General features: G+C 71.1%; 41 protein-coding genes and 1 pseudogene. 26 read left to right on the plus strand and 16 right to left on the minus strand.

The annotated features are described in order from the left end of the window. Positions 1–75 precede the first annotated feature (75 nt). Positions 76–630, minus strand: coding sequence for a hypothetical protein (locus ACXAHD_RS09615; RefSeq protein ID WP_475049854.1), 555 nt, complete (start codon positions 628–630; stop codon positions 76–78). A 200-nt stretch (positions 631–830) separates the two neighbouring features. Between ACXAHD_RS09615 and ACXAHD_RS09620 the strand changes: the two genes are divergently transcribed. The 5 genes from ACXAHD_RS09620 (at position 831) to ACXAHD_RS09640 (ending at position 5,921) form a co-directional block, all read left to right on the plus strand. Next, entirely contained in the window at positions 831–1,199 is a 369-nt protein-coding gene (locus tag ACXAHD_RS09620) for a hypothetical protein (protein ID WP_281553567.1), read from the plus strand. Then, positions 1,192–1,656 (plus strand): hypothetical protein, encoded by a 465-nt coding sequence (locus ACXAHD_RS09625; RefSeq protein WP_348650107.1) that lies wholly within the window; start codon positions 1,192–1,194, stop codon positions 1,654–1,656. Before ACXAHD_RS09620 ends, ACXAHD_RS09625 begins: the two co-directional genes overlap by 8 nt. Before the next feature lie 246 nt (positions 1,657–1,902). Further along, complete coding sequence (locus ACXAHD_RS09630; RefSeq protein ID WP_281553566.1) at positions 1,903–2,925, plus strand: LacI family DNA-binding transcriptional regulator; 1,023 nt, start codon at positions 1,903–1,905, stop codon at positions 2,923–2,925. Between the two features lie 52 nt (positions 2,926–2,977). Then, positions 2,978–3,646 (plus strand): DedA family protein, encoded by a 669-nt coding sequence (locus ACXAHD_RS09635; protein WP_281553565.1) that lies wholly within the window; start codon positions 2,978–2,980, stop codon positions 3,644–3,646. 223 nt (positions 3,647–3,869) lie between these two features. Next, entirely contained in the window at positions 3,870–5,921 is a 2,052-nt protein-coding gene (locus ACXAHD_RS09640; protein WP_281553564.1) for a heavy metal translocating P-type ATPase, read from the plus strand. Here ACXAHD_RS09640 and ACXAHD_RS09645 read toward each other — a convergent pair. The 3 genes from ACXAHD_RS09645 to ACXAHD_RS09655 are packed head-to-tail and all read right to left on the minus strand — an operon-like array spanning position 5,872 to position 6,691. Beyond that, a complete protein-coding gene (locus ACXAHD_RS09645) occupies positions 5,872–6,204 on the minus strand; it encodes a mycothiol transferase (protein ID WP_281567482.1) in 333 nt (110 codons plus the stop codon). The two genes, ACXAHD_RS09640 and ACXAHD_RS09645, sit on opposite strands and share 50 nt — an antisense overlap. Positions 6,205–6,230: 26 nt before the next feature. After that, positions 6,231–6,566, minus strand: a complete 336-nt coding sequence (locus ACXAHD_RS09650; protein ID WP_281553563.1) for a TetR-like C-terminal domain-containing protein — start codon at positions 6,564–6,566, stop codon at positions 6,231–6,233. A 29-nt stretch (positions 6,567–6,595) separates the two neighbouring features. Then, entirely contained in the window at positions 6,596–6,691 is a 96-nt protein-coding gene (locus ACXAHD_RS09655) for a helix-turn-helix domain-containing protein (RefSeq protein WP_281553562.1), read from the minus strand. A gap of 8 nt (positions 6,692–6,699) precedes the next feature. Between ACXAHD_RS09655 and tnpA the strand changes: the two genes are divergently transcribed. From tnpA to ACXAHD_RS09680, 5 genes are all read left to right on the plus strand, one after another. Beyond that, entirely contained in the window at positions 6,700–7,116 is a 417-nt protein-coding gene (tnpA, locus tag ACXAHD_RS09660) for an IS200/IS605 family transposase (protein ID WP_281553561.1), read from the plus strand. A 481-nt stretch (positions 7,117–7,597) separates the two neighbouring features. Next, positions 7,598–8,386 carry a hypothetical protein gene (locus ACXAHD_RS09665; protein ID WP_281553560.1) on the plus strand — a complete coding sequence of 263 codons (789 nt, stop codon included), beginning with the start codon at positions 7,598–7,600 and terminating at the stop codon, positions 8,384–8,386. A gap of 69 nt (positions 8,387–8,455) precedes the next feature. After that, a complete protein-coding gene (locus tag ACXAHD_RS09670; RefSeq protein ID WP_281553559.1) occupies positions 8,456–9,679 on the plus strand; it encodes a carboxylate-amine ligase in 1,224 nt (407 codons plus the stop codon). A gap of 36 nt (positions 9,680–9,715) precedes the next feature. Continuing rightward, entirely contained in the window at positions 9,716–11,095 is a 1,380-nt protein-coding gene (locus tag ACXAHD_RS09675) for an FAD-dependent oxidoreductase (RefSeq protein WP_281553558.1), read from the plus strand. Positions 11,096–11,159: 64 nt separating this feature from the next. Next, the gene (locus ACXAHD_RS09680) at positions 11,160–11,804 is read left to right on the plus strand and encodes a DUF1707 SHOCT-like domain-containing protein (protein WP_281553557.1); all 645 of its coding nucleotides are present in this window, start codon (positions 11,160–11,162) and stop codon (positions 11,802–11,804) included. Between the two features lie 10 nt (positions 11,805–11,814). On the opposite strand, the gene ACXAHD_RS09685 is transcribed toward ACXAHD_RS09680, so the two are convergent. Together ACXAHD_RS09685 and ACXAHD_RS09690 are read right to left on the minus strand one after the other, a co-directional pair. Continuing rightward, positions 11,815–12,699: an Fpg/Nei family DNA glycosylase gene (locus ACXAHD_RS09685; protein ID WP_281553556.1), complete on the minus strand. Its 885-nt coding sequence runs from the start codon at positions 12,697–12,699 to the stop codon at positions 11,815–11,817. Between the two features lie 11 nt (positions 12,700–12,710). After that, positions 12,711–13,214 carry a MarR family winged helix-turn-helix transcriptional regulator gene (locus tag ACXAHD_RS09690; RefSeq protein WP_281553555.1) on the minus strand — a complete coding sequence of 168 codons (504 nt, stop codon included), beginning with the start codon at positions 13,212–13,214 and terminating at the stop codon, positions 12,711–12,713. A 162-nt stretch (positions 13,215–13,376) separates the two neighbouring features. Here ACXAHD_RS09690 and ACXAHD_RS09695 point away from each other — a divergent pair, with 162 nt between their 5' ends. The 3 genes from ACXAHD_RS09695 to rocD all read left to right on the plus strand — a co-directional run bounded on the left by ACXAHD_RS09695 (position 13,377) and on the right by rocD (position 16,341). Beyond that, positions 13,377–14,003 (plus strand): hypothetical protein, encoded by a 627-nt coding sequence (locus tag ACXAHD_RS09695; protein WP_281553554.1) that lies wholly within the window; start codon positions 13,377–13,379, stop codon positions 14,001–14,003. A 314-nt stretch (positions 14,004–14,317) separates the two neighbouring features. Further along, positions 14,318–15,127 (plus strand): dimethylargininase, encoded by an 810-nt coding sequence (gene ddaH / locus ACXAHD_RS09700; protein ID WP_281555460.1) that lies wholly within the window; start codon positions 14,318–14,320, stop codon positions 15,125–15,127. After that, on the plus strand, positions 15,124–16,341 hold the full coding sequence (rocD, locus tag ACXAHD_RS09705; RefSeq protein WP_475049864.1) for an ornithine--oxo-acid transaminase: 1,218 nt from the start codon (positions 15,124–15,126) through the stop codon (positions 16,339–16,341). The genes ddaH and rocD overlap by 4 nt, the downstream gene beginning before the upstream one ends. Before the next feature lie 101 nt (positions 16,342–16,442). On the opposite strand, the gene ACXAHD_RS09710 is transcribed toward rocD, so the two are convergent. Together ACXAHD_RS09710 and ACXAHD_RS09715 are read right to left on the minus strand one after the other, a co-directional pair. Continuing rightward, positions 16,443–17,081, minus strand: coding sequence for a hypothetical protein (locus ACXAHD_RS09710; protein WP_281553553.1), 639 nt, complete (start codon positions 17,079–17,081; stop codon positions 16,443–16,445). 68 nt (positions 17,082–17,149) lie between these two features. Then, a complete protein-coding gene (locus tag ACXAHD_RS09715; RefSeq protein WP_281553552.1) occupies positions 17,150–17,803 on the minus strand; it encodes an HNH endonuclease family protein in 654 nt (217 codons plus the stop codon). 235 nt (positions 17,804–18,038) lie between these two features. Between ACXAHD_RS09715 and ACXAHD_RS09720 the strand changes: the two genes are divergently transcribed. The 3 genes and pseudogenes from ACXAHD_RS09720 to ACXAHD_RS09730 all read left to right on the plus strand — a co-directional run bounded on the left by ACXAHD_RS09720 (position 18,039) and on the right by ACXAHD_RS09730 (position 20,201). Continuing rightward, positions 18,039–18,866 carry a DUF72 domain-containing protein gene (locus ACXAHD_RS09720; protein ID WP_281553551.1) on the plus strand — a complete coding sequence of 276 codons (828 nt, stop codon included), beginning with the start codon at positions 18,039–18,041 and terminating at the stop codon, positions 18,864–18,866. Positions 18,867–18,981: 115 nt separating this feature from the next. Next, a pseudogene (locus tag ACXAHD_RS09725) lies at positions 18,982–19,621 on the plus strand (RtcB family protein); the annotation flags it as partial. A gap of 199 nt (positions 19,622–19,820) precedes the next feature. After that, a complete protein-coding gene (locus ACXAHD_RS09730; protein ID WP_281567410.1) occupies positions 19,821–20,201 on the plus strand; it encodes an SRPBCC family protein in 381 nt (126 codons plus the stop codon). A 100-nt stretch (positions 20,202–20,301) separates the two neighbouring features. On the opposite strand, the gene ACXAHD_RS09735 is transcribed toward ACXAHD_RS09730, so the two are convergent. The 3 genes from ACXAHD_RS09735 to ACXAHD_RS09745 all read right to left on the minus strand — a co-directional run bounded on the left by ACXAHD_RS09735 (position 20,302) and on the right by ACXAHD_RS09745 (position 24,101). After that, positions 20,302–20,886: a hypothetical protein gene (locus tag ACXAHD_RS09735; RefSeq protein WP_475049891.1), complete on the minus strand. Its 585-nt coding sequence runs from the start codon at positions 20,884–20,886 to the stop codon at positions 20,302–20,304. Between the two features lie 334 nt (positions 20,887–21,220). Beyond that, positions 21,221–22,213: a glycosyltransferase family 2 protein gene (locus ACXAHD_RS09740; protein WP_348650118.1), complete on the minus strand. Its 993-nt coding sequence runs from the start codon at positions 22,211–22,213 to the stop codon at positions 21,221–21,223. A gap of 55 nt (positions 22,214–22,268) precedes the next feature. Further along, the gene (locus ACXAHD_RS09745; protein WP_475049868.1) at positions 22,269–24,101 is read right to left on the minus strand and encodes a hypothetical protein; all 1,833 of its coding nucleotides are present in this window, start codon (positions 24,099–24,101) and stop codon (positions 22,269–22,271) included. Between the two features lie 307 nt (positions 24,102–24,408). Between ACXAHD_RS09745 and ACXAHD_RS09750 the strand changes: the two genes are divergently transcribed. Continuing rightward, entirely contained in the window at positions 24,409–27,774 is a 3,366-nt protein-coding gene (locus ACXAHD_RS09750; protein WP_475049870.1) for a S8 family peptidase, read from the plus strand. Here ACXAHD_RS09750 and ACXAHD_RS09755 read toward each other — a convergent pair. After that, a complete protein-coding gene (locus ACXAHD_RS09755; RefSeq protein ID WP_475049873.1) occupies positions 27,728–28,039 on the minus strand; it encodes a hypothetical protein in 312 nt (103 codons plus the stop codon). The genes ACXAHD_RS09750 and ACXAHD_RS09755 overlap by 47 nt on opposite strands. A gap of 92 nt (positions 28,040–28,131) precedes the next feature. Here ACXAHD_RS09755 and pglW point away from each other — a divergent pair, with 92 nt between their 5' ends. Then, complete coding sequence (gene pglW / locus ACXAHD_RS09760; RefSeq protein ID WP_475049875.1) at positions 28,132–32,904, plus strand: BREX system serine/threonine kinase PglW; 4,773 nt, start codon at positions 28,132–28,134, stop codon at positions 32,902–32,904. A gap of 190 nt (positions 32,905–33,094) precedes the next feature. Continuing rightward, on the plus strand, positions 33,095–34,081 hold the full coding sequence (locus tag ACXAHD_RS09765) for a DUF559 domain-containing protein (protein ID WP_281555074.1): 987 nt from the start codon (positions 33,095–33,097) through the stop codon (positions 34,079–34,081). A gap of 27 nt (positions 34,082–34,108) precedes the next feature. Here the strand turns inward: ACXAHD_RS09765 and ACXAHD_RS09770 are convergent, their stop codons facing one another. Beyond that, complete coding sequence (locus ACXAHD_RS09770; protein ID WP_475049877.1) at positions 34,109–34,846, minus strand: hypothetical protein; 738 nt, start codon at positions 34,844–34,846, stop codon at positions 34,109–34,111. 283 nt (positions 34,847–35,129) lie between these two features. On the opposite strand from ACXAHD_RS09770, the gene ACXAHD_RS09775 reads away from it, so the two are divergent. The 3 genes from ACXAHD_RS09775 (at position 35,130) to pglX (ending at position 40,829) form a co-directional block, all read left to right on the plus strand. After that, positions 35,130–36,044, plus strand: a complete 915-nt coding sequence (locus tag ACXAHD_RS09775) for a magnesium transporter MgtE N-terminal domain-containing protein (protein ID WP_475049880.1) — start codon at positions 35,130–35,132, stop codon at positions 36,042–36,044. 95 nt (positions 36,045–36,139) lie between these two features. After that, on the plus strand, positions 36,140–37,153 hold the full coding sequence (locus ACXAHD_RS09780; RefSeq protein ID WP_278169361.1) for a magnesium and cobalt transport protein CorA: 1,014 nt from the start codon (positions 36,140–36,142) through the stop codon (positions 37,151–37,153). A gap of 97 nt (positions 37,154–37,250) precedes the next feature. Next, positions 37,251–40,829 carry a BREX-2 system adenine-specific DNA-methyltransferase PglX gene (gene pglX, locus ACXAHD_RS09785; RefSeq protein WP_475049882.1) on the plus strand — a complete coding sequence of 1,193 codons (3,579 nt, stop codon included), beginning with the start codon at positions 37,251–37,253 and terminating at the stop codon, positions 40,827–40,829. Positions 40,830–40,900: 71 nt separating this feature from the next. On the opposite strand, the gene ACXAHD_RS09790 is transcribed toward pglX, so the two are convergent. Beyond that, positions 40,901–42,349: a PepSY-associated TM helix domain-containing protein gene (locus ACXAHD_RS09790; RefSeq protein ID WP_281555063.1), complete on the minus strand. Its 1,449-nt coding sequence runs from the start codon at positions 42,347–42,349 to the stop codon at positions 40,901–40,903. 66 nt (positions 42,350–42,415) lie between these two features. On the opposite strand from ACXAHD_RS09790, the gene ACXAHD_RS09795 reads away from it, so the two are divergent. Then, positions 42,416–43,015 carry a DUF5134 domain-containing protein gene (locus tag ACXAHD_RS09795; RefSeq protein WP_281555062.1) on the plus strand — a complete coding sequence of 200 codons (600 nt, stop codon included), beginning with the start codon at positions 42,416–42,418 and terminating at the stop codon, positions 43,013–43,015. A 110-nt stretch (positions 43,016–43,125) separates the two neighbouring features. Here ACXAHD_RS09795 and ACXAHD_RS09800 read toward each other — a convergent pair whose 3' ends face one another. Together ACXAHD_RS09800 and ACXAHD_RS09805 are read right to left on the minus strand one after the other, a co-directional pair. Continuing rightward, entirely contained in the window at positions 43,126–43,305 is a 180-nt protein-coding gene (locus ACXAHD_RS09800; protein ID WP_281555061.1) for a DUF397 domain-containing protein, read from the minus strand. After that, positions 43,302–44,084 carry a helix-turn-helix domain-containing protein gene (locus ACXAHD_RS09805; protein WP_281555060.1) on the minus strand — a complete coding sequence of 261 codons (783 nt, stop codon included), beginning with the start codon at positions 44,082–44,084 and terminating at the stop codon, positions 43,302–43,304. Before ACXAHD_RS09805 ends, ACXAHD_RS09800 begins: the two co-directional genes overlap by 4 nt. A gap of 354 nt (positions 44,085–44,438) precedes the next feature. On the opposite strand from ACXAHD_RS09805, the gene ACXAHD_RS09810 reads away from it, so the two are divergent. The 3 genes from ACXAHD_RS09810 to ACXAHD_RS09820 all read left to right on the plus strand — a co-directional run. After that, positions 44,439–44,903: a hypothetical protein gene (locus ACXAHD_RS09810; RefSeq protein ID WP_281555059.1), complete on the plus strand. Its 465-nt coding sequence runs from the start codon at positions 44,439–44,441 to the stop codon at positions 44,901–44,903. Beyond that, positions 44,896–45,165, plus strand: a complete 270-nt coding sequence (locus ACXAHD_RS09815; protein ID WP_281555058.1) for a hypothetical protein — start codon at positions 44,896–44,898, stop codon at positions 45,163–45,165. The genes ACXAHD_RS09810 and ACXAHD_RS09815 overlap by 8 nt, the downstream gene beginning before the upstream one ends. Before the next feature lie 212 nt (positions 45,166–45,377). Then, positions 45,378–48,498: hypothetical protein (locus tag ACXAHD_RS09820; protein ID WP_475049888.1), on the plus strand; the 3,121-nt coding region annotated here is incomplete at its 3' end.

Raw genomic sequence — 48,498 nt, forward strand, 5'->3', positions numbered from 1 at the left:
CGCGACGCGCGCGGCGGGCACCCCGGTGTGGGCCTGTCTCCTCTACCCATCTCCCCGCCCACACAACACCGCCAGTTATTTGGGGGGGTAGACTCCTATTCGCTCCAAAGAGAGGGGGTGGGGGGGGGGGGGGGGGGGGGAGGTGTGTTCGGCCCGGTCCCCCGTTTTCGGTTCCGGCGCCCCACCGCCGGCCCGCCGCCACACCGCACGCAGCTGCTGCACCGAGATGTCGCCCCGGCGGTACGCGGTGAGCGCGGCCCGGCTGACGTCGCGCCCGTGCTCGGCGGGCAGCGCCGCACCGGTGACGACGGCCGCCGGCCGGTCCTCCTGGTCGGCGAACAACGCCTGCTGATAGGCCTGGCCGGCGGTTTCCTGCCGCTGCCAGGCGTCGTCGCGGGCCAGCTCCGCGGCGGCCGCCCGGTCGCGCAGCTGCTCGGCGGTGGTCCGGGCGGTGTCGGCCGCGGCGGCGATGGTCTGCGCCTCGGCGGCGAGCTCGTCGGCCTCGGCCCGCAGCGCCCGCCGGTCGGTCGGGTGCTCTGCCGTACGGGCAGCCAACGCGGCCAGAGCTAGCAGGGCGAGCAGGACGAGACAGCTGGCGATCAGGAGGCCCCAGATGCCGACGCCAACCACCACACCCTCCCCAGGGTGGATCGGACCGTCCCGGACTGACTATAGACTCCGGCTGATACCGAGAGCCACCGTCCGGACACTGCGGATCGGAGCACCGGTCACCGGTCCTCGGCGACCTGCGGGGGCGCACCTCGGCGGGTCGCGTAGCTGGTGAGTAGGGTGTTCGGCGTGACTGTGGCAGCTGAGACGGCGGTGCGGCGGTGAACGGGCCGATCGCCACCGTGGTCATCGTCGGCGCGCTGGCCGTCGCCGGCTGGGCACTGCTCTGCGCAGCGTTGGACCGGCCGCCGGGGCTGATCCAGTACGGCGGGCTGGCGGTGGTCGAGGTCGCCCTGCTCGCACTGACCGTGGCCGCCGTGGTGGCGCTGGTCGGCGGGGAACGTCCCGGTGAACCACCGGTCTTCGCCGGCTACCTGATCACCACGCTCAGCCTGCCGCCGATGGCGGGGGTGCTGGGCCGGATGGAGCCGACCCGGTGGGGTTCGTTGACCATCGGTGTCTTCGCCCTGGTGATCCCGGTGCTGGTGGTCCGGCTGCAGCAGACCTGGACGGCGGTCGGCGGTGGCTGACCCGACATCGACGGCCGGCCGGACGGCGCGGACCGGGCGGACGGCGCGGACCCGCAGCGGGCCGGGCCGGGTGCTGATCGGCGTCTACATTCTGTTCGCGATCGCCGCCTCGTCCCGGGCCGGCGTACAGATCGCCACCCGGTTCGGCGAGGCGCCGGTGGCATACCTGCTCTCCGCCTTCGCCGCGGTGGTGTACCTGGTGGCGGCCGCCGGGCTGATCATCGACGGCCCGGTCGGTCGCCGAATCGCATACGGCTGCTGCACGGTGGAGCTGGTCGGCGTACTCGGCATCGGCGCGGTGAGTTTCGCGGTGCCGGCGGCGTTCCCGGACGAGACGGTCTGGTCGGGCTTTGGCAGCGGGTACGGCTACATTCCGCTGGTGCTGCCGGTCGTCGGGCTTCTCTGGCTGCGCCGCAGCCGAGCCTCGGCCGGTCCTGAGGCCGACGCACCGGCGTAGGCCGGCCACCGACGCTCGGGCCGGCTCGGCCACCTGCCGGCCGGCGTCCGCTGTGGAACTGTCGCTGATGTCGGTATCCCGACAGTGGACGGTGCCGGCATCGCAGCTCAGCGCCGGACTGCATGCGCTCCGCCATGCGCGTCCGACCTGCTGGGCCATCGCGCTCCATGCCCGGTCTGTAATTATTGTCCCGGGTTCCGTCACCGGCACCCTCGGGCCGGGAGCAAGTGAAGAGGGCGATGAACAATGGCGACCATCTACGACGTTGCGCGGAAAGCGAAGGTCTCCCCAGCTACCGTCTCCCGGGTCGTCAACGGCCACACCAACGTGGATCCCGCGCTGGCCGACCGGGTCCGGCGGGCGATGCACGAGCTGGACTACCGGCCCAACGCGGTGGCCCGTAATCTGCGCCGGAGCCGGACCACGTTGTGGGCGGTGGTGATCAGCGACATCGGCAACCCGTTCTTCACCGCCCTGGTCCGCGGCGTCGAGGACCTCGCTCAGCAGGCCGGCTACTCGGTCGTGCTGTGCAACACCGACGAGGATCCGGTCAAGGAAAGCCGCTACCTGAACGCGGTCCTCGCCGAACAGGTCGCCGGGGTGATCATCGCCCCGTCCGGGCCGGCCGCCGATCTGGGGCAGCTCATCGCCGCCCGGGTGCCGGTGGTGGTGGTCGACCGGCAGCTGCACGGCAGCCGGATCGACACCGTGCTGGTGGACAACGAGCACGGCGCCCGGCTGGCCACCGCACACCTGCTCGACTCGGGCTACCGGCGGATCGCCTGCATCACCGGCCGACGTGGCGTCTGGACCGCCTGCCGACGGCTCGGCGGCTACCAGCGGGCGTTGGCCGATGCCGGACAGCCGTACCAGGAGGAGTTGGTCCGCCACGCCGATTTCCGCTCCGACGGCGGCTACCGGGCGATGACGGAGCTGCTGCGGCTGCGACCGCGACCGGACGCGCTGTTCGCGGCAAACAACCTGATGACCGTCGGTGCGGTGGAGTGCCTGGTCGACCAGGGCATCGCGGTGCCGGCGGAGATGGGTGTGGTCGGCTTCGACGACCTGCCGTGGGCACATCTGGTTCGGCCCGCGTTGACCACCGTCACCCAGCCGACGTACCAGTTGGGCGAGACCGCCGCCCAGCTGCTCATCGAGCGGATCGCCAGCCCCGACCGGGCCGCGACCACCGTCACCCTGCCCACCAAGCTGCAGGTCCGGGAGAGCTCGGTACGTCGCCGGCCGCCAGCGGTCGTTGAGCAGGTGTAGCGCTGTCGGCCGCCGGGTACCGGATGGGCTTACCGCGGACGCAGGGAGCACCATGGCAGTCACCGTCGACACCCCGCCTGACCAGGTCGGTGGGCTGACCGGTTGGGTGGCTGACGTCATCGCCCGGCTGGGCGAGATCGGGGTCGGCCTGCTGGTGGCGTTGGAGAGCGTCGTCCCGCCGATCCCCAGCGAGGTGGTGCTGGCGATGGCCGGCTACCTGGCCAGCCAGGACCGGGTGAATCTGGTCGGGGTCTGGGCCGGGGCGACGATCGGCTCGCTGGCCGGCGCGTTGCTGCTCTACTGGCTGGGTGCGGCGATCGGCGAGGCACGACTGCGACGCTGGTTGGACAAGGTGCCGCTGGTCGATCTGGAAGACCTGGACAAGGCAGACCGCTGGTTCGAGCGGTACGGTCGGTGGGCGGTGCTGTTCGGCCGGATGGTGCCGGTCGTGCGGAGCCTGGTCTCGGTGCCGGCCGGCGCCGACCGGATGCCGTTGACCCGGTTCAGCGCCTTCACCACGCTGGGCAGCGGGGCATGGAACGCGCTGTTCGTCGGTGCCGGGTTCGCGCTCGGTTCACAGTGGCAGCAGGTCGAGCGGTACAGCCGTTGGTTCGACGTGGCGGTCCTCGTGCTCCTTGGCGGGCTGGTCGTCTACTGGGTGGTCGGCCAGGTCCGGCGTCGCCGCCGTCGGGCTGCGGCCGGCCGCCGACCGTCGCCCTGATGCCAGGGACGGTTCGGCCGACGAGCCGTCGGCGGTGCCGATAAGCCCTCGGCCGACCAACTCGGCGTGACCCGACGGGACGACAGACCCGTCCAGCCTCGATGCCACAGGTGCATCTTGATGCACCTGTGGCATCAGACCTGCGGAGACACCTTTGGGTTCCCCGGAGCCGCGAGGTTCATGAACCCCTTGCGGATATACCCCTAGGGGGTATTGTGGCAGCGTGGGAACGGACGGAACCCGAAACGACGAGCACACCGGCCACGGTGGCCACGACAAGCACGCGGGGCACGATCCGGAGATGTTCCGCCGCAGGTTCTGGCTGAGTCTCGCGCTGACCGTACCGGTCGTGCTCACCAGTCATATGGTGATGGACTGGTTCGGCTACTCGCTGAGTTTTCCCGGGATGTCCCTGGTCGGCCCGGTGCTCGGCTCGGTGGTGTTCTTCTACGGCGGCTGGCCGTTCCTGGTCGGCGGCGTACACGAGGTCCGAGACCGTGCCCCCGGCATGATGCTGCTGATCTCGATGGCGATCACCGTCGCCTACCTGGCCTCACTGGCCACCAGCGTCGGCGCCTTCGACCTGGACTTCTGGTGGGAGCTGGCGGCGCTGGTGACCATCATGCTGCTCGGCCACTGGCAGGAGATGAAGGCGATCGGCCAGGCGCAGGGCGCGCTGTCCGCGTTGGCCGCGCTGCTGCCCGACGACGCGGAACGGGTCGCCGACGACGGGCAGGTCCAGCCGGTCATGGTGGCCGACCTGCGAGCCGGCGACCTGGTCCTGGTGCGCTCCGGCGCCCGGGTACCCGCCGACGGGCGGATCACCGACGGCGAAGCCGAGCTGGACGAGTCGATGATCACCGGAGAGTCCCGGCCGGTACCCCGACGCGTCGGAGACCCGGTGGTGGCCGGCACCGTCGCGACCGACTCGGCGATCCGGGTACGGGTCGAGGCCGTCGGCGAGGACACCGCCCTGGCCGGCATCCAACGTCTCGTCGCACAGGCTCAGGCCTCCAGCGGCCGGGCCCAGATGCTTGCCGACCGATTCGCCGCCCTGCTGTTCTACGTCGCGATGGCCGCCGCCGTGCTGACCTTCGCCGCCTGGTGGACGTTCGGCAGCCTCGACGATTCCGTGGTACGGACGGTCACCGTACTGGTGATCGCCTGCCCGCACGCCCTCGGCCTGGCGATCCCCCTGGTGATCGCGTTGTCGACGGCCGTGGCGGCCAAGGCCGGGATCCTGGTCAAGAACCGGCTGGCCTTGGAGCGGATGCGCACCGTCGACGCGGTGCTGTTCGACAAGACCGGCACCCTGACCACGGGCGCGCACACCGTGACCGGCGTCGCGGCGGCTCCCGGGCACACCGAGGACGACGTACTGCGCCTGGCCGCAGCGGTGGAAACCGACAGCGAGCACCCACTGGCCCGCGCCATCGTGGCCGCCGCCACCGAACGGGGTCCGACGAGCGCCGCAACCGACTTCCGGTCGTTGACCGGCCGGGGCGTGCAGGCAAACGTGGATGGCACTCAGTACGCCGTCGGCGGCCCGGCGCTGCTGGGCGAACTCGACGCCTCAGTCCCGCCGGAGCTGACCACCACGACCGACGCTTGGTCGCAGCGTGGTGCCGCCGTACTGCATCTGCTGCGGCTCGACGGCGGCCGCGCCGAGGTGCTCGGCGCTATCGGGCTGGCCGACGAGGTCCGGCCCGAGGCCCGGCAGGCGATCGCCGAACTGCGCCGACAGGGCATCGACAAGATCATGATGATCACCGGTGACGCCCGGCCGGTCGCCGAGGCGGTCGCCGCCGATCTCGGCTTCCGGTCCGGCGTGGACGAGGTCTTCGCCGAGGTGCTGCCCGCCGACAAGGACGAGACGGTGGCGGACCTGCAGGCCCGGGGGCTGACCGTGGCGATGGTCGGCGACGGCGTCAACGACGCACCGGCGCTGGCCCGTGCCGACGTCGGCATCGCCATCGGGGCCGGCACCGATGTCGCGATCGAATCCGCCGGAGTCGTTCTCGCCTCGTCCGACCCGCGCGGGGTCACCGGGGTGATCCGGCTGTCGAAGGCCTCCTACCGCAAGATGCTGCAGAACCTGGGCTGGGCCGCCGGCTACAACGTCATCGCCATTCCGCTCGCCGCCGGCGTGCTGGCCTGGGCCGGGCTGACGTTGAGCCCGGCGGTCGGGGCGATCCTGATGTCCGCGTCCACCATCGTGGTCGCCCTCAACGCGCAACTGCTCCGCCGGGTGCGACTCGCCCCGGACGAGCGGTAGCGGGCAGCCCGAGCTCCGTACGCGACCGGCACGTCACGGCCTTGTCGAACCAGACCCTTTCGACGAAGGTCTCGCGCTTTACCAGACCCAGCAACGTGGTCCGGGAGGCGACCAACGACCGGCGGGCCTGCTCCTCGGTCAGCCCGTCCAGACAGCGGTTGAGTGCGCTGCGGTGCTCGTCGAGGAACGCCTCGAACTGAACGCGCAGCTGCTGGGTGACGACCTGGTCCGGGAACGCCTCACCCGGGAACCGGGTACTGCCAGTGAATGTACCGTCCCCCAGTGGATCTCGGTTGCGCCGACCTGTTTCTAATTGAGACCGCTGGTAGACGCGTCGACGCCGACGCGGGCGGCTGCGGCTGCCGCTTCGGCGGCCCGGTCTGCCGTGGCCTCGTCGACCGGGTCTCCGCTGACGAGCAGGCGGTAGTACAGCGGCGCCGAGACGGCGCGGATGACCTCGACGGCGTCCGTGCCCTGAGGCAGTTCCGCCCGCCGTACGGCCTGCTCCACGCAGGGTGGCCACTCGGCAATGCGGACGGCGTAGAAGCGGTGCAGCGCCTCGGCGGCGCGGGGGTCGCAGGTCGCGGCGACGATGACCGCCCGGAAGAGCGCACCCTGACGCGGATCGGCCAGGGTGCGCTGCACCAGCCGGGCGTTGGCCCGCAGGTCCCCGATCAGCGATCCGGTGCCTGCGCCAGCGCGGTGCGCTGGGCGGCGTCCGGGGTGATCCGGTAGTTGTAACGGAGCTGCACGGCCATCATATGTATCATGTTGGTTTATGGTCGAACTTCAAGGCATCCGCACCGGCAGGCACTGCACTTTCGCGATGCATGTCCACTTGGTTTTCGTGACGAAGTTCCGGCACAACGTGTTCGCCGACCGGCACCTGACCCGGATGGAGGCGATCATGCGAGACGTGTGCGCCGACTTCGAGGCCGAACTGGTCGAGTTCAACGGCGAGAATGACCACGTCCACCTGCTGGTCAACTTCCCGCCCAAGGTCGCCGTGGCCAGGCTGGTCAACAGCCTCAAAGGGGTCTCCTCGCGCCGCCTCCGGCAGGAGTTCCCCGACCTGGCGCGCCACTACTACCGGGCCAACAAACTCTGGTCCGGCTCGTACTTCGCCGGGTCTGTCGGCGGCGCGCCCTTGAGCGTCATCAAGCAGTACATCGAGCAGCAGAACCGTCCCGGTTAAGGCACTGCTCGGGCCTGGCTGCCCCCCCCCAGCGCGAGCCTTCACCCCCGGCCTGAAGGCCGGAGCACTGGCCCGCATTCCGGTAGCCGGAGGCGGCGGCCCCGGTCACGTCGCCGATCTGGATCCGGGTCAGGGCAGATGCCGTCGACCGGCTGAGAGCGTTCTCCCCGGGAGGTTGCCGATCTACGTTCTAGGGAGCATCAGAACTGATGGGGACGGTTGGGATCGCTCGAATCACATGGGAGAGCGCTCTCAGGGTCTATACGTCTCCAGACTGGACTTGTCAACCGATGTCGATGCCACAGCCGGCGTGGAGACTGGCTCTGAACCCGTGCGGCCGCCCCCGGCGGGGGCGGCGTGCGGATCACCGGCACCCTTGGAGACACCCGTCCGACCAGGCCGGGCAGCTCGTAAAGTCAGTTAAATCCCTGCATAGCAGTGGATAAGGAGACAGTGTGCGCGTGTCGCATGGAGGAGCCCGGTGAACGGCTGGTTCGAGCAGACCATCGTCTCGACCGGGCGGCTGCCGCTGTTCTGCTTCTTCGTCGGCGTCGTCCTCGGCTTCGCGTTCATCCGCTTCTCGGTCCGGATGATCCGGGCACAGGTGCGCTGGTGGCCCGGCAACGTTACCCGCGGCGACCTGCACATCCATCACGTCGTCTTCGGGGTGGTCTTCATGCTGGTCGCCGGGGTCGCCGGGCTGGCGATCCCGGTGGAGACGACCTTGTGGCGAGCGGTGGCGGCCGCGCTGTTCGGCGTCGGCGCCGCGCTGGTGCTCGACGAGTTCGCCCTGCTGCTGCATCTGAGCGACGTCTACTGGTCGGAGCGCGGCCGCACCTCGATCGACGCGGTCTTCGTCGCGATCGCCGTCTCCGGGCTGCTGCTGCTCGGCCTGCGGCCACTGGGTGCCAACGAGTTCCTCACCGGCGAGACCGACCCGGCACAGTTCGCCGGCGCCGCGCTCATCGTGATCAACCTGGTGCTGGCGGCGGTCACCCTGCTCAAGGGTAAGATCTGGACCGGGCTGCTGGGATTGTTCCTCCCGGTCCTGCTGATCGTAGGCGCGCTGCGGCTGGCCCGGCCGCACGCGCCCTGGGCACGCTGGTTCTACCGCGGCGAGAGCCGCTGGGCCGAGTGGCGGCGAGCCAGGTCCGCCGACCGCGAGCGCCGCTACCGGCAACCGATCATCCTGGCCAAGATCCGGGTCCAGGAGTTGATCGCCGGTCGGCACGACCTGCCGCTGCCCCGGCCACCCCGCCGCGAACGCTGAGCCGACCGGCGCTTCCGGCGGCACCGCAAAGCCGTACCGCCGGGTCACCCGAAGGCGCAGGATGGCCCGATGACCAGCAGTACTGTCGCCGCCGAGCCGGCCCGGCACCGGCCCGAGGCACTGACCGTGGGTGTGGAGGAGGAGTTCCTGCTCGTCGACCGTCGGTCCGGCGCCGCCGCGCCGGCGGTCGCGGCGGTGCTCGCCGAGATCCCGCCGGAGCTGCGCGGGCAGGTGCAGCGGGAGTTCCAGACCAGCCAGATCGAGATCGGCAGTCCACCCGGCCTGGACCTACGGGCGCTGCGCCGTACCCTCGGGACGCTGCGCGCCGGGGTCGCCGACGCCGCCGAGCGGGCCGGTGTCCGGCTGCTCGCCGTCGGCACCGCACCGGTCGCCGGACCGCAGCCCGACGTGGTCGACGTGGTCGACGACCCACGCTTCCACCGGATCGTCGAACGGTACGGCAGGCTGCTGCCCGGCCCGGGTACCAACGGGCTGCACGTGCACGTCGCGGTCCCGGACCAGCAGGTCGGCGTACAGGTGCTCAACCACCTCCGCCCGTGGCTGCCGGTGCTGCAGGCGGCGACCGCCAACTCACCGTTCTTCCAAGGCGTCGACACCGGGTACGCCAGTTGGCGCTCGGTGATGTGGCAGCGTTGGCCGGCGGTCGCACCGGCCCCACGACTACGCTCGTACGAGCACTACCGGTCACTGGTCGACGACCTGACCACCGCCGGTCTCATCCTGGACGAAGGGATGCTCCACTGGTACGCCCGACTGTCGGCGCACTACCCCACCGTCGAGGTCCGCATCGGCGACGTCTGCCCGAGCCTGGACGACACGATCCTGCTCGCCGCGCTGGTCCGCGGTCTGGTCGGCACAGCGCTCGCCGCGGTGGCACAGGACCGGCCACCTGTCGACGTGGAACATCATGTGCTGGTCGCCGCCCACTGGCGGGCCGCGCACGACGGGCTGGAGGGGCAGGCCGTGGACCTGAGCACCGGGGCACCCGCGTTGCGTCCCGGCTGGCACCTGCTGCGCCGGCTGGTCGACACCGTCCGCCCCGAGCTCGACCGGCACGGCGACGTCGCGCTGGTGAACTCGCTGCTGGGCCGGCTGCGGGCCCGGGGCACCGGAGCGGCCCGGCAGCGGGCCGTGCACGCCGGCACCGGCGACCTGGCAGCGGTGGTGGATTACCTGGCCGCGCAGACCCGCAGCCGGTCGATCATCCCGGCACCGCCGCACGTGACTGCTCCCCCCGCCGGTCCGGTCACCGATCCCCCGCCGGACCGCTGACCTGGTCCGACCAGACGCGACTGGAGAAGATGTGAGATGGCGCAACGGATGGTGGTGATCGGCGGTGACGCGGCCGGCATGTCGGCCGCGTCCCAGGCCCGGCAGCTGCGGGGCCCCGACGAGCTGAGCATCGTCGCGTTCGAGCGGGGCCGGTTCACCTCGTACTCGGCCTGCGGGATCCCGTACTGGATCTCCGGCCTGGTCGACGACCCGCAGGAGCTGATCGTCCGCGATCCGGAGACGTTCCGCCGCGACCACCACATCGACGTGCGTATCCGGCATGAGGTCACCCGGATCGACCTGGCCGCGCGGGAGGTGGTGGCCACGTCGTTCGGCGACGGCGGGCGGGAGGTCCGCGAGCCGTTCGACACCCTGGTGTACGCCACCGGAGCGGCGCCGGCGCAGCCGCCGTGGGCGGGCAACGCCGCCTCCGGCGTGTTCGGGGTGCAGACCCTCGACGACGGCGCGGCGCTACGGGACTGGCTCGACCAGGAACCGGTGCCGCGCCGGGCGGTGGTGGTCGGCGGCGGGTACATCGGGGTGGAAATGGCCGAGGCGTTGATCCGGCGTGGCCTGGCGGTGACGCTGGTGGAGCGCAGCCCACAGCCGATGTCCACTGTCGACCCAGACATGGGGGCGCTGGTCCGCTCGGCGCTGGTCGGGCTCGGCATCGACGTGCGTACCGGCGTATCGGTCACCGGTCTGCACGAGCGGGACGGGCGGGTCTGCGAGGTGCTGACCGACGAAGGCGCGGTGCCGGCCGACGTCGTGGTGCTGGGCCTGGGCGTACGGCCGAACTCCGGGCTCGCCGAGCAGGCCGGCCTGCCGATCGGCGTCACCGGCGGCGTCCGTACCGATCTGCAGATGCGGGTGGTCGGGGTGCCCGACGTGTGGGCGGCCGGCGACTGCGTCGAGACCTTCCACCGGGTCAGCGGGCAGCCGGTGCACATCCCGCTGGGCACCCACGCCAACAAGCAGGGCCGGGTCGCCGGAATCAACATCGGTGGCAGGTACGCCACCTTCCCCGGGGTGATCGGCACCGCGATCACCAAGGTCTGTGACCTGGAGGTGGCCCGCACCGGGCTGCTCGAACGTGAGGCGGCGAAAGCCGGGTACGCCTACGTCAGCGCCACCGTGGAGTCGAGCAACCGGGCCGGCTACTTCCCCGGTGCCGCCCCGATGACCATCAAGCTGATCGCCGAGCAGCACACCGGGCAGCTGCTGGGTGGGCAGATCGTCGGTACGTCGGAGGCTGCGAAGCGGATCGACGTCCTGTCGGTCGCGGTGTGGAACCGGATGTCGGTGGCCGAGATGACCGCCCTCGACCTGGGCTACGCCCCGCCGTACTCGCCGGTCTGGGATCCGGTGCTGGTCGCCGCCCGACGGGCCAACGACGCCGTCGCCAACACCCCGTGAGCGGGCGCCCGGCCGGGCCGGACGGGTAGCGGTTGCCGTTGGGCGTGGCCGTTAGGCTTGGTGGGTGGACCCGGCGACCCATTCCAGCGACGATCACCTGCGCGTCTCGGACACCGAGCGGGAGCAGGTGGTGGAGTTGCTCGGCCAGGCGACCGCGGAAGGCCGCCTGACCCTCGACGAGTACGCCGACCGGGCCACTGAGGCGCATCAGGCCAAGACCCGGGGTGAGCTGGCCCGGCTCACCGCCGACCTGCCCATCGAGCCGTCTGGTGGGCTGCCGGTCGCCGCCGGGCCGGGTGCGCTGGCGGCGCGCGGTCCGGCGTATCCGGCGGTGCCGGGCAGCGGCGCGACGCTGCCCGCCCCGGTGGAGCGGATGGTGGCGATCTTCGGCGACGAGGTGCGCAAGGGACACTGGCTGGTGCCGGACCGGGTGGAGGCACGGGCGGTCTTCGGCGACTGCAAGATCGAGTTGCAGGACGCCCAGATCCAGCATCAGGTGACCACGATCGAGGCGACCGCCATCTTCGGCTCGGTCACGGTGTACGTGCCGGAGGGGGTCGACGTCCGGATGACCGGCACGGCGGTGTTCGGCGACAAGAAGTCGAAGCTGACCGCACCGCCCCGGCCCGGTGCCCCGGTCATCCAGGTGGTCTGCAACGTGATCTTCGGCTCGGTCGTGGTGCGTCCACCGAAGCGCAAATGGTGGTGACGACGGCTGGTCAGCCCGGTTGGCAGGTCGGACACCAGTAGGTGTTGCGGGCGGCCAGCGCTCCGGCGGCCACGGTGGTGCCGCAGCACAGGCAGGGTTGGCCGGCACGCCGGTAGACGTACACCTCCCCACCGTGCCGGTCGTTGCGCGGCGCCCGGCCCATCGCCTCCGGCAGGTGCTCGTCGCGGACGGTGTCGATCCGGCCCCGACGCACCCCGATCCGCATCAGGGTGACCAGGTCGGCCCAGATCCGCTGCCACTGGTCGGCGGTCAGCCGCCGGCCAGGCGTGGTCGGCGCGATCCCGGCCCGGAACAGCACCTCGGTGGCGTAGACCAGGCCGACCCCGGCGACGATCGTCTGGTCGAGCAGCAACGCGCCGAGCGGCCTGACGCTGCGCCGGATCCGTCCGCCGGCGGTGTCCGGGTCGGCGTCGTCGCGCAGCGGGTCGGCGCCGAGCCGGTCCCGCAGGGCGTCGGCCTCGGCCTCGGTGAGCAGTTCGCAGGCGGCCGGTCCGCGCAGGTCCAGCCAGTGTCGGCGGTCGGTTACGCCGGCTGTCGCGGACGGTCCGTCGGCGGACGGTCCGTCGGCTGCCACTGCCGGCCCGCCGACCAGCCGCAGCCGGATCTGCCCGACCGGTGCGGGCGGCTGTCCCGGCCCGTCGGCGACGGTGCCGTAGAGGCCCAGATGCACGTGCAGGATGCCGCCTCCCGGACCGCCCCGGTAGTGGTGCAGCAGATGCTTGCCGTACGCCTCGGTGGCGGCGAGGGTGGCGCCGGTGAGTTGGGCGGCGCCGGCGGTGAACCGACCCTGCGGGCTGGTCGCGACGACCTGCGCTCCGCCGAGTACGGCGTGGTGGTGGGCGGCCAGCCGGTGGATGGTGTGGCCCTCGGGCATGACAGCAGAGCCTAGTCGGCACCGATCAGTAGCTTGCCGATCAGGCCGACCAACTGGTCCCGCTCGTCGGCGGTGAGCCGCTCGAAGAACCGGGCCTCGAGGGTCGCCGCGTCGGCCGAGATCGTCGCGAGGGCCGCCCGACCGGCCGGGCTGATGGTGACGATGTACGCCCGCCGGTTGGTCGGATTGCGCTGCCGGGTGACCAGACCGGCGCGTTCCAACGCGTCGACCGTGCCGACCATCGTGGTCCGGTCGGTCCGTAACCCGTCGCTGAGCTCCTGCTGGGAACGGGGACCGGTGGCGTCGAGCATGCCCAGCACCAGGAACTGGGTGAGGTTACGGCCGGTCCGCGCGGCGGCGGCCTCACCGATGCGGGTCGCCGCCGCCCCGGCCCGGCAGAGACCGACGATGTGCCGTTGCCACAGCAGCTGACGGAAGTAGTCCGTGAGCTCCGGCGGATCGTCGGGACCGCGCGTTCCATGATCCGCTTCCGGTCCTGCTGGCCTCACCGTCACCGCTACACCCGCCCATGATCGGAACCTGACCGCCCGAGGGTATCGCCACCTGCTTGACCGTGACTGGTGTGGCGGACCGGACATCCGGGTACTGCAAGCCGGCAACCGTCGGAGACCCGCCCAGCCGCGGTGCGGTCCGGCGTACCGATAAGGAGGTCTGTCATGGTCAGGATTCCCTCGCTGTCCCGGCGCACGGAGCCGACGAGGCCGGCGGACGACCCACCACCGACCGGCGGTTCCACCGCGACCGCGACCGGCACGGCCGACGACGCCGAGCGGGCCGCCGACCGCGCCGAGACGCAGCGGCACGACACCGCACGGGCCGACGCGACGCGGGCCGACAACACGCGGGCCGGGTTCACCGATCCGGCAACCCGGCCGTCGCCGCCCGGACCGCGCCCCGAGCCACCCACCCGGGAGGGCGGCGACCCCCGGCCGGCTCCCCCGCCGGCACCGGCCGGCCCACGGCCCCGGGCCAGCCTGCTGGCCACGGTCAGTTTGATCACCGGGGTCGCCGGCGCGTTGTTCGTGCTGTCCGGGCCGCTGGCACCGTACGGGATCGCGATCGGGGTGATCGCCCTCGCCACCGGCCTCGGCGGGATCTCGGCGACGGCCCGCCGGCACATCGCCGGCCGGACCGAGGCGCTGACGGGCATCGTCCTCGCCCTCGGGACGATGATCGTCGGCAGCCTTGCGCTGACCGGCGCGCTGAGCTGGCTGACCACCGAGACCGACATGGTGCAGCAGGTACGGCAGTGGCTTGATTCACAGTTTGCCGGAATCTTCTGACGGGCAATCGTGACCCGGGACGGTGGTTCACCGCCCCGCAGGGCCCGGCAGCGGTGGTTCACCGCACGAGGGCCGACCGAACCGGTGGTTCACCGGGTACCGCATCTTCGGGGGGCGACAGCGTGGTCGCCCCCCGAAAGCGTGCGTACGCAACAAAGCGCATGCCGCAGTCATCGATGACGCAACGAATCGCTGCTAGAAGCAACTCCTGGCGATGGTTCCTGCGGGTGCTAGCCCTTAGCGTGGAGAACAAGCGCCAGCCCACGGCCACCGCCGGGGCGCGCCTTCGACCCACAGGAGCCAGCCGCATGACGATGCACGCCACCCGCCGGCAGTACCTGATGTGCCGGCCGACGTACTTCGCCGTGGAATACGCGATCAACCCGTGGATGGACCCGGCCCGCCCCGTCGACCGGGAGCTGGCGATCGCGCAGTGGGACCAGCTGCGCCGGACCTACCTGGAACTGGGCCACACCGTCGATGAGATCGAGCCGCTGCCCGGCCTGCCCGACATGGTCTTCGCCGCCAACGGCGCCACCGTCATCGACAGCCGGGCCCTGGCCGTGCAGTTCCGCGAGCCGCAGCGGGCCGACGAGGCACCCGCCTACCGCGACTGGCTGGAGCAGGCCGGCTTCCCGGTGCACGAGGCCAAACACGTCAACGAAGGCGAAGGCGACCTCCTGGTGGTCGGCGACTACCTGCTGGCCGGCACCGGATTCCGCACCTCGCACGCTGCGCACGCCCACGCCCAGGAGGTGTTCGGCCGCCCGGTGGTCACCCTGCAACTGGTCGACCCGTGCTTCTACCACCTGGACACGGCACTCGCCGTGATCGACGAGCGGACCATCGCGTACCTGCCGGAGGCGTTCTCGCCCGGCAGTCAGGCGGTGCTGCGCCGGCTGTTCCCGGACGCCGTCACTGCCAGCCTGGCCGACGCCGCCGCGTTCGGCCTCAACGCGGTCAGCGACGGCCGGCACGTGGTGCTGCCGGTGCAGGCCGACGGGCTGGCGGCGGCGCTGCGCGAACGCGGCTACCACCCGATCGGGGTCGACCTGTCCGAGCTGCGCAAGGCTGGCGGCGGCCCGAAATGCTGCACCCTGGAGCTGAGGGGGTCGAGCCGATGATCGTCGACGGGATGCTGCGGACGCCGGGGGCGGTACGCGACGCCGAACGCTGGACCGCGCACAACTACCACCCGCTGCCGGTGGTGATCAGCGAGGCCGCCGGTGCCTGGGTCACCGACGTCGACGGCCGGCGCTACCTCGACTGCCTGGCCGGCTACTCGGCGCTGAACTTCGGCCACCGGCATCCGACGTTGACCGCCGCCGCGCACGCCCAGCTGGACCGGCTCACCCTGACCAGTCGGGCGTTCAGCCACGACCGGTTCGCCGACTTCTGCCGGGAGCTGGCCGAGCTGTGCGGCAAGGACATGGTGCTGCCGATGAACACCGGCGCCGAGGCGGTGGAGACCGCGATCAAGGTCGCCCGCAAATGGGGCTACCAGGTCAAGGGCGTACCGGACGGGCAGGCCACCATCGTCGTGACCGACGGCAACTTCCACGGCCGGACCACGACGATCGTCAGCTTCTCCACCGACGCCGAGGCCCGCGACGGCTTCGGGCCGTACACCCCGGGGTTCCGGATCGTGCCGTACGGCGACCTCGCCGCGCTGGCCGACGCGATCGACGAGACCTGCGTCGCGGTGCTGCTGGAACCGATCCAGGGCGAGCAGGGCGTGGTGGTGCCGCCGGACGGCTACCTGACCGGGGTACGGGACCTGTGCACCCGCACCGACGTGCTGCTGCTCGCCGACGAGATCCAGTCCGGCCTGGGCCGCACCGGGGCGACGTTCGCCTGCGACCACGAGGGCGTGGTGCCGGACATGTACATCCTCGGCAAGGCGCTCGGCGGCGGCATCGTGCCGGTATCGGCGGTGGTCGCCGACCGGCCGGTGCTCGGCGTGCTGCGCCCCGGCGAGCACGGCTCGACGTTCGGCGGCAACGCTCTCGCCTGCGCGGTCGCCACCGAGGTGGTGCGGCTGCTGGCCACCGGCGAGTACCAGCGGCGCTCGGCGGAGCTGGGTACCCGACTGCACGCCGGGCTCGACGCGCTGCGCGACGAGGGACGGCTGCTCGCCGTCCGAGGTCGCGGGCTGTGGGCCGGGCTGGACCTGGACCCACGGCGGACGACCGGTCGGCAGGCCTGCGAACGGCTCGCCGAACGGGGCGTACTGGCCAAGGACACCCACGGTGCGACGATCCGGCTGGCCCCACCGCTGGTCGCCGATGCTTCCGACGTGGACTTCGCCATCGAACAGCTTTCCCACGTGCTGCGCTGAGCACACCGGCCGGCCGGGGGGCGATGCGCCGCCCGGCCGGAGGCCGGTCGACCAGGGGCACGGTCACGGTCAGCAGGCGCGGCCAGGGGTCAGGGTCAGGGTCAGTGGAACACGATGGCCCGGCCGCAGGTGATGCTCGCCCGACCCGCCTCGTGCAGGGTGAGCCACGCCTGTGTCTCGGCGGAGAAGGCGGTGCCGTCGGGCACCGCGAACAGCCGGGCCGCCTCCGTGTCCGGCAGGTTCCCGGCCGGGTCCAGCCGGACGCCGAGCGCCGGGGCACAGCGCCGTAGCTCGGCGAGCAGAGCCGAACTCGACCCGACGATGCCGCCGCCGGCCACCCCTGCCTCGCCCGGCAGGAACACCGGGTCGCCGAGATCGGCCGGCACGTAGTAGCCGGCGGTGTCGGAGTGGCACAGCAGGTGCGACTCCAGCATCGACGCCTGGTCGTCGACCAGCTCCCGGTCGGCGGCGAGCCCGCTCACGTCGGTGACCGGGGTGACCGGCCGGTCCACGTCCACCAGGGCCAGCACCCGGCGCAGCTGGTGCAGCCAGTTGGTCGGCAGGCTGCGCAGGTGCGGCCGGGTCGACGGGACCGCCGCCGCATACTGCTCCTGCCAGCCGACGCCCTCGGCGGCCAGCGCGGCGCTCAACTGGTCGAGGGCGGCGCGGTTGTGCGCCGCCCCCTCGTCGTCGATGCCGGACAGTGCCGTGGTGATCCCGACCGTGACCGCAAGACTCATGCGAGGCAGGCTAGCCGGGCTGCCCGACAGGGCGGTCAGGTCAGCAAGGTGGCCAGTACGCCGCAGGGTCAGCAGGTGGCCAGCATGCCGGACAGGGCGGACTTCTCCGCGCTGTCCACTGTCAGGTCGTAGTACCACTTCACCTGGATCCAGGCCCGGGCGTAGGTGCAGCGGAACGCCGCGAGTGGCGGCTGCCAGTCGGCCGGGTCCTTGTCGCCCTTGGACTGGTTGACGTTGTCGGTGACCGCCCAGAGCTCCGGCCCGCCGAGGTCGTTGGCGTACGTCTGACGCCGGGCGGTGGACCAGGCCCAGGCACCGGAACGCCACGCCTCGGCGAGCGGCACCATGTGGTCGATGTCTACGTCCGACGCCTGCGTCCAGGTGGCTCCGTCGAACGGGCTGTACCAGGACCCGGAGGTCGCGGCGCAGCTGCTGTTGACCACGACGTTGCTGCCGTCGCGCTTGAGCACCTGCTCCCGGGTGTTGCAGCTGCCGGTGATGGTGATCCAGTGCGGGAACAGCGACCGGTTGTAGCTCGACTGGTGCGACTCGGCGGCCACGGTCAGCGAGTTCAGCCGGCTGAGCGCCGTGCTGTAGGACGGGATGTTGGGCGGGGTGGCCTGTGCGGGGACGGCGGTCACGGTGAGGGCGACGGCGGCGGCGACCGTGGCTGCGACGACGGCGCTGACGGTGCGGCGGACGTTGACGGTGGGGCGGGCCATGTGGGCTCCTGGTGTCGCTGCCCGCCGCGGCCGGGTCGGGCGCTCCGGCTTGGGGATACGGTGGGCAGGTCGATACCGGGAATCTAAGCTCCTCGATTACATTGATCAAGACGAGTCGATGAACACGGCGTTAAGTCCAGCGCTCCAACCGGATGGCCCTATCGTTGTGGCCGTGCCGAGCATCGACGCCGCCTCCCCCTCGCCGACAAGGCCCCAGCTGTACGTTGGCTGCGCGATGTGGACACACAGGTCCTGGCAGGGACGGCTGATCGCGCACCCGCTGCCGCCGGCCGAGCGGCTGCGCCACTACGCCACCTGGTGCACCGCCGTCGAAGGCAACACCACCTTCTACGCCACCCCGACCCGGGAGACCGTGGCCACCTGGGCAGCACAGACCGCCCCAGACTTCCGCTTCGTACTCAAACTGCCGAAGACCGTCACCCACGACCACCGGCTCACCGAAGCCCACGCACCGTTGCACGCCTTCCTCGACGCGATCGCCCCGCTCGGGCCGCGTACCCATGCGATCTGGGCCCAACTGCCGGCGTCGTTCGGCCCTGACGACGTGCCCGTCCTGGCCCGCTTCCTGCGCCGGCTCCCCCGCGACCACCGGTACGCGGTCGAAGTCCGCCACCCGGCGTTCTTCACCGACCCGGCCGCGACCCGGCTGCTCGAAGGGGTGCTGAGCGACGTTGACGCCGAGTGGGTGCCGTTCGACACCACGACGTTCTTCGCCGCCGGGCCGACCAGCGACGCCGAACGCGACGCCTGGGTCAAGAAGCCCCGCGCCCCGCTGCGCACCCGGGCACTGACCGACCGGCCGATCGTGCGCTACCTCGGCCGCGACGACGTCGAGCAGACCGTCGCCGGCTGGCGACGCTGGGTCGAGGCATCGGTGGCCTGGCTGCGGCAGGGCTGCTCGCCGACGGTGTTCATCCACACCCCGGACAACGCCGACGCGCCGGCCCTGGCCCGCCGCTTCCACGACGAGGTACGGGCCACGCTGCCGCAGCTCGACCGGCTACCCGAACCGATCCCGGCACAGCCGCTGACCCTGTTCTGACCGCTCGTACCGCCGGTCCCCTGCAGCGAGCTTCGAGCAAATCGCGTTGCCCGGTACGGACTGGTTGCGTTTTGTCTACTGTATGCATTTCCGGCACCCAGGCCAGTTGGTGCGCATCGCGGTCTTCCCGATCACGCTGAGACGGGCCGTCGCCGTGAACCTGGCCCGCGCTTCCCCGACCTGGACCGCCCACTACGCGTCGGTGACGGCGATCCGGCCTGAGAGGTCGCCGACGGCGACGTCATGCACGCCGGCCGGCTCGGTGTGGCTGACGGCGACCTCGTGCTGATCGTGCACAGCGGTTCCCGTGGTCTCGGCGAACGGATCCTGCGTACCCACACCGACGTGCACGGTGCCGGCCCGGCCGAACCGATCGTCGACCGGTGCCACAACCTGGGGGAGATCCGTGACGGCAGGTACCTGCACCATAAAGGGGCGGCTCCCGGCGACGGCCGGGACGTCCTGGTCGCCGGCACCCGTGGCACCGCCTCCTACCTGGTCGCCGCGCACGCCGGCCCGGACGCCAACTACTCGGTGGCGCACGGAGCCGGCCGCAGAATGTCCCGCGCTGACGCCCTGCGCCGTGGTCGGGTCAAGCACACCGTGGCGGAGCTGCGCCGTACCCCGGTCAACTCGGTGGTGTGCGGTGATCGTCAGCTGCTGTTCGAGGAGGCGCCGACGGCGTACAACGCATCGAGCGGGTCGTCGCCGACCTGGTGGCCCACCGCCTGGCCACCCGCCGGATTCGGACCGTCGGCGGCGACCGGCCGGACACCTACCGGTCGGCGCAGGTCCGCCTCGACGGCAGCGGAGCCGAGGAGTTCGCCGCCTCTTGGACTGGCCCCCTGTGCTGGCAGGCACCGAGCCCGTACCGGGCCGGACATAGCCGGAAGAACACCCGTTCGGGCCGAGCGCCCGCGCCGCACCTGACCGCCGGTGGCGGATGATGGGCCGATGCCTGTGGTGGAAGCAGCGGTCACCGTCCCCGTACCACCAGATCTCGCCTTCACCCGGTCCCGGCACGGTCTGACGATGATCAGCGAGTACGTCTCGTACGCGCCGCCGACCAACGTCGGCATGAAGATGGTGCGTGGTCCGTGGTTCTTCGAGATGTTCGCCGGCGGCTGGCGGTTCGCCCCGGTATGCGGGTCCGGTCGTACGGTGGCGACCTGGCGGTACAGCTTCCGCTGCCGGCCGGCACCGCTGCGCCCGGTCGCCGACCGGATCGGGGTGTGGCTGCTGGGCCGCGACATCCGCCGCCGCATCGCCGGCTACGCGGCCGGTTGCGCCGACCCCGAGGTCGTCGCCGCCGCCCGCCGGTCACTGTCCGACTGATCCCGGTCGGTTTTCCAACGGCTCGGGACCCGACGCAGCGCGAGGGCCGGACCCCGGGTGCGGGGTCCGGCCCTTCGCGCTGAGCTTGGGGTGTTTCGGGTCAGCTGTTCCAGTGCTGGGCGACGAGTTCGGCGGCCTGGGTCTCCCACTGGGCGTAGTGGTCCGGGTACGCCGACACCTGCACGGTCTGCGCGGCCTGGGTCAGCGGCATGTCCTGCCAGCCGTCGACGGCCTTGAGCCCGGTGAGGAACGCGGTGGTGGAGTACTCCACGTCGGTGATCTGCTCGACGGTGCCCCAGCCCGACGACGGGCGCTGCTGGAACAGGCCCTGCGAGTCGTGGTCGTTGCGGTCACCGAGGTGGCCGAGGTTCTCCAGCTTTGACTCCTGCAGGGCGGTGGCGATGGCGACCACGGCGGCCCGCTCGTGCATGCCGGCCTTCTTCGTGGCGGCGATGATGCCCTTGACGTTGTCGGTCTGCTCGCCGGACAGGCTGATGCGGGACTGTTCGCCCTGCACGCCGTGCGGGGTGAGCTTGCCGGCGTCCACGCCGCTGGCGGCGGCGGACACGGGTGCGGCCAGGGCGGTGGGGGCGTGGTCGGCGGCCAGGGCGGGGGCGGCGACCGCGCCGCCGGCGAGGGTGAGCCCGGCGATGCCGAGGGCGGTGGTGCGCAGGCTGGTACGCAGGGTGCGGGTGATGATCGTGGTCATGGGGGTCCACCTTCCGTCTGCCGAGGGGGCGCACCCGTCACGGGCGGGTGCGCGGTAAACGGTCATCCGGGTGGTACGGGATCTCAGACGTGCGACGTCGGCTCGTGGGCGGCTCCGGCACGCCCCGAAAGGGGGGGTGCGGGTGCGCCGCTGCGCGCCGTGACCATGTACAACCACGCCGGCCCGCCGACGATTCCCGACCTGGTCCACCGACCGGGGCTGCCCGGCCGGGCCCGGAGCCTGACTGCCGCCCGGCGGCTGCGGGCCGGAGTGCGTGGCGCGACCATGCACAACGACCCCGCCCGCCGGATCATTCCGCGTCGGCCGCCGGGCCGGGGATGGTCGTCTCCCGCCGGGGAGTCGGCACCTGCGGCGTACCACCGGCCCCGTCGGACTCCATGACCAGGTAACGGGGTCGGCGCTTCGTCTCGTAGTAGATCCGGCCGATGTACTCGCCGATCACGCCGAGGATCATCATCTGGATACCGCCGAGACCGATGACGCTGACGATGATCGTGGTGTAGCCGGGGGCGTCGATCCCCCGGATCAGCGCGGCCGCGACCACCCAGGCCGCATACGCCACGGCGATGAACGTGAGCCCCATACCGGCGTAGATCGCCGACCGCAGCGGCCGGTCGTTGAACGACAGCAGCCCGTCGAACGCGTAGTTCAACAGGGACCGGAAACTCCAGCGGCTGCCACCACCGGCGCGGGCCTCGTTCGGGTACGCGAACACCACGGTGTTGAACCCGATCCACGAGTAGAGGCCCTTGGAGAACCTGTTGTACTCGGGCATGGCCCGAAGCGCGTCGACCGCCCGGCGGGACAGCAGCCGGAAGTCGCCCGCACCGTCGAGCAGTTGCACGTCCACCCAGCGGTTCATCAACCGGTAGAACGTCCGCGACGCGACGGTACGGACGAACCGGTCACCCCGTCGGTCGCGGCACGCGATGACCTGGTCGTACCCCTGCCGGTACAGGGCGACCATATCGGGCAGCAGGCGTGGAGGGTGTTGCAGGTCGGCGTCCATCACGATGACGGCGTCCCCGCTGGCCCGGTCCAACCCGGCGAGCATCGCCGACTCCTTGCCGAAGTTGCGGCTCAGCGCGAGATATCGGACGGCCGGGTCGGCTGCCGCCAGCCGGCGCAACTCGGCCAAGGTGCCGTCGGTGCTGCCGTCGTCGACGTAGACGTACTCGACCTCGACGTCGTCGAGCGCGGTCACCGCGGCGGTCACCGCCGTGTGCAGCCGGGTCAGCGAGGCGTCCTCGTTGAAGCAGGGCACCACGACCGACAGCCGCAGCGGCCGACCGCCCGGCGCGGGTGGTTCGGCCTGTGGTCCGGCCGGCCCGGGACGCTCAGTCGAGCCGGTAGACGAGGACACCGTCGATCTCCTCACGGGCGATGCCCAGCCCGTCGACCGGACGTTGGGCGACACCGTCCCACGGCGTCCCGACCAGCCGGTCCGGCATCACCAGCACCGTACGCACCCCCAGGTCGCGCAGGTATCCGACGCTCGCCGGGTCGGGAAAGAACGCGGTGACCGCCCGGGTCTGCTCCTGGCTGGCCGGGACGAAACCGGCCAGGCCGTTGGCAACCTGCGGGAAATCTCCCTCGGTGGTCCACAGCATTACGTTCAACTCGAACGCGCCGGCGTCGCTGGGCAGCACCAGTACCGGCCCGGTGAGCTGGTCCCAGGCAGCCGGTGGGGTGGGCACCTGCGGGTGAGCGGTCCGGTTCATCCCCTCGACCACCACCAGCGCCAGGGGGATCGCCAGGACGGCACCGGCGGCCCGCCGGGACCACTGCGACCATCCGGTGGTGGCCCGGCGCAGCGCGGCGGCTGCGGCCGTGAGGGTTCCGGCGGCCAGCACTGCGAGGAGCAGGCTGGTCCAGATCATCATCCGTCCCGGGGTACGCAGCGCGTCCCAGCCCGGCAGGTGCTTGGACAGCGTCAGGTAGCCGGGGTCGCCGTCGCCGCCGAGCGTGGCGCCGAGGGCGAGCAGCGCTGTGCCGATGACTCCGGCGGCGAGCGCCACCCGGTGCCGGATCCGCAACGACGAGACGATCAGGCCGGCGGCGGCCAGGGCGATCAGCGTCACCCCGGGCAGCAGCGTCATCTCCGGCGGCCAGAAGATCTGCTCCCGGGTGCCGGCGTGCCGTTCTCCCCACAGCCAGGACTCGGCGGGTGCGGTGATCAGGCCGACCACCGGCGGGGAGAACATCTCGGTCCAGGCCAGGCTCCGCTCCGCCTGCGGGTTGAGCTCGACGACGCGGAAGTAGGCCGCCGCGATCGCGAGGGTGACCGCGCCGAAGATCACCCCGCCGACGGCGTCGGCGACGAGTAGCCGCCGGCCGAACGGTGGGCGGCGGCGGTGTCGCCACCAGGAGATCCCGTAGCCGCCGGCGGCGACGATCCCGGCGGCGAGCAGGAAGTAGACCAGTGGCAGTCCGATGCCGAAGCCGAGGCTGATCTGCCAGGCGGCCACCAGCCAGCCGGCGAGGGCCCAGCCCGGTCTGCGCCGTTCGGGGCGGTAGCCGTGCCGCAACGACCAGCCGTGGCCACGGGCGAGCATCGCCAGACACAGCGCGATCCCACCAGTGGAGAGGATGTTCATGTGCCCGGAGTGGGCCAGCCGCCAGGGGGCGAAGGCCCACGCGACCCCGGCCACCGCCGCGCCCATCCGGCCCGCGCCGAGCTGTCGGATCAGGGCGTACGCGCCGATGAACGCCAACGCGTACAGCAGCACGTACAGGATGTTGTAGCGGATCAGCGCGGCTTCGAAGCCGGAGCCGATCATCCCGGCCGGTGCGTAGCCGAGGAGTGTGTCGCTGTACGCGTAGGTGTAACGCTCGGGGAAGAACGTGTTGGAGTGCCAGAGCCCGGTCGGGTCGGTCGACAGCGCGTGCCCGCCCCAGGCCACCTGCCAGGCCTGCAGGGTGGGGTCGGCGATGTCGCCGGGGATGGTGCTGGCGGGATGTCGCAGGGTGGGCCAGGTCAGCACCACCGCGAGGAGCAGTCCGCCGAGCACGGCCAAGGTCCATTCGTGCCGCAGGAACCGCCACAGCGGGGGCCGGGGGGCGGACGGGCGGTCTTGAGCGGTCTCCACGAGAATCGATGATCTCAAATCAGGACGTGGGCTGTCGAACCCGCCCGTCACTTGCCGGGCCGGATCTGGTCCGCCGATCATCGTCGCTTCCGGTGACCCCGCGCAAGCCCGGCCGGACCTGCGAGAACCAGGTTTCGTTGTCGCTGACGTCGGCCCCAGCGGCTGTGGCGGGGTCCGTGCCGGAGCGCAGGTCGTGCCGGAACGCAGATCGCACCGGAACTGGTCGCCGGGCAGACCGGGTGACCGCGGATCCGTTGCACAATGAGCCGATTGCCCGGGATTGACCCAGAAAGCCATCTTCAGGCCTGTTGTCCTGAGCGTCGGGTGTGTAACGCTGACGTTTCGCATCTGCCCGACGTCCTGACAGACGTCCAATGGGGAGGTATTGGTGACACGTTCGAGAAGACTCGTGGCGGCCGGACTGGCCGCCGTACTCGTGATCGGGCCGGGGCAACCTGGCCGGGCCACGCCGACGGACGGAGACAGCGCCAGTCGGACCTCTGCCGGACAGGCGCCGGCCGGTCAGCGCGCCACGGTCACCCTGCTCACCGGCGACCAGGTCACCGTCACCGGTTCCGGCGCCGCTGCACTGCGCCCGGGCGAGGGTCGCGACGGCATGCAGTTCCGCACCTACCGGATCGACGGGGAGCTGCACGTCGTCCCACGCGACGCCGCCGAGCTGGTTCAACGCCGCACGCTGGACCGCCGACTGTTCAACGTCACCAAGTTGATCGAGTGGGGCTACCACGACGCCGCGCGGGACACCCTGCCGCTGATCGTCACCGCCGCGCGGGGCGACGTCGCCGCCCGTGGCGCCGCCGTGCTCGCCGTTGACGGCCTCGACGTGCAGCGCGACCTGCCGGCGATCGACGGCGCGGCGGTGACCGCCGACAAGTCCACCATCGCCGATCTGTGGACCACGGTGTCCGCCGGCCCGGCCGCCCGTGGCACCGACACCGGTATCGAGCGGATCTGGCTGGACGGAAAACGGCAGATGCTGCTGGACCGCAGCGTCGCACAGATCGGTGCACCCGCCGCCCACCGGGCCGGATTCACCGGCGCCGGCGTCACCGTCGGCGTCATGGACAGCGGCGTCGACACCGGACACCCCGACCTGGCCGACGTCGTCATCGAGACGCGCAACTTCACCGACGCGCCGGAGGACGGCGACACCACCGGCCACGGCACCCATGTCGCTTCGATCATCGCCGGCAGCGGCGCCGCGTCCGGCGGCAGGTACCGGGGCGTCGCCCCGGACGCGAAGATCATCTCCGCGAAGGTCTGTCCGGCGGCCTGGTGCGACGACTCGGCGATGATCGACGCGATGCACTGGTTCGCCGTGGACAAACAGGTCCCGGTGGTCAACATCAGCATCGGCGGCGGCGACGGACCCGAGATCGACCCCCTCGAGGAGGCGGTCAACACCCTCACCGAGCAGACCGGCACCCTGTTCGTCATCTCCGCCGGCAACGCCGGCGCCGACCGTACCGTCGGGTCACCCGGCAGCGCCGACGCGGCACTGACCGTCGGCGCGGTCGACCGCGACGGCTCGCTGGCCGACTTCTCCAGCCGTGGCCCGCGGGTCGGCGACGACGCTGTCAAACCCGACATCACCGCACCCGGTGTCGACATCGTCGCCGCCCGCGCCGAGGGCACCACCCTCGACGTCCCGATCGACGAGCACCATGTTTCCGCGCCGGGCACCTCGATGTCGGCGCCGCACATCACCGGTGCCGTCGCGCTGCTCGCCCAACAACAGCACCAGTGGACCGCGCAGCAGTTCAAGTCCACCCTGATGGGGTCCGCCGCGCCACACCCCGGCACCGGCGCGTACCAGCAGGGCGCCGGCCTGGTCGACGTCGCCCGCGCCGTCACCCAGACGGTGACCGCCACGCCGGCCAGCATCTCCTACGGCCGCGCCCTCTGGCCGCACCAGGACGACGAGCCGGTCAGCCGGACCGTGACCTACCGCAACACCGGCACCGAGCCGGTCACCCTCGACCTGGCCTGGGAGATCACCGGACCGGCGGGCGCGTCAGTGCCGGCCGGCATGTTCGCCACCAGCGCCGCGCGGGTCGAGGTGCCTGCCGGCGGTACGGCCAGCGTCGACGCCACCGCCGACACCAGCGCCGACGCGGTCGACGGCTACTACAGTGGACACCTGGTCGCCACCGCCGGGCAGACCCGGGTCGTCACCCCCGTCGGGGTGCACCGCGAGATCGAGAGCTACGACGTGACCGTGTCGCACATCGACCCGGACGGCGGACCGTCGGAGTCGTACTGGACCGTGCTGGCCGGCCTGGACACGTCGCACTTCGACTTCCCCTACGACGAGGACGGCACCGTCGTCACCCGGCTGCCCAGGGGCGAGTACGGCCTGTTCGCCACGATCGACGAATTCGACGAGGAGGGCCAGGCCACCAGCAGCGCCATCCTCGCCCAGCCGCGACTGACCGTCACCGGGGAGACCACTGTCACCCTGGACGCCCGGCAGGCGGCACCGGTGCGGGCCACCGTGCCGCAACCGGCCGCCCGGGCCGCGATCGTCGACGTGACGGCCGGCTTCGACACCGTCGACGGTCCGACCGGCATCGGTGCCGCGTACCCCGGATTCGACGGGGTGTCGACGAAGCAGCTCGGCGGTGACGACCGGGCACCTGGGTTCAGCTCATCCATCTCCCACCAGTGGTTCAAGCCGGACCCCGACGGCGGGTACGCCAACAGCCCGTTCGCCTACGCGCTGAGCGAGGTCTTCGACGGCCGGCTGCCGACCGGGTACCAGCGTGACTACGCCACCGACGACCTGGCCCGGGTCCGGCAGGACTTCCGGGGCACCCCGACCGGTGACGTCTCCGACCGGCTGCTCGTCGCCGAGTTCGACGACCCGGCGCTGGGCGCGCTCAGCGAGGTCACTGTCGTGCCCGTCCCCGGTGAACGGGTCGAATGGTTCAGCACCGACCAGGTGAACTGGTTCTCCGACCTGTACTTCTCCGACCCCGGTGAGGACGGCTGGCTGACACCGGTGTCGTTCCTGTTCGACCCGGCCCGCGCGTACACCGCCGGTGCCCGGCACACCGACACCTGGAACCTGCCACCGTTCGGCCCGGCAATGCCGGCGACGACCGTACCGCGCGGCTGGGTCGGCCGGATCGGCGACGAGATCGTGGCGGAGGTCCCGCTGTTCGGTGACGCCGCCGGGCACGCCGGCGACTCGCAGACCGTCACCGCACGTACCGCCCTCTACCGCGGCGGCGAACTCGTCGACGAGTGGGAGGTCGGTGGGTTCGGCTACTTCCTAGTCCCGCCCGGTCAGTCCGACTACCGACTGGAGACCGCGGCCACCCGCGACGTGGGTGACCTGGCCACAGAGGTGAGCCTGGCCTGGACGTTCCAGTCCGGGCGGGCAGGCGGTGACGAGTGGCGCAGGCTGCCGGTGATGGTGGCCCGCCCCGCGCCGCCGGTCGACGACGCCGGCACCGCCCCGGCCGGCGAGCAGGTCGACATCCCGGTGACGGTCCGCCGGCAGACCGGCGTCACCGTCAACCTGGACGCACTGTCGGTCGAGGTCTCCTACGACGACGGCACCACCTGGCTGCCGGCCCCGGTCCGCGCTGACGGCCGCAACTGGGTGGCCACGGTGCAGCACCCGGACAGCGACGGGTACGTGTCGCTGCGGTTCGGTGCCGAGGACCGCCGGGGCAACACGTTCACCCAGACGGTGGTCCACGCCTACCGGCTGGCCGCCGCCGACTGACGTCACGCACACCGCGAAGGGCCCTGGGGGGGGGGGGGGGGGGGGGGGGGGGGGGGGGAAAAGGGAGACAGAAGCGCTCTTCACCCACCCCACCTCCCTTCGCCTCTCCCACCCTCCCCACCCCCCCACCCAAGCCCACCCCCCCCCCCCCCCCCCCCCCCCCCCCCCCCCCCCCCCCCCCCCCCCCCCCCCCCCCCCCCGCGCCGTCCCTAGCCGCCCCCAGCGCGTTGATCCACTTCGCCTGGTCGACTCGACACGCCGACACCCTGTCAGATCACCCGCATCCGATCACGGCCAACCCGGCCCGCGTGGGACGGCCCGCCGACCCAGGTTGCCCCGGCCCATAGGATCGCAGGCATGCAGGAGGGCCGGTGGACGTCGATCACGCCGTCGCAGTTCGCACACGAGCGCGAGGCGCTGGCCCACCTGCAAGGGCTGCTGCCCGACACCGAGCCGTTCCGGGCCTGGTCCAACTTCACCTTCACCGCCGACACCGGGCATCCGTACGAGGTCGACCTGCTGGTCGCCACGCCCGGCGGGCTGCACCTGATCGAGATCAAGAGCTTCACCGGTCGGCTGATCTCCAGCGGGTCCAACTGGATCCAGCAGCAGTCCGGTGGCGGTGTGCACACCCTCGACAACCCGCTGCACCTGGCCGACGCCAAGGCGAAACGCCTCAAATCACTCCTGCAGGCGGCTGCGGCGGCCAGCGGCGGCGGGCGCAACCGGATCCGGGTGCCGTTCATCCAGGCGGCGGTCTTCCTCAGTAAACCCGGCCTGAAGGTGGCCCTGTCCGACCACCACCGGCACAACGTGTACGGCCCACAGTCGCCCGCCGACCGGCAGCCCGTTGCCAGCGGCGACCGCGGCGACCTGCCGCCGATCGGCACCGGCCTGCTGCTGCGCCCACCCTCCGACGAACGCCACCGGGTCACTCCGGAGCTGTCCCGCGCCCTGCCAGGGCTGCTGGAGAAGGTCGGCATCGCCCGCAGCCGCCGCCACCTGCAGATCGGCTCCTGGGAGCTGCAGCCCCGCCCCTTCGACGTCGGCCCCACCTGGCAGGACCACCACGCCACCCACCGGGACCTGCCCCGGGAGCGCCGCCGGGTGCGGATCTACCTGGTGGAACGCAACGCGGTGCAGGCCCAGCGGGCCAGCATCGAGCGGGCCGCCCGCCGGGAGATGCGGGTGCTGCACGGCATCAGCCACCCCAACATCGTCCAGGTCGACGCGATGGAGCCGCACGAGGCCGGCCCGGCGCTGGTGTTCCGCCACGACCCGCGCTGGCTGCGGCTGGACCACTACCTCGCGCAGTACGGCGACCGGCTCGAACCAGCCAGTCGGGTCACGATGATCCGGCAACTGGCCGAGACCCTGGCGTACGCCCACGGCCGGCACCTGCACCACCGGGCGTTGTCGGCGCGCAGCATCTTCGTCACCCCGGCACCGGGCCGGCGGCGGCGCGGCAACGATGAGGAAGGCTGGCTCTACCCGCAGTTGCTGGTCAGCGACTGGCAGGCGGCGACCCGGGCCGCCGACGGCGCGGGCAGCGCCACCGTCGGCACCGGCTCCGACGAGCCGATCCTCGCCTCCAGCCACGCCGCCGACCATCTGGAACGCTCCGCTGAGGCGTACCTCGCCCCCGAGTTGAGCTCCCCGGCGCCGGACCCGGTGGCGATGGACGTCTTCGGGCTCGGCGCGGTGGCGTACCTGATCCTCACCGGGCAGCCGCCGGCCGGCAAACGCACCGAACTGCTCGCCCGGCTCGCCAAGGAGAACGGGCTGCGGGCGTCGGCGGTGACCGACACGGCCTCGCAGTTCGCCGACGAGCTGATCCAGGCGGCGACCGCACCGGTGCCGACCCAGCGGCTGACCACGGTCGCCGAGTTCGTGGAGATGCTGGAGGTGGTCGAGGACGAGCTGACCGCCCCACCGTCGCCGCCAGCGGTCACCTCGACGACGGCACCAGCGGACACCACGGACCCGACGACCGGCACCGCCACGGATCCCGCGAGCGCCACCGCGCCGGAGCCGGGGCCGGTGTCAGGCCAGGAGCGGGTCCAGATCGATCCGCTGGAGGCGCGGCCGGGCGACACGGTCGGCGAGTGGACGATCACCAAACGGCTCGGCACCGGGTCGACCTGCCGGGCCTTCCTGGCCCACAACGATCGGACCGGCCGCGACGAGGTGCTCAAGGTCGGCCTCTCCGACGAGAAGGCAGCCCGACTGGCCCGCGAAGCCGAGGTGCTCGGGCCGCTGACCGACTCCCGGGTGATCCGGCTGGCCCGACCCGATCCGCTGCGGATCGGCAACCGTACGCTGATCGTGCTCGAACACGCCGGTGAGCGGACCCTGGCCCGGCAGCTGCGCGACGAGGGCCGGCTCACCGTCGACGAGCTGGAAAACTACAGCGACTACCTGTTCGGCGCGCTGGACTACCTCGAAGGCGAGGGCGTCTACCACCGCGACATCAAGCCGGACAACATCGCCATCCGGATCCGTACCAACCGGACCCGTCAGCTGGTGCTGTTCGACTTCTCGTTGGCCGCCGTGTCGGTCAAGGAGATCACCGCCGGTACGCCGCGCTACCTCGACCCGTTCCTCGGCACCGCCGAGCGGCCGGTGTTCGACCGGTCGGCCGAGTGGTACGCCCTGGCGGTCACGCTGCACGAGATGGCCTCCGGTGAGCTGCCGGTGTGGGGTGACGGGGCCACCGAGCCGCAGTTGACCGACGGCCCGCCGCTGCTGGCCGCCGAGGCGTTCGACCCGGCGATCCGTGACGGCCTGATCGCCTTCTTCGAGGAGGCGCTGCACCGCGACGCGCGTCGCCGGTTCGGCTCGCTCAAGGACATGCGCGACGCCTGGCAGCGGCTGTTCCGCCAATCTGACGCGAGCGCCCCGGCCGGCACCGACCATCCGGAGCCGGTCGACGACGAGATCGACGCCGACGCCGCCGCAGCGGCCCGCGACGAGGCGGCGACCCGGGCGACCCGGGCGACGGCGTTGGAGTCCGCCGGGCTGACTCCCCGGGCGATCTCCGCCGCCCACCGGTTGGACGCCAACACTGTCGGTGACCTGCTCACGGTGGCGCCCCGGCTGGCACACCTGCGCGGGCTCGGTGCCCGTACCCGCCAGGAGCTGCAGCGCCGGGTGAAGGAGTGGCGGGCCCGGCTCGGTGAACGGGAGCCGCTGGCGGCCAGCCAGGCGGAACGCCGCGCCGCCTCCGCCGAAGCGACCCCGGTCGCCGCTGGCGCCGACGGCGACGTGGAGCTGCTGCGGGTCGGCCTCGACGCGGTCGCCGCGCTGCTGGTGCCCGCGCCGAACACCCGTAACCCGACCGAGGCGCAGGCCACCCGGCTGCTGCTGGCCCTGCCCGACGCCCGTGGCGTGCTGCCGGACCTGCCGCCGTGGCCCCGGCAGCCGCTGGTCGCCAAGGCGGTGTCGGTCACTCCGGGCCGGATCGCGCAGATCCTCGGCAAGCAGCGCCGCCGGTGGCGCGGCCTACCGGTGGTACGCAGTCTGCGTACCCAGGTGATCGGGTTGCTGGCCGACAGCGGCCGGGTGATGTCGGTCGACGAGTTGGCGGCCGCGTTGCTGGCCAGCCGCGGTTCGGTGCGCACCGGCGAGCAGGTGCGGATGGCGGTGGCCCGGGCGGCGGTGCGGGCGGCGATCGAGATCGACGCGTTGGAGGAGGATCAGCGGCTGCTGCTGCGCCGGCACAGCGACACCCACTCCGGGTCGGCCGGCGACGGCGGCACCGCCGCAGGCCCGCAGTCCACCGTACGGGAGCCGGTGGCGGACCGGTTGCTGGTGGCGTTGGAAGCCGGTGACGACGACCAGCCGGACACGCCGACCGCGCCGGCGCTGCTGGACTACGCCGACGCGCTCGGTCGGGCCGCTGACCGGCTCGCCGACAGTGAGGTGCTGCCCAGCCCGGCGACGGTGCTGCGTACCCTCGCCGGGGTGAGCGCCCCGGGCGGCGCGGCCGAGGTGGTCGACGAACGCCGCCGGGTGACCCTGGCCGCCGCTGCCGCCCAGCGGGCGGCGGCCAACGCCCGGCTGGAGATCTACCCGAAGGATCTGTCGCCGGTGCGGGCGTTGCGGCTGTCCCAGGCCGGTGTGCTGCCGGCGGCCGGCCCTGGCCAGCCGACCGCGTCGAGGACCGCACCGTCCACGCCGTCGACTGACGGGTCGGGCGCGACGTCAGGTGTCCCCGGTGCGGTGCACCGGCAGGCGACGCTGACCGCCGAGCAGATCGCCGCCCGGGTACGCGGCCGGTTCCCGGAGCTGGCCCCACTGCCGCCACCGGCGCAACTGGACAAACTGCTCGCCCAGGCCGGCTTCGATCTGCGGATGGTCGGTGACGTGTGGGTGGCTCCACCCCGTCCACTGTCGTCGTCGATGTCGATCATCCGGCGTCGGTCGTCGGCGTCGACTCCGACGACGTCCTGGCTGGCCGACTCGCCGGAGTTGGCGGCGGCGCTGCGCGCCGAGGAGCGGCTGTCCGCCCCTGGTGACGGTTTCCGGGCGTTGACGGTGCGGTTGAGCCGCTACCCGGCCGCCGCCGACGAGCTGGTCCGCCGTTTCGGTGCCCGGCCGGTGAGTGTGGCCGACCGGTTCCTGCGGCACCTGCGGGCCCTGGTCGACTCGCGGCCGAAGCCGACCTGGGCGACGGTGCTCGGCGCGGACCTGGCCGAGCCGGGTTCGCGGGCGGCGCTCAAACTCGGCGAGTATGTCGACGAGGCGTGGCAGCGGGCCCTGCCCGAACTGCTGGCCGAGCTGGGTGCGACGACCGCGTCGGCTGACTCCGGCTCACCCGCTGACTCCGGCTCACCCGCTGACTCCGGCTCACCCGCTGTCTCCGGCTCGTCCGCTGCGTCCGGCTGGTCTGCCGGGCCGTTGCTGCTGCATGACGCGGCACCGTTGGCCCGCTGGCGGTCGATGCCCCGGCTGGACATGCTCGCGGAGGCGGCCCGCTCCGGTGCTGGCACCCTGTGGCTGCTCTGCCCGGCCGAGGATCCGCAGGCGCTGCCGAAACTCGACGGCGAGGTGGTGCGGGTCAGCGAGAACGAGTGGATCCCGCTGCCCGACGCCTGGGTGGCCAACGCCCACCGCAGCGTAGCGGCCTGACTCTCGCTGTCCTCCTGCCCGCTCTCCTGCTGGTCTTGTGATCCACTTCGCCTGGTCGACTCGCCACGCCGACACCTCGTCAGATCACCAGCATCCGATCAGGGCAACCCCGTCCACAGCCGCCCCGGTTGTCCACAGACCACGCTGGTGACGGCCACGCCAGCGCGGCTGGGCGGGCACCCTCGGCGGCATGGACCCGCAGCTGCGTACTCTGCTCGACCGCAACCATGGCGTGCTCTGCCGGCGCGACGCCGCCGAAGTGGTGCCGTCCTGGGCGATCGACGTGGCCCGCCGCGAAGGGCGGGTGCGCCGGATACTGCCCGGCGTGTACGCCGACACCACGCTGCTCGGCACCAACAACGCCACCGGCACCGTTGACGCGACCGGCACAGGCGACCACGGCCGGTTCCCGGCCGCCGGGCTGGGCGGGCTCGACCCGGCGCGCGCCCGGCGGGCGGCACTCGGCTACGCGGACGGGCGGGGCGCGTTGAGCCACCTGACCGCGCTGCACCTGTGGGGGCTGTGGCAGCCGGCCGCTGGCGAGCCGGTGCACCTGACGGTGCCGGCGACGGTACGGCTGAGCAACCACCCCGGGCTGGTGGTGCACCACGTACGCGGGTTCAGCCTCGACGCGCCGGACACGCTGACGCGCCACGGGGTGCCGGTGACCCGGCTGGACCGGGCCCTGGTCGACTCGTGGCCGCTGCTGCCAGCCGGGGAGCGGCGCGGCCCGGTGATCCAGGCGGTGGCGGGGCGGCACAGCACCCCGGCGCGCATCGGCGCGGCGCTGGCCGGCGCACCGAAGCTGCCCGGCCGGGCGCAGCTGCGGGACCTGCTGGGCAAGCTGGCGGCCGGCTGCCACAGCCCGTTGGAGATCTGGGGCCACGACCACGTGTTCACCGGTGCCGGGATGCCGCCGCTGCGCCGGCAGGTGCGGGTCAGCGACGGGCGACGTACCTGCTACCTCGACGTGTACGCCGAGGCGCAACGGGTCGCGTTCGAGCTTGACGGCGCGAGCGGGCACGGCGCGCCCGGTCAGCGGGAGGTGGACCTGCGCCGGGACGCCTGGCTGGCCACGCTGGGCATCCAGGTGGTGCGGTTCAGCCACCGGCGGCTGGTGCACGACACCGCCGAGGTGCGCCGGGAGATTCTCGCCGTGCTGGCCGCCCGCCGCTGACCAGCCGCGCCGGTCAGCCGGTCCGCGTCAGTAGTCGACTTTCAGCAGCGCGTACGCCTGCGCCGGGGTGAAGCCCGCACTGAGCAGGGTGGTAACCGGGTCGGCGACGTCGCCCCGGAACGTCCGGTCGCGGCCCAACGGGTCGAGCGTGTAGACGTGCACCTTGGTGCCTTCGCCGACCAGGCAATCGTTGTCGTGACAGGAGACCCAGTCGGGGAAGAAGAACTCCGAGCCGAAGTAGGCCCAGAGCTTCGGCGGCCCGTCGTTGGCGTCGGTCGGCCAGCCGAGCACCGGATCCTCGGTGGGGCTGGGTGCCGGGGTCGGCGACTGTGTCGGGGTGGGCGTCGGTGTCGGTGTGGGAGTCTCGGTGGGCGTCGGGGTCGGCGACGGCGTGGGAGACCAGACGGGCGTCGGTGACGTCTCGTCCTCGGGGCGGAGCTGGCCACTCGCCGAGGGCAGCCACACCACCAGCGCGACGGGCAGCACCAGCACCAGGATCAGCAGGGACCACGGCAGCGGTACGGCCGCCCGGCCCTGCCGGACCCGTGTCTGCTGCGCCGCGTACCACCCCCAGGCCGCGACGGGAGCGAGGACCGCGGAGATCGGACCGATGATGGCCACCCCGTCGACGCCGCCAGCGGCGAAGCCGATGAGTGTGCCCGCCGCGATCACGATGGGCACGATGACACCGAACACCTCGGGCAGCGACGGCAGGCCGCCCGGTGCCGGTGGAGGGGTGCCCGACCCGCTGTCAACATGCCTCATGATCACTTCCTGTGTCCGGCCCGTCGCAGATCATTGTGGCCGAGTCGCTGGCGTGCTCCGCGCTCAGGGGCAGCCCGGCACCACCGTGGCCCAGCACTGCGGCTCAACTCGTGATCCACTACCGCGGAACCACCGTTGATCCACTTCGCCTGGTCGACCCGCCACGCCGGCACCCCCTCCGATCACCCGCATCCGATCGTGAAGACTCCGCGTCTATCGTGGTCACCACTGGCGACGAACAACAGACCAGGAGTGCCGAGTGCCGTCAGCGGGTGACACCAGCATGAACGCCTCAGCGGATGGGCAGGGGCAGGTGTTTCAGGCTGGGCGGGACATCGTGATCTCCGGTCAGCCGCACGCAAATGTCCGCAAGCTGACGGTGCTGAACGTCGCGGCGGCGGCGCAGGTCCTGACCGAGATGGCGGCCAGTGCCGAGACCCGTGACGAGGCTGTGGTGATTGTCGCCGACATGGATTCGGAGGTGGCGGCGAGTCGACTCGGTGCAATGCAGCCAGAGTGGGCCGCGCAGATCCTGGCCCGGATGGACCACCAGTTGGTCCTCCAGCGGTTCACGAAGATCCCGAATGGCGCGGGTGCAGCCATCCTGAGGTGCATGCCGGTCTGGTCCGCAGCCATGCTCGCCGCCGAGCTTCCGCCGGAACGCACGGTGCAGCAGCTGGCCAGGATGGAACCAGAAGAGGTGACGGCGATCCTGGCCCAGATGCCGGATTCACTGGTAGCAGAGCTACTGATCGAGTTCCCTGCACGGCTTGAGATCAATTGGTCTTTTCCGGTCCTGATGGCGCTTATTCCGTTTACGATTGCGCACGGCGCATACTGGTTGGCGTGGCTGTCGAGTGCCGAAGCCGCGCGGGTGGTGGCTGCTGCATCTGCCGAGGCGACGGTCGTGGCACTCGCCAACATGTCAAGCGAAGCACTCACCGCGCGCAGTGGCTCGCTGCTGTCTAAGGTGGATGAGGATTACCTGAGAACGGTGTTCACTCTCCTCAAGCCGGTCTGGCGGGCTGGCACGCTGCTGAACGGTCTGACGGATGATCGGGTGGCCGCTGCCCTCGCGGGCGTGCCGGAGACGCGGTGCGCCGTGCTGCTCGCTCAGGTTCCCGAGGAACGGGCCGCCGAGATCGTGCGGCAGATGCCGGAGGCGAAGCAGCAGGTCGTCAAGCCTCACCTGTGGTAGGCGGCGCGTTGGTGACGCTGGTGTCTATGGTGGTCACCACCAGCGACCGATGATTGGGCGGGAGGGTCGACGTGCCGTCAGCCGGTGACACCAGCATGAACGCCTCGGCGGATGGGCAGGGGCAGGTGTTTCAGGCTGGGCGGGACATCGTGATCTCCGGTGAGCCGCACGCGAACGCCCGCAAGCTGACGGTGCTGAACGTCGCGGCGGCGGCGCAGGTCCTGACCGAGATGGCGGCCAGTGCCGACACCCGTGACGAGGCAGTGGTGATCGTCGCCGACATGGACCCGGAGGTAGCCCGCCTCCGTCTGCAGGCGATGCCACCGGAGTCGGCCGGGCAGATTCTGGCCCGGATGGACCACCAGTTGGCCTACGAACGACTGGTAAGGATTCCCGATACCCAGGCCGCCGCCATCCTGAGCCATATGCCCGCCGAACCGGCCGCCGAGCTGGTAGTACAGCACTCGCAGGAGTCGAAGCTGCGGCTGCTGTCGGAGATGGAGCCCCAAAGGACAGCCCAGATCCTCATGACTTTCGCGGATGTAGCTGCTGCGAGACTTGCAGTGGATTTGTCGCGCAGAGGCACGGGGCGTTGGAATGCGGCGGCTATGTTCGCGGCGATCCCCGCAGATCGATTGATTCGGTTCATGGTTGAGCTAGAGTTCAGCTCGTGGGTGGAGCTGTTGGAGGCCATGTCGGCCGAGACCGTCGAGAACCTGATCTCTTTTTTTCCTTCATCGTATGCTGCTAAGTGGCTGACCGCGATCTCGGCGGGTAAAGCCGCGCGGGTTATTGCCGTATCAGACTTATCAAACTTCAGCGAATTGCTCGGCGGGATGTCCGATGATGTGCTGGTCGAGCGGGCTTCGGATCTACTGGCAGAAGTAGAAGACATAAGTCTCACCAGGCTGTTTCGTCGAATGCCGGCACGGCGGGCGTGTCACGTGGTGGCCGGGCTGCCGGCCGACCGGGCGGCCCACGCCCTTATGGGCTTGTGGGAAGGGCGGATTGCGGTATTGCTCGCCCTGGTCACGCAGGAGCATGCCGAGTCGATTTTGCAACAGATTCCGGGGGAGAAGCGCCGACGGGTGGAGGAGCTTCTGGCGTGAGTCGGTGCTGTGCCGTCGAGGGATGGCCGGTTGTTGGGGGTGTCGCCACCCGGCTGGGCGGTGCCGGGTGGGGTGGCGGGGGCACTAGAGTCGTGCTGTGATCGACCGAAAACTGCTACTTGTTGACCTGAAGAACCAGGTGAAATCGCTGGAAAACGACCTGCGAGGGCAGGTCGACGCGGTCGAGGAGGTGCGCGGCCGGCTGCGCGGCGAATACGACCGGGCCTTCACGATCGGGCGTACGGCGGCGACCTGGACCGTATGGCGCGACGAGCGGGTGACGCAGGCGGCGGTGGCCTGGGTGCTCGGCAGCGTGTTCGTCCGCTTCTGTGAGGACAACTCGCTGCTGACCGATCCGTACCTGGCCGGGCCGGGGGAGCGGATGGTGATCGCCGAGGAGGCAGAGGCGCAGTTCTTCCGCGACCAGCCACACGAGACGCTGCGCGGCTGGCTGCTGTCCGCCTTCGACGCGATCGCCGCCAGCCAGGCCGGCCGGTCACTGTTCGACAAGCGGCACAACCCGCTCTACCAGATCCCGCTCTCGCACGACGCGGCGAAGGCGCTGGTCGCGTTCTGGCGGACCCGGGGCGCGGACGGCGCACTGGTGCACGACTTCACCGACCCCGACTGGGGTACGCGGTTCCTCGGCGACCTCTACCAGGACCTGTCCGAGGCGGCCCGTAAGACGTACGCGCTGCTGCAGACCCCGGACTTCGTCGAGGAGTTCATCCTCGACCTGACGTTGACTCCGGCGATCGACGAGTTCGGCCACGACGTGGTCAAGATGATCGACCCGACCTGCGGCTCCGGGCACTTCGTGCTCGGCGCGTTCGACCGGCTGCTGAAGCAGTGGGAGGAGCACGCCCCGAACCGGGACCCGCAGGAACGGGTCCGGCTCGCCCTGGACGCGGTGCACGGCATCGACATCAACCCGTTCGCCGTGTCGATCGCCCGCTTCCGGCTGCTGATCGCCGCGATCCAAGCCTGCGGCTTCAAGTCCCTCGCCGACGTCGCCGGCTACACCTTCCCCATGCACGTCGCAGTCGGCGACGCCCTGATCAAGCACCGGGCCGGCACCCTGTTCGGCGAGGACCCGATGGTCGAGTTCGCCTACGCCACCGAGGACATCGACGAGCACCCCGGCATCCGCGAGGTCGGCCGCTATCACGTGGTGGTCGGCAACCCGCCCTACATCACCGTCAAGGACAAGGGCCTCAACGAGGCGTACCGAGAGATGTACGACGCCTGCTCCGGCAAGTACGCACTGTCAGTGCCGTTCGCGCAGCGCTTCTTCAACCTGGCAAAGTCGGGCGGTGGCGACGGCAAGAGCGCGGGCTTCGTCGGGCAGATCACCGCGAACTCGTTCATGAAGCGTGAGTTCGGCAAGAAGCTGATCGAGAAACTCTTCGCGATCGACGTCAACCTGACCCACGTCATCGACACCTCTGGGGCATACATTCCCGGCCACGGCACGCCGACGGTCATCCTGGTCGGCCGCAACACCAACCGCAGTCGCCCGGGCACCATCCGGACCGTCATGGGCATCCGTGGCGAGCCCAGCGCCCCGGAGAACCCGAGTAGGGGCCACGTCTGGCGGGCCGTCGTCGACCAGATCGGCCAGCCTGGCTCCGAAAGCCAATGGGTCAGCGTCGCCGACACCCCCCGCCCACACCTCGCCACCTTTCCCTGGAGCCTCAGTGGCGGCGGCGCAGGTGGCCTAAAGGAGCAGATCGATCAATCCCAGACGAGGCTGATCAGCAGGACTGCCAGAATTGGCGTGCTCGGCATGACGAATGCAGATGAAGTTATGCTCGCGGACCGCCGTGCATGGTCGCGTCGGGTTGGCGATTTATCGTTGAATCGTCGCCTTGTCGTGGGTGACGAGCTGCGTGACTGGCTATGTAGCGATGGTGATTGGTCCTACTTCCCGTATTCGGATCGCTTCGATCTTCTGCCGCTCGATCATAAGGGTGCCCACTACCGCTGGCTCTGGCCGTGTCGCTTTGTGATGGGAACTCGGGCGACGTTCGCGAAGCTGACCTACTTCGAAGAGGGTCGGCCTTGGTATGAATGGCATCAGCTCACCCGTGACAGGAACGTTCACGAGTGGACTATTTGCCTAGCTTTTGTGGCGACGCACAATCATTTTGTGTTGGACCGGGGTGGGAAGGTCTTCAAGCAGTCGGCGCCGGTGATCAAGTTGGGGGAGGGGGCGTCGGAGGAGGATCACCTGCGGTTGCTCGGCGTACTCAACAGCTCGACGGCGTGCTTCTGGCTCAAGCAGGTCAGCCAGAGCAAGGGCAACGGCGGTATCGGTGGCGGGATCTCTGACGAACTGTGGGAGCACCGGTACGAGTTCACGGGGACGAAGCTGCAGGAGTTTCCGTTGCCGGCGGCGTACCCGTTGGGGTTGGCTCAGCAGATCGACTCGCTGGCGCAGCGGCTCGCGGCGGTTAGCCCGGCGGCGGTCGCCGCCCAGAGCGTGCCTACCCGGGACCGGTTGGTGGCGGCGCGCGATGAGTGGCATTCGACGCGGGCGCGAATGGTCGCGCTACAGGAGGAGCTGGACTGGCAGGTGTACCAGCTCTACGGGCTGCTCGATGAGGAGTTCACCGCGCCGGCCGGGTCGGTGCCGCAGCTACGGCTGGGGGAGCGGGCGTTCGAGATCGTGCTGGCCCGCAAGGTTGCGGCCGGCGAAGCGGAAACGCAGTGGTTCGACCGGCACGGGTCGACGCCGATCACCGAGATCCCGGCGCACTGGCCGCAGGAGTACCGGGCGGTGGTGCAGCGGCGGATCGACGTCATCGAGAGCAACCGCAACATCGGGCTGATCGAGCGGCCCGAGTGCAAGCGGCGCTGGTCCACCGACGGCTGGGACAAGATGGAGCAGGCCGCGCTGCGGGACTGGCTGCTGGACCGGTGCGAGGCGCGCGAGCTGTGGTTCCACACCGTCGACGGGATGGAGCAGCCACGGCCGTTGACCGCCGCCGAGCTGGCCGACGAGCTGCGCCGTGACGCCGACGTGTTGGCGGTCGCCCAGCTGTACGCGCCCGGCCAGGATCTCGGCAAGGTCATCGTCGACCTGGTCGCCGACGAGCACGTGCCGCACCTGGCGGCGCTGCGCTACAAGCCGTCCGGCCTGGTGAAGCGGGCCGACTGGGAGCAGGTGTGGCAGCTGCAGCGCGAGGAGGACGCCCAGCCGGACGAGCCGGCGAAAAAGCGGGTGCGGGAGCGGATCCCGGTGCCGCCGAAGTACACGTCGGCCGACTTCGTCAAGAACAGCTACTGGCGGCATCGGGGGAAGCTGGATGTTCCAAAGGAGCGGTTCATCTCGTACCCGGGGGCGAGCCGCGACGGTGATCCGACGCTGCTGCTCGGCTGGGCCGGGTGGGACCACCGGGAGCAGGCGCAGGCGCTCGCCACGCTGATCGTGGCCCGTGAGCAGGAGGACGGCTGGGAGACCGACCGGCTGCTGCCGCTGGTCGCCGGTCTGCGTGAGGTGCTGCCGTGGGTGAAGCAGTGGCACAGCGAGTTCGACGTGGCGTGGAGCGCGTCGCCGGCTGACATCTACGCCGGCTTCCTCGACGAGACCACCAACCGGCTGCACCTGACCGACGAGGCGTTGACCTCGTGGCGCCCACCGAAGGCGACCCGAGGACGTAAAGCGAAGGCGTGACCCGTTGAGCCCTACCATCTCGGGTCGACCGGTGCCACTGCGGTCGACCCGAGATGGGGAGAAGGTGCCGGTCAGACCGTGCCGAAGAAGGACTTCAGCGCGGGCACCCGGCGGATGAGGAGCTGGTCCAGCGCCAGGACGACCAGCAGGGAAAGACCGAACAAGGGCAGGAAGACGCCGAGTACGACCATCGCGGCGAGCAGCACCCAGTTGCCCCAGACCGGGAGTTTCGCCCGCGGTGCGGCGAGGCCGGAGGCGGTGGCCCGGCGGGTCCACCACATCATGGGCCCGGTGACGCACATGAAGATCACGGCGAGGCAGAAGAGTGTGGACATGATCGTGTTGAAGGTGCCGAGGCGGCGTCCTTCGTGCAGGGCGATGCCCTGCGAGACCACCTTCGCCATCGCGCTGTAGTCGTCGTAGCCGTACTGGCCGACGACGTCGCCGCTGTACTGGTCGACGTGGATCGTCGTCTCCTGGGTCACGTCGGATTCGGCGGGATTGCCGACGTCGTACCACTGGCTGCTCATCACGCTGAACACCCCGGTCTCGCCCTCCGGGTAGAGGACGAGATACGGCCCGGGGGCACCCAGCGCCTGGGCCGCGCCGACCGCCCGGTCGATCGAGATCGGGGTGCCGCTTCCGGTGCTGCTGCCTTGCGGGGCGTTGCCGGAGGCCCACCCGGCGGGAGCCGACTGACCGTCGGCGTCCTCGATCTGCTGCCGGATGGTGGATTCGGCACCGGGGTCGTCGCCCCACAGCCCGGAGCCGGAGTCGGCGGCGATCTGCTGGGCCTGAGCACCCCATACACCGGTCCAGGGCAGCCCGGAGACGACCAGCAGCAGGATGCCGAGGCCGACGGGGAGCCCGACGAGGGCGTGGTAGCTGCGGAGCCGAGCACCGCGCTTGCCTTTGGTCTGTGCGCCACTGCGCGCCCGGCGGCCGAGGAAGAAGATGATGAACCCGGTGATCGTCAGCACGATGGCCCAGGAGGCACCGAGTTCGACGATGCGGTCGCCGAAGCCGCCGTCGCCGATGAGCAGGTCGCCGTGGACGCGTTCGGCCCAGGTGGAGATGAGCTGGTCCTGGCTGAGTTCGCCGGTGACGGTGGCGGTGTAGGGGTCGACGTAGATGTTGGTGCTGCTGCCGTCTTCGAGCCCGGCGACGAACAGGGTCGCCCGGTCGCCGGTGCCGTCCTGCACGGACAGGATGGGGCGGTCCGGGAATTCCGCGCGGACGGCTGCCTCCTGGGCCGACAGCGCCGTTCGTTCGGCGCCGTCGGCCACCGGCACCTGCAGCACCCCGGGGTGGGCGAGGGCGTCCACCTCTGCCCGGAACATGTAGGTCATGCCGCTGACGGCGAGGCAGAAGAGTACGGGTATGACGAGTACCGAACCGTAGAAGTGCCAGCGCCAGAACGCGGCGAACCAGTTGGTCTTGCGCGGCCGGGCCGGGGACGGGGGTGCCTCCCCGGGCGGGGTATCCCCGGAGGGCGGTGTCTCGGCTTCTACGGTGGTCATCGCGGTGGGCCCTTTCCCTGATCGTCCCGTTGTTCGGCGGCTTGGCCTGTGGTACTAGCTAGAGTCGTGCTGGAGACGCCCTGGGTTCCCGTCCTGACGATCGTTTTTCTGCTGACCGGGCTCGTCTGCGTCGGTGACCTGGTGATTCGTCGCCGTGGCGTGTCGCGTGACCAGGCGTTCTCTGACGCGGAGCTGATCGATATCAATCACTGCGTGATGAGCGCCGCGATGATCCTGATGGCCTGGCTGATGGTGGGTGGCGTGGTCGCCTGGGCGCAGGTCGCGATCTTCGGCATCCTGGTGCTCGCGTTGCTGCCCGGGTACGGGCGGGCGCGTGGCAGATCGGAGCGCATCGACGTGCTGGGCCACGTCACGCAGAACCTGGCGATGATCTGGATGCTCGCGGCGATGCCGACCCTGATGTCGGAGATGGGGATCGGCGGTGGCTCCGGGCACGTGCACGGGGTAGCCGCTGCCGGGGCGACGCCCACGCAGACTCCGGCGTGGGCGGACCTGACAAACGTCGTCTTCGTGGTCCTGAGCGCGGCCGGCGCGCTGTGGTGGCTGTACCGTGCCGCGACGACGTCCAACCATCGGCTGCATCTGCTGAGCTACGGCGTCATGAGCGCCGGCATGGCGACGATGCTGCTGCTGATGAACGTGTGAGATTGGCCGGCGGTACGGCGTCAGCCCCTGTCCGGCCCGCGTCGTGGGCCGGACAAGGGGCTACGGTGGCGCCGGTGGCCGGGCCGGTCAGTTGCCGGCCGGCCGGTGGTTCAGCGGTTGACGGTGATCTCGGCGAGGAACGACCGCCAGGCAGCCGGGGCGAAGGCGAGGGTGCCGCCGTCGCGGTCCTTGGTGTCCCGTACGTATACCCGACCGGGCAGGTTCTCGGCCACCTCGACACATCCGTTGGTGTCGCTGCGGCTCGACTTGTGCCATAGTGCACCGTTCATGTCCATTTCTCGGCCATCCTCTTGATCAGGTCTAGGCTCTGCTGGTACGGCAGGGCATGTCCTCGGGTCGACTCCCACGCGTCCTCCAGCTTGGCCGTGTCATACGGGGCCTCGATGATCCGACCGCGTAGGTAGCCGTCCAGGAACCCAACAGTACGCCCCTCGACAGTCGCGAGCACCAGGCCGCCATGAAGCCCGGCGTAGAGGCCAGTGCCGAGCGGGATCACATGTACCTGGACATTGGGCAGCTCGCATGCGGACACCAGCGCGTCGACCTGTTCCCGCATCACCTCTCGGCTGACAACTTCACGATGGAAGACCAGCTCGTCAACCACCGCGACAAGCCGGATCGGGCTGTCCTTGGTCAAGATCGACTGTCTGGCAATTCTTGCCTGGACCAGAGCGTCAAGATCGGATGCGGGTTCGTCAAAGATCCGCAGCACCTCCCGGGCATACGCCTCGGTCTGCAACAGTCCGGGCACGACGAACGGGTGGAAGACGCGAAGTAGGGTCGCTCGCGCCTCGTAATCGACGAATGGCTTCAACCACACGGGAGCGTGTTCGCCGATGACGAACTCGCGGTAGAACTTCATGAAGGCGGTGCCGAACACCTTGTCGACCATGCCCAGGTAGTTGGGCAGGGCGGGGCGTTCGCCGCGCTCGATGGAGCCGACGTGCTTCGCGGAGAAGTGGACGCGCTCGCCCCACGACTCCTGGGTGAGACCCATCGACTCGCGTACTCGCCGTAGCTCCGATATCAGATACTCGCTGCCGCTCACAAGCCCCTCGCATCCCTCGGATTCCCTCGTGCACACGCGGTGGAGACATCGCCGAGAGGCGTCCCCGTTGCGTGATTTCGCCAATCATCTTCCTCGACGAGCGCTGAGGCGTCCAGCATGGATTTCGGTCCTGTGGACAACTGCAAGATCAGGTTGAGTAATTGATCTTCGGGCTTCTATCAGATGGACTCTTGACGTTGCAAGGCTTTCGCATCCCTCAGTTTCCCTCGTGCTGGTCGAGGTTCGCGTCATGGGACTCCCGGCGTGCACGGGGTCACCGGTCGGGTTCCGCCAACCGTGACACCGAGTCCAGGGTGGATGTCACGACTCATTGGCTATCCAAGGAGGATCTTGGTGGTGCACAGGAACGACGGGATCGGCGGGACGCCCCGGCTGGCCCGCTACACGTCGATCGGGACGCCACGGCGTACCGATGCGACCCCCAATCGGCCGCCGCTGCCACGACGCACGCCGGGGGAGACGGACATCGGCCGCGACCCGCGGTTCCGGCTGACCGCCGCCCGTGCGGTCGCCCCCGCCCCGGCCAGTGCGCTCGACGCCGCGCTCGACCCCGGTGACACCGTGGTGGCGCAGGCGGTGCACCGGGCGCGGATCGACATCGCCGAACATCTGCCGTCGGCGCGGCTCGGCGAATGCCGCACCTGTGACGTCGCCGCGCCGTGCCGGCCGTTCCTGCGGTCGCTGGTCATCCTCGACCGCTGGGATCCGGGGAAGGCCCGGCGGGTGCGGGCGGTGCTGCAGCTGTCCGGGCTGATGCCGGACGGCTACCCGCACGGGGAGGACGACGACGATGTCTGACGAGCCGCTGCGGGTCGGTGAGACGCTGCACCTGGGCAAGGCCGACTGGGTGTACGGCGACTGTTCGATGCGGGTACGGGTGTCTGACATCCGCTACGGCGACGACAGCGACGAGTCGCCGGTGATCGGCGTCATCGCCACGATCGTCGGCGGTGGACGCGACGGCCGGATGGTGGCGATCGCGATCTACAAACAGGCGCTGACCCGGCCCGGAGTGCGGGAATCGGCGCGTGCCGTCAACGGGACCGACCCGTACCAGTGATAGAAGGCGGCTGCGGCCGGCGCGGCGCTGACACCCGTCGTCGGTGCCTGCCGTGCCGGCCGCGTCGGCGGGTGTGATGGGATTGTCAGCCCGACGGCGCTGACCGAACGGACACGGTCAGGTTCCGGAGGGACCTGTTTCCTTGAGTTGCTGCCGATACATCTGCATAGTCGCGATACGGCCCAGATCGCCTATTCGTCAGGGGGACCGTGGTGCGGGCATCCGACTATCTCCACGATCGGGAGCGTGAGTGGGCGCCGGCGCTGCGGGCGGTATCGCTGGTCGCCGAGATCGCGGTGCCCGAGCTCGAAGCCCGCCGAGCGGTCAGTGCGCTGGGAAAACTGTACGGCGTGGGCAGCGAGTATGAGCAGCGTCAATGCCTGCACTACCGCTACCCGGCCTGCCTGCTGGTCGGCCTCAGCGGGATCGGTGCGTCCCGCTACGAGCAGGGCAACTACTGGGGTGCCGTGCGTGAGCACACCCGCCACCAGGTCGACCAGACCGCCTGGGGGGCGGCGTTCCGGGCCAACCTGGACCAGTTCGGCCTGGCCCGATTCCCCGGCCTGCCGCAGATCAACGTCGGTGAAATCCTCATGCACGGCGGGATTCCCGCCTACTGCCTGGGTGATCTGCTGAACCTGCTGCTGCAACGACAGTCTCGCGAACCCGGCACCACTGTCGCCGACTTCTTCGCCTGGGCGTTGACACCCGGCCGGGAATCGCGACTGAACACCCTCGACATGCCGGTGCGGCGGCTGCTGCAGCACGGCGGCGAATACGCCGAGGACCTCGTCGACCGCTGCATCGACCTGCTGGACCGGTTCCGCGCGCCGGCGTTCACCGCCGACGGGCTCGGCTTGCCGCCGTACCTGATCGACCAGGCCCGCCGCTGCGTCGACGACGGGCAGCTCGACTGGGCCGGCACCGCGACCCGCACCGGCCCCGCCGCCGGGGGCACCGGCGGGGCGGCGGCGACCCCCCGACCGTACGTGGAGCTGGAGCCGTACGGCCGGGGCCTGCTGGTGCGGCTGCCGGCGGTGCCCGACGCACCCGGCGGCCGGGTCGAATGGCGGGTCCGGGCCGGCGAGGACGTCCACACGATCATCAGCCGATCCCGGATCCCAGGTGACGTCGACACCGCGCCACCGGCCGTCGCGACGATCTCCCGGCCGGTGCGGCAGGTAACCGTCGAACTCGCCGCGATCGAGCGGGAGTTCGAACTCGACCTGATCGACCCCCGCGAACCGATGCTGATCTTCACCGACGAAGGCCGACGGGTGCCGCTGACCTCCAGCCTGCCGCCGGAGCCGGTCTGGATCCTGCACGCGGCGCACGACGGCAACAACCAGCCGGTCATGCTGCACATCGACCATGCCGCCACCGCGTCCACTGGCGCAGCTGGTGCCGGCCCGGCGGCCGACGACGACCTGCCGGTGCCGTACGGCTGGTTCGGCTGGACCCTGCGCCGAGTCGACCTGGCGCAGGTCACCGCGCTGCGGATCGCCGACGGACCGGACCGGCGAGTCGGCACCGCCCGGCGAGCCCAGCTGCGCCTCAGCCCGCCGCTGCCCGACGTCGCCAGCCTCGCCGGCACCCCCGTATACGGTGCCGCGCCGCGACTGTTCCTGCCGACCGAGGCCGGCGTGGCCACCGAATGGTCGATCCGCCTCCGCCGGCCCGGCGGCGCCGAACTGCTCCCCGCCACCAGTGTGCGGATCACCGACGACACCGTCACCGACCCGTGGCAGCAGCTGCCCCGGCCACTCGTCGGCAGCTACGAGATCACCGTCCGGGGCCCCCTCGGCCGGGGCCTGTCACGCACCATCGACCTCGCCGAAGGGCTGACCGTCACCGGCCACCCGGTGTGGCGGGAACTGCGGCCCGACGGACTCGCGCCGGCGACCGTCCGGCTCGGCGCGACCGCGTCGGCGCTGCGGGTCGACCCGCCGCTGACCCGGCTCGACCCGACCCAGACCAGCGCCGACGTGCAGCTCACCGCCGCCGGACACACCGCGACAGTACGGGTCACCCCGCCGCACATGTCCGTCCAGTGGGTCAGCGCCGGCCGCACCACCCCGTGGACGCTGCAGCCGCTGCGCCTGGACACCGAAACCGTCGGCGACGGCGAACTGCTGGTCCGGCTGCCGGCGGCAGTCGACGCCGACCTCGTCGTGGCCAGCGGCGGCCAGCAACGGCAGACCGTCGCCTCCCGGGCCACCTACGGCCAGCCACTCGCCCGGTTCCCGCTCGCCGCGATCGCCGACACCGTCCGGGTCTGCGGCTCCGCCCAGCTCTCGGTCCGCCTGGGCGGCCAACAGTTCCCGGTCGCCCGGTGCCTGCCCCGACAACTCGCCGGCACCGTCCACCTCAAAGACGACCAGCTGGCCCTCGACGACGCCAGCCCGGTCAACGGGCTGACCGCCGGCGTCTACCAGGTGCTGGCCCCGTGGCGGCCACCGCACGTCACCCCGATCGGCACCGACCTGGCCAGCGAGCCGCTGCCCGCCGACCTGACCCGGGCCGGGCCGCTCGCGGTGCTGCTGCGCGTCGACGACCCGTGGCTGCCCGAACCCTGGCCCGGCTGGCCCGGACAGGACAACAGTTTCACCGTCGACGGCGACTGGGACCCGCCGCTGCCCGACACCCCCGACACGGCGCTGTCGCGTCACCTGGCCGGGCTGACCGACCTGCCGGACCGCCCCGACGTCGCCCCGCTGATCTTCCCGCTGTACCGCCGCGCCGAGGACCTGCGCCGCCACGGCGTCACCGTCGCCGTCCGCGACACCGCCGCCGTGCTGCGCCGACACCCGGTCGCCGCGCTGACCGCGTTGACCCGCTCCCGGTCACCCGCGTCCGAACTGGTGGCCCCGCTGGTGCACTCCGCGCTGGTGGCGCTACCGCCGCTGGCCTACCTCGGCGCAGCCGACGAGGCGAGGCTGTGGCAGACCAGCCCGCTGGCGGCGCTGCTGGCCACCGCGTACCGGATCGGGGTCACCGCAGCCGGCGACGACCTGCACGAACGGGCGGCGACGGCGTGCGGCGACGTGCTCGACAAGCTCCTGGCCGGTGAGCCCGACCCGCACCGGGTGGTCGGCCGCTTCGACCAGGCCGCGCAGCAGATCGCCCGGCTGCCGGCCGAGCAGCTCGACGAGCTCTGGCGGGCGATGCGGATCGTCCCCGGTGGACTCCTCGACGCCGACGAACGGGTCGCCGCCGCCCGCCGGCTGTTCGACGTGCGAAACCGGCCCGGCGTGGCCCGGGTCGCCGCCGCCGCCGACCTGCTGCGCACCCTGCGGCCCTGTTTCTTCTCCACATCTTACACTGCCGACAATC

The organism is Micromonospora sp. ABR4_055 (genome assembly GCF_056160425.1).

Excerpts from the sequence above, each read along its gene's own strand:
- ACXAHD_RS09800 (WP_281555061.1), bottom strand. The coding sequence starts at position 43,305 with ATGAACGGTGCACTATGGCACAAGTCGAGCCGCAGCGACACCAACGGA.
- ACXAHD_RS09775 (WP_475049880.1), top strand. The coding sequence starts at position 35,130 with ATGAACGCCTCAGCGGATGGGCAGGGGCAGGTGTTTCAGGCTGGGCGG.
- ACXAHD_RS09730 (WP_281567410.1), top strand. The coding sequence starts at position 19,821 with ATGCCTGTGGTGGAAGCAGCGGTCACCGTCCCCGTACCACCAGATCTC.
- ACXAHD_RS09670 (WP_281553559.1), top strand. The coding sequence starts at position 8,456 with ATGACCAGCAGTACTGTCGCCGCCGAGCCGGCCCGGCACCGGCCCGAG.
- ACXAHD_RS09770 (WP_475049877.1), bottom strand. The coding sequence starts at position 34,846 with ATGAGGCATGTTGACAGCGGGTCGGGCACCCCTCCACCGGCACCGGGC.
- ACXAHD_RS09815 (WP_281555058.1), top strand. The coding sequence starts at position 44,896 with ATGTCTGACGAGCCGCTGCGGGTCGGTGAGACGCTGCACCTGGGCAAG.
- ACXAHD_RS09695 (WP_281553554.1), top strand. The coding sequence starts at position 13,377 with ATGGTCAGGATTCCCTCGCTGTCCCGGCGCACGGAGCCGACGAGGCCG.
- ACXAHD_RS09710 (WP_281553553.1), bottom strand. The coding sequence starts at position 17,081 with ATGAGTCTTGCGGTCACGGTCGGGATCACCACGGCACTGTCCGGCATC.
- ACXAHD_RS09685 (WP_281553556.1), bottom strand. The coding sequence starts at position 12,699 with ATGCCCGAGGGCCACACCATCCACCGGCTGGCCGCCCACCACCACGCC.
- ACXAHD_RS09635 (WP_281553565.1), top strand. The coding sequence starts at position 2,978 with ATGGCAGTCACCGTCGACACCCCGCCTGACCAGGTCGGTGGGCTGACC.
- ACXAHD_RS09655 (WP_281553562.1), bottom strand. The coding sequence starts at position 6,691 with ATGATACATATGATGGCCGTGCAGCTCCGTTACAACTACCGGATCACC.
- ACXAHD_RS09745 (WP_475049868.1), bottom strand. The coding sequence starts at position 24,101 with ATGATCGGCGGACCAGATCCGGCCCGGCAAGTGACGGGCGGGTTCGAC.
- ACXAHD_RS09790 (WP_281555063.1), bottom strand. The coding sequence starts at position 42,349 with ATGACCACCGTAGAAGCCGAGACACCGCCCTCCGGGGATACCCCGCCC.
- rocD (WP_475049864.1), top strand. The coding sequence starts at position 15,124 with ATGATCGTCGACGGGATGCTGCGGACGCCGGGGGCGGTACGCGACGCC.
- ACXAHD_RS09720 (WP_281553551.1), top strand. The coding sequence starts at position 18,039 with ATGTGGACACACAGGTCCTGGCAGGGACGGCTGATCGCGCACCCGCTG.
- ACXAHD_RS09780 (WP_278169361.1), top strand. The coding sequence starts at position 36,140 with ATGAACGCCTCGGCGGATGGGCAGGGGCAGGTGTTTCAGGCTGGGCGG.
- ACXAHD_RS09715 (WP_281553552.1), bottom strand. The coding sequence starts at position 17,803 with ATGGCCCGCCCCACCGTCAACGTCCGCCGCACCGTCAGCGCCGTCGTC.
- ACXAHD_RS09675 (WP_281553558.1), top strand. The coding sequence starts at position 9,716 with ATGGCGCAACGGATGGTGGTGATCGGCGGTGACGCGGCCGGCATGTCG.
- ACXAHD_RS09765 (WP_281555074.1), top strand. The coding sequence starts at position 33,095 with ATGGACCCGCAGCTGCGTACTCTGCTCGACCGCAACCATGGCGTGCTC.
- pglW (WP_475049875.1), top strand. The coding sequence starts at position 28,132 with ATGCAGGAGGGCCGGTGGACGTCGATCACGCCGTCGCAGTTCGCACAC.
- ACXAHD_RS09630 (WP_281553566.1), top strand. The coding sequence starts at position 1,903 with ATGGCGACCATCTACGACGTTGCGCGGAAAGCGAAGGTCTCCCCAGCT.
- tnpA (WP_281553561.1), top strand. The coding sequence starts at position 6,700 with ATGGTCGAACTTCAAGGCATCCGCACCGGCAGGCACTGCACTTTCGCG.
- ddaH (WP_281555460.1), top strand. The coding sequence starts at position 14,318 with ATGCACGCCACCCGCCGGCAGTACCTGATGTGCCGGCCGACGTACTTC.